Source organism: Pseudomonas sp. Marseille-QA0332 (assembly GCF_054950175.1).
Genome location: NZ_CM143106.1, coordinates 898434 through 954581, shown reverse-complemented (window position 1 = coordinate 954581; position 56148 = coordinate 898434). Strand labels below are relative to the sequence as shown.

Sequence of the window (56148 nt, the reverse complement as noted above, 5' to 3'; positions counted from 1 at the left end):
GTCACTGGCCTGGATATGCGGCACGCCGAAACTGGTGCGGCGGATCTGCGCGGACGCCTCGCTGGGCGCTTCGCGCGCCTGTGCGGCCAGCGCGACGGTCATGGCCAGCGCGACGGTCATGGCCAGCGGAGCCAGAGGACGGATAGGGTTGATCACGGCTACTCCTGCGAGTCTGGGGGGCGCCCCGTCCAGCCGAAACGCACGCAGGGTCATTTCGAGGGGATCGGGCGTTCAGGTGCGTCCTAGAGATCAAAGCAGTTTTTTCTGGTCTTGCACTGCAGTTTTCATGTTCCCGTTCGTCTGGGTAGTCAAGGGAACCAGGAATTCGCACCATCACGAAAAGGAGTGTTCGCATGTACAACCCGCAATCGGCCGCACCGGCAGGATCACCGCCCGGCCACAGCCCCGACAAGCATCACAGCGAAGCGTCCGAACGCATCGGCAACGAGCAGATTCGGGAGCTGCTGCGGGTCTACGGCCTGCGCACCAGCCTGATCAGGCTGAAGATCATCGATGCGCTGCACGACGCCCACCTCGAAGGACGCGCCATCGGTGTACGAGGCATGCATGCCCAACTCACGCGGCTGGACAGTCCATTGTCGTTCCTGAGCGTGCGGGAAGTGCTCAAGCGCTTGTGCGCCGAAGGCGTGATCGTCCTCGGCAGTGACAAGTGCTATACCCTCGCCCCCCAGGCCCGGCGCATTCTCGGGCAGAGCTGTCCGCGCTCGATCGGATAGGCCAGCCCGCCGGCTGGAGTGATGCCAGCCAGGCAGCGCCGCCGCAGCCTGGCTGGCGGTCTCGGTCAGCGCTTGACCTTGCGCCGCAGGACCCCGTTGATCACCACCACGACCACCGCCACGGCGATGGCGATGTACTGGAAGGTCTGTTCGCTGATCGTGCCCTGCTTCTGCAGATGGGACAGACCGAACATGATGGCGAACATCACCAGGATGATCAGGATCGAATACTTCAGGCGCTGCATGTGTGTCATGGGGGTTTCCTGTCGCTTGGTTCGGCCGCGAAGCATACCGCATCGGCAAGCCTCAGGCTGCCGGTCGCACGCTTCGAGCTTGAGTATTGGGGGGTGGTGACCTGGGAGCCCCCTGCGGCAGGCCAGCCAGGAAACCCGCCCCCTGGACACCATTTGCGAAGGCGTTTCCTACGACAAGGCCTCTCGCTGCCTGCAACGGCTGACCACCATAGGCTACAAGGCTGGGTTCGATTGGCGCCTAGCGAGCGCAATTGCGCTACCCGAGAATCAGGTCAGACCGCCCCGGACGCCGGGGCGTCATGACCGGATGCTTGTCGTGGACTTTCAAGCGCCGACGCCAACCGTGCCTAAGGAGATCTACCCATGGACCTGCAGGACCTCAAGCTCATCGATGTCGCCCAACTGCCACTCTCCCTGCAAGCACTGATCGAGTGCATAGGGATCGAGAACGCCTACCGGCTGACCTGTGCCTACGGCGGACGACCGAAGTACATCCCCAAGCACCGCGACCGCACCAGGCTGGTCGAGGTGCTGCCTCCAGATGCCCTGGACGCGCTGATAAAACGCTTCGCCGGCATGGCTCTGGAGGTGCCCAAGTCCGACCATTTTCTGCGCCAGCTGCGCAACCTGAGGATCCAGCAGGAAAGTGCCTGCGGTCAGTCGCGCGCGTTGCTGGCTGACCGGTACGGCCTGAGCCTGCGCCAGATCGGCAACATCCGCAGGCAGGAAGCCCCACCACGCCCAGCGCTTTGATCCTCAAGCCACAAGCTACAGGCAGTGCAGCGTCACGGCAGTGAATGCATTCCACGCACTTACCTTCGATACGGACCGCTCTTGCTTGTAGCTTGCCGCGCTAGAAGTCCCGCTTGTAGAAGATGTCCAGCGAGCTGGCGATACCGCTGGCCGCCTCCACATAGACCTTCTTGCTCAGCTTGTAGCGCAGGGCGATGGTATTGGCTGGCTCGAACACGCCGACACCGTAGCGCAAGCTCAGGCGCTCGGTCAGGTTGCCGCTGGCCACTACGCTGGTGCTGTCGCCGCTGCCCTCGGTATCGAGCTGGAAATCCTCGATGCCCAACCCGGTGGCGAGCTTGCTGGTGATGCCCGCGCTGCCGGCGAGCCCAAGGCCAAGCGCCGCCTGCGCCAGCATGTTGTTGTCTTCCCCCGAGGCACCGAGCGGACGACCGAGCACCAGGTAAGACAACGCCTGCTCCTGGCTCATGGCAGGTTCGGAAAAGACTTCCGAGACAGGTTGCTCGGCGCTGCCGCTCAGACGAATGCCGGCCGTCACTTCATCGACCTGGCGAATGGCTTCGATGTCCAGGTAGGGTTGGTCGAGCGGGCCGGCGAACAGCAGGCGGGCGCGGCGGATGGTCAGGCGTTGTCCGTAGGCGCGGTAGCGTCCGTCGGCCAGGCTCAGCTCGCCGCGGGTATCGAGGTTGTCGCCGACATGGACATGGCCGAGCAGGTTGGCGGTCAGGCCGAAGCCGCTGAAGGACAATCGCTCGCGACCCACTTCCACGTCGATGTCCATGGCCACGGCCATCGGCGGCGTGCCCTCCTCGGTCTGGTGGCCGACGATGACGGTATCTTCCGACACCTTGACCGTGGACGGTGGCAGCTCCCGCACGCTGATGGCGCCCTTGGGCACCTGGATCTTGCCGGTGACCGCAAGCTTGTCGCCAAGCAGGCGGATGTTCAGGTCCGGAGCGGCCTCCAGGGTCGCATAAGGCTCGACCGTCACCGGTAGGCGCTGACCCTGCAGGCGCAGGTCCATCGACAATGCCTGGCCCCAGGTCAGGCTGCCATCGAGCTGCCCCTGGCCGCCCTGGCCGCTGCGCCAATCGCCCTTGAGCCGGACCTGTTCGCCAGCGATCGCGGCCTGCAGCGTCAGCCCCTCCAGGCTCACCGGCAGCTCGGCACCGCTGACCTGCCCGCCAGTCAAGGCCAGGCTGCCGTTGACCTGTGGCGCGAGCAAGGTCCCCGACAGGCGGCCGCTGCCATTCAACTGGCCGGCAAGCACTTCGACCATCGGCAGGAACGGCCGGGCAACCGCCAGGTCGAGCCCGGCCAGGCTGAAGCTGCCCGACAACGGCTTGTCCTTGCCCAGCGGGTCGAGGCGCGCCTCCAGGTTCAACTCGCCCAGACGGGCGCCGACGAAGTCCAGCCGGGTATCGATCTGCCGCGGCGCCAAGGTGCTGGCCAGGCGCAGGGTCTGGTAGGGAAAGTCGAGCCACTGTTCACGCGCTTTGTCACGCACACGCAGCGTGCCGCCACTGGCATCGACCCGGACGGTCCCCTTCGGTCCGCTGGCCGGAATATCCACATCCAGATCGGCATCGAGGCGTCCCTGCCAGGCAAAGTCACGCGGCAGCCATTGGGCCAGGCTTTGGAGCGGAAACTGTTTCAGGTGCATGCGCAGCCGCGGTTGCGGCGCCAGGCGCTGGTCGTCCCCGCACAGGCTGGCCTGGCCGGAACGCCAGCAATGCGCGCCGAGATCGAGCTGGCCGCTGGCCAGACGTTGCACGCGTGCCGGTGCTTGCAGCGTCCAGTTCTGGCCGCCAGTCTCGATCCTGCCGCTGGCCAGTCGACCACGCCAGTTGCCTTGCTCGAGCTTGCCGTCGACGCCCAGGGCGAGCTTGAGCTGTGGCCCATCGAGGCCGATCTGCACCGCTTGCTGGGCAAGATCGCCCTGGCCATTGACCGCCAGGTTGCCCAGCGCGGTGTCGCCGGCGCGTATGCCGTTGGCGTTCAGGCTGAGCGTGGCGCGCTGGGCTGCGTCGAGCCTGGCGCGCAGATCAAGGCGCTGTACGCGATTTTCCGCCTGGGCCAGTTGCTGCCCGTGCAGGGTCAGATTGCCCTGCGGAGCGTCCAGGGTCCCGGCCAGATCCAGGCGGCCATTGGCCTGGCCTTGCAGCCGCGGCCAGAGCTGGCCAAGCCGCGGCAGCTTGATATCGAAACGCCCTGCCAGGCGCTGGTCAAGACTGCCGCTACCGTTGATGCGGTTGTCCCCCAGCTGCACCACGAGCTTGCCGACGCTCCAACGCTGGCCGGCCCCCATGGCCTGGACGCCGAGCTGCGCCGGCTGCCCGCGCAGGCGCCCCTTGAGATCGAGCTGCGCCTCGAGGCTGAGCTGATCGCCGTTCTTCTCGCCCTTGCTGCGCAGCGGCCCGGCCAGGTTGCCAGGCAGCTCGGCCAGCCAGTAGGCGGGATCGAGCGCCGACAATTGCAGGTCGACATCCCAGGCCAGGGTGTCGGCGAAACGCACGGCGACGCTTCCCGCCGCCCTGCCCTGCCCGGCCACCAACGCCAGCTCCGGCAAGCGAACCTGCGTCAGGTCGCCAGCGAAGGGGCCAGCCAGGCTGAAAGCACCGGCAGGGCCATCGAACTCGCCCTTGAACTGCCCTTGGTACCGGCCGTCGCGGTAGTCCACCTGGCCGACGAAGCGGTGCAGGCTGACCTGTGGCGCTTGTTCCAATGGATAAAGACGCAACCAGGGAAAATCCAGCCAGTCGATACTGGCGTTGGCGACCATCCCCTGCTGCCAGTTCGCGGTAGCCTGCAGCTTGAGCCGCTGGTTCTCACCGGCGACCAGATCCAGTGCCGAGAGCGTGGCGCCCTTGGTATCGACCTTGCCGAGCAGCGCCAGCGCAATCGCTCCCTGTTCGGCCGGCAGCGAAGCGGAGCCGCTGAGCTGAAAGCCTTCGCGCAGGTCACCGTCGGCATTGAGTTCCAGCTGGTTCAGCGCCAGCGTGTCGGGCAGTGCGCCACTCGGCTTGAAGGCATCGGCACGGAGTTTCAGCGATGCCGGCATGTGCTCGGCCAGCGCCTGGACCTGGCCGCTGAGTCGGCCGTCCAGATAACCACTGCTGTCAGCCTGCACCGTCAGGCTCTTTTGCAACTCGCCGTCGACTTGCACTTGCAGTTGCCAGTCCCGTCCGTCCACCGCAGGCAGCCGCACCTGACCGCTGGCTTGCAGCGGCCAGTCGTCATGGGGTTGCACCAGCCCCTGCAGGTGCAGGCGCAGGTCGTCGCGCTGCAAGGCCAGGCGATCGATGCGCAGGCCCTCGGGCGTCCAATGGGCGGCCAGCTGCAGGTCGCCCAGCAGATCGCTTCCATCGAGCCGAAGCTGGCCGACCTGCAGCTCGCCCAGCTCGATGTCCAGGGGCAGGTTCAGTTGGGGCAGTTGCAAAGGCCCGCTGTCAGGATCGGCTTCGCCTGGCGCGAACGCCATGTCGATGCGCTCGGCCTCCAGCCGCTCGATGCACAAGGTCGCGCGCAGCAGGCATGACGGCGACCAGGCCAGCACCGGCGCCTGCAATTGCACCTCGCTCTGCCCCTGCGCCCAACGCAGATGACTCGCCTGCCAGCGCCCAGCCAGACGTCCCTGGAAGTCGCTGACCTCGACACCCGGCACCAGGCCCAGCGCCCATCGACTACCGGCCTGGGTACCCAGCACCAGGCCCAGGGCTAGGACGATGAGCAGCAACACTGCCAGCAGGACCAGCAGAACGGTCTTGTACACACGCCTCACAGTTCAGGCCCCATGGAAAAATGCAAACGGAACCCGCCATCGTCGTCCAGCGCCCGCGCAAGATCCAGGCGCAGCGGCCCGACTGGCGATACCCAGCGCACCCCGACGCCGACTCCGGTCTTGAGGCTGGGCAGCTCCAGATCGTTGAAGGCGTTGCCTTGGTCAACGAAGGTGGCTATGCGCCACTTATCGGTGAGTGAATACTGGTATTCAGCGCTGGCGGCGACCATGTAACGCCCGCCAATACGGTCGCCGTCGCTGTTCTCTGGCGACAGCGTCTGGTAGTCGTAGCCACGCACGCTCTGGTCGCCACCGGCGAAGAAACGCAAGGATGGCGGGATGTTGTGCTTGTAGCCGTTGGTGGCGCTGCCGCCGAACTGCACCCGACCAAGCAGGCGATGGCGTTCGGCAACCGTCGTCAGGCCCTTGGCCAGTACGTCGGCATGCAGCAGGTTGGTATCGGACAACAGGCCCTCCTTGGCCGCACGCACCTGGAACTGCAGGCGGTAGCCGTGATGCGGGTCGATGCGGTTGTCGCTGCGCAGATAGGAATAGCTCACGCCCGGCATGAGCAGGTTGCTCAAGCCCGAATCGTCGCCAAGACGGTACTCTTCGCGCTGGTACTTAAGCGAGATCACCCGTTGCCAGCCGCTGGGCAGCTTGCTGTGCCACTCCGGGCCGACAGTCAGCAGCTTGCTGAGCGTATCGGTTCCGGCGATCTCTTCGTTCTGGTAGCCGCCGGCGAACCGCAGCTTGTCGGTCAAGGGCGGGTCGAGCGGGATGTCGTACCACAGGCCGACGTTCTGCCGCGGTGCCGAGAGCTCGGTTTCCCAGCCATAGCTGTGGCCCTGCGGATTGACCCAGTGGCGCGTCCAGTTGGCCTTGCCGCGCGGGCCGACGTCGGTCGAGTAGCCAAGACCCAGGCCGAGGGTACGCGGCTTGCGGGTCTCGAGCGCGACCGTCACCGGCACCTGTTCGCCGACCGCGGCGGTGGGTGCGGCATCGACCCGCACGCCTTCGAAGTATCCGCTGGACTGCAAATCGTTGTTCAGCTCGGCGATCAGTTCCGAGTCGTACGGTGTCCCGGGCTTGAACGAGACCATGCGCTGCAGCAGGTCCTGGTCGAGCGGCGTATCGCCAGCGAAGGACACGGCACCGAGCCGATAGCGCGCCCCGCTCTGGTAGACCAGCTCGATGTCAGCGACCCCGGCCTGGGGGTCGACGGCCAGGCGCTGGCGACTGAAGCGGCCGGAAAAGAACCCGTAGCGCGAAGCCTGGTTCTGGATCACCCGCTTGGCATCTTCGTAGTTGCCGTGGTTGAGTACCGCGCCAGGACGCAGCGCGGGGCCATCAGGCACCCGGAAACGCGCCAGCTCGCTGGCCGGCCCTTCGATCCTGATATCCACGTTGCGCAGGTGCACCGGCTCGCCAGGCTCGATGCGGATGACCAGGCGTGGCGGTTGTCCGGCCGCCGCCGGCACGACCTCGCTGTCGATCCGGGCCTGGTAATAGCCCAGCGCCTGGGCGGCCTTGCGCGCCTGCTCCTCGGCGCCACGACTAAAGCGCAGCAGGGCCTGCTCGTCACGCTCGCCAAGACTGCCGATATAGCCTTCGACATTGGTTCTGAGCGCCTTGTTGGCCGGCTTGACCGTGACCTGCAACTGGTCCTGGGCACTCGCTGCGATACTGGTGGCCAGCAGCGCCAGGCCCCAGAGAAACTTTCCTGTATACGTCATGCCGCGCATGCTACCAGAGCTGGATGTCAGGGGAAGCCTGTTGCGCCAGGCGTCATGGCAGCAGGGCCGGGCGCCGCATGGAAGAACACCCGCTCGCGGATCGGCCCCATGACGATCTCGCCAATTTCCTCATAGCCTTGGTGTTCGCAGAACGCCAGATAATTCGGATTGGCGGTGCCCAGTACCACGCCACTGGAGCCCTCGTCCTCGGCGCACCAGTCATGCACCGCCTGCAACAACCGTTCGCCATGGTGCTGGCCCTGGTAAAGCGGATCGACGCCAAGCAGCGGCAGGCGATGCACCTGCGGTGTCGCCAGGCAACCCGCCAAGGCCAGCTCGTAATCGAGATAGCGTCGGGTGCAGCGGGTACCCACGCCCAGAACCATGCGCAGGCGCCAGACCCAGCTGTCGGTGACCTCCAGCCGCCGCTGCGGCGGCACGATCAGCGCCGCGCCCACCAAGCGATCCTCGACCAGCAGGCCGATGGCCGGCAACTGCAGGTAGAAGTGCTGACGCACGCGCTCGCGCACCAGAACCCGCAGGCGGCGCTCGAAGCCAGGCCGCTGACGCTCGAGCAGATGGGCCATGGTCGGCTCCTGGCGATAGGCTTGGTAGAGCAGCATGCGGGTCTCGCGCCGGTAGCCCTTGTCGAGCAGACAGATACGCACAGGTGCGGCGGTGGCTTCGGGCATGGCAACGGGTCTCCTGGCAGTGGCGGTGGCATCGCTTGGAGGCTCGCCGGCGAACAATCGTTCAGCGCCTGGCACGCAATGATGGTACCAAGCTGGTGGCGACCGGCGATGTCAGCTAGCATCGCGGCTTTTTCAGCAGGATTGCCGCACCATGAAGATCGTCTCGTTCAACATCAACGGCCTGCGCGCCCGACCGCACCAGTTGGCCGCGCTGATCGAGAAGCACCAGCCAGACGTCATCGGCCTGCAGGAAACCAAGGTGAGCGACGAGCAGTTTCCACTGGCCGATGTGCAAGCGCTGGGCTATCACGTGCATTTCCATGGACAGAAAGGCCACTACGGTGTCGCCCTGCTCTCGCGCCAGGCGCCGCTGGCCCTGCACAAGGGGTTCGCCAGCGACGAGGAAGATGCCCAGCGCCGCTTCATCTGGGGGACGTTCGCCGACGCCGACGGCCAGCCGGTAACCATCATGAACGGTTACTTCCCGCAGGGCGAAAGCCGTGACCACCCGACCAAGTTCCCGGCCAAGCAACGCTTCTACCATGATCTGCAGGTCTTGCTGGAAGATCGGTTCGAGGCCAGCGAGCCGCTGGTCGTCATGGGCGACCTGAACATCTCGCCCGAAGACTGCGATATCGGTATCGGCCCGGACAACGCTCGACGCTGGCTCAAGACCGGCAAGTGCAGCTTCCTTCCCGAGGAGCGCCAGTGGCTGGCACGCCTCAAGGGCTGGGGGCTGACCGACAGCTTCCGCTACCTGCATCCCGAGGTGAATGATCGCTTCAGCTGGTTCGACTACCGAAGCCGTGGCTTCGAGGACGAGCCCAAGCGCGGCCTGCGCATCGACCTGATCCTGGCATCCAACGGCCTGCTGCCGCGAATCAAGGCAGCGGACGTGGACTACGAGTTGCGCGCCATGGAAAAGCCTTCCGACCATGCGCCGATCTGGTTGGAACTGCACTGAGTTCGCGCTCTGTCCGTAACACGGCCCGCAAGGGCCGCAGCAGCCCCCGCTCGGCCACGGTGGCCGTACCGCTGGATCCTGGCACTGGCGCTCGCGACAGCGGCGCGCCTGTCGCCTACAGCCCCAGGCGCAACGCCTCGCCCACGCTCGCGCCGCGCGCGTCGTGCGCGGCGCTGACCAAGGCGAAGTTGTAAGCCCCGTGCGACCAATAGCGTGCCTGCAACTGCCCGTCCACCCGCTGTCCTCGTGGCATGCGCGCATAGTGCTCGCCCGGTGAACGCAGGAACAGGCTGATACGCTGGCCAGCGCGATCCTGGAACACCAGCAGTGCCGCTGGGCCCTGCTCGTTGCTCAGCAGGCGCGCCCCGACTGGCTGGAAACCGTAGCCGGCCAGGTCCGGCAGCTGTCCGACACGGTCGAAATGCCGGCCCAGCCAGTCACGCAATTGCGCCGGATCACTGGCCTGTATGTCCAGGGCCTGGCTGTCGGCAAACAATCGATGCGCCTGGACCGCATCGGCCATGGGCAGGTCGCCGCCCGCCAGGGTCACCTGCCGCGCCTGCCAGCCCCCGACCCCGCCCAGGCCCAACGCCAGCAGCAGACCCGCCACCCAGGACAGGCGCTGCTGCCTGCGCTGGCGCATGCGTCGCCGCACCTGTCGCAGGTCCAGGTGCACGGCCCCTGGCTGATCACCGAACCCGGCCAGTGCCGCGCGCAGGCGTCGGGCATCGTCGCGCCAGGCCTCGACCTTGGCCGCTTGCTCGGGGTTGGCGGCCAGCCAGGCTTGCACCTCGGCGCGCCGAGCGGGCGCCAGGCGCTCATCGATGTAGGCATGCAGCTCGTGTTCGCTCGGGATCAGGCGTGTCATTTGAGTCTCCGCAAGGCCGCAGGCCTGGGGTTGCCTTCGGTCAGTTCACGCAAGGCAGCGCGCGCCCGGGACAAGCGCGACATCACCGTACCAATGGGTATCCGCAGGGCCTCGGCCGTCTGCTTGTAGCTCAGGCCTTCGACGCTGACCAGCAACAGCAGGGCTCGCTGTTCGGTCGGCAAGCGGGCGAAGGCTTGCAGGTCAGCCTGGGCGAACACGATGTCCTCGGTATTGTCGCCAACCGCCGAAGCACCCGCCTCGCCCCGGCCAAACCAGGATAGCCAGCGCCCATGCAGGCGCTCGCGGCGCTTACCATCGAGAAACAGCCGATAGAGGATGGTGAACAACCAGGCCCGCAACGTCTCGGGGTCCTGCTGCTGAGTGCTGCGGCTCAAGGCGCGTTCGACGGTGGCCTGCACCAGGTCGTCGGCGCCGCCGGTTTCACGGGTCAACCACAAGGCAAAGCGGCGCAGGCGTTGCAGTAGCTCACGCCATTGTTGTTCGTCCAGGTCATGCATGGTCAGGTACCGGGCAAGGGTTTCCAGTTTATGGCTTGACGCCTGGCGAGGAAATCTATTCCCCCCAGGGAATAAGTCTTGTCCTGCTTCGTCGTACCGGCACCTCTACAGAAGCGGACGTTGACATGAATTCACCCGTGCAAGGCAGCGCCAAGGCGCTGCGCCTGGCTGGCATAGGCGCGGTGATGCTGGCGCTGGGCGCCGGCTTCGCCTATGCGGCAGGCTGGCTCGGCAAGCCACGCCTGACGCCCCAGCGCATCATCGATACCTTCGAAGCCCAGGCCGGCCATCACCCTGGCTATCGCAAGAACCACGCCAAGGGCCTGTGTGTCAGTGGCTACTTCCAGTCCAGCGGCCAGGCCGCCACGCTGTCGAGCGCCCGGGTATTCAGCCAGGCGCGGGTCCCGGTGATCGGCCGCTTCGCCATCGGCGGAGCCAACCCGTCCGCGCCGGACACCAGTGTGCCCGTACGCAGTCTGGCCATCGAGCTGCGCAGCGACGACGGCCAGGTCTGGCGCACTGGCATGAACAACCCGCCGGTACTGGCCGTCAGCACGCCGCAGGGCTTCTACGATCAGGTGCTGGCGGCGGCGCCGGACCCCAGCACTGGCAAGCCAGACCCGTCGAAACTTCAGGCGTTCTATGCCGCGCATCCGGAAAGCGCGGCGTTTCGCCAGTGGGCGGCAAGCCATCAGCCCAGCGACAGCTTCGCCAGCACCCAGTACCACAGCATCAACGCTTTTCGCCTGATCGATGCCAACGGTACCGCCCATCCGGTGCGCTGGCAGCTTGAACCCCGGGCCGCCTTCGCCGCCTTGCCGAGCCAGGTCGATGACAAGCAGTTCCTCCAGCACGACCTGGCATGGCGCCTGGCCCAGGCGCCGCTGCGCTGGACACTGCGCCTGGTGCTGGCCGAGCCCGGCGACGCGGTGGACGACCCAGCCCGCCCGTGGCCTGCGCAACGACGTCGCGTCGATGCTGGCACGCTGGTGATCGAACGGGTCGATGCCGCCGAGCAAGGCGCCTGTCGCGACCTGAACTTCGACCCCTCGATCCTGCCCAGTGGTATCGAACCGAGCGCCGATCCGATCCTTGCCGCGCGTTCAGCCGCCTACTCCGAATCCTTCAACCGTCGCAGCCGCGAGTCGCTCGACATGGGAGTGCAACCATGAAACCAGCCATCTTCCATCCCATGGCGCGGCTCCTGCACTGGCTGATGGCGATCCTGATCATCGCCATGCTGTTCATCGGCGTGAGCATGGTGGGCGACCTTTCGCCCCGCCACCGGGTGCTCATCGAATTGCACAAGGCGACGGGCCTGGCGTTGCTGGTGCTGGCGCTGGTGCGCATCGGCCTGCGCCTGAGCTTGCCACACCCAACGCTGCCGCCCGACCTGCCAAGGCTCCAGCGCATGGCCGCGGGGGCCTCGCACCTGCTGCTCTATGGGCTGATGCTGGGCATGCCACTGCTGGGCTGGGCCATGCTCTCGGCCGGCGGCTATCCGCGCCCGCTGCAACTGCCAGCGATCGTTGCGCACGACCTGCGCGCCTATGCCGTGCTGCGCCAGGCGCATGGCTGGGCCGGCTACCTGCTGCTGGCCAGCGTGCTGGTGCACCTGGGGGCGGCGCTGCTGCATGCCCTGGTACGCCGTGACGGCGTCTGGCGCAGCATGTGGCCAGCGCGGTCGCGGCGCCCGCGCGCCTGACAAGCACAGCGCTGCCAGGCAGAGTGTGCTTTAATGCGTCGCCCATCATTTCGACACCTCATCAAAGGCGGCTATGGACACGGGGACACGACTCAAGCTGGTGCGTGAACGCAACAACCTTTCCCAACGAGAACTGGCCCGCCGCAGTGGGTTGACCAATTCGACGATCTCGCAGATCGAGCAGAACCGCGTCAGCCCGTCGGTCAGCTCGCTCAAGAAACTGCTCGAAGGCATTCCGATGTCCCTGGCGGAGTTCTTCAGCTTCGACGAGCCCGCGCGCGAGGAACGCTACGTGTTCCGCGCTGGCGAACAGCCCGACCTGGGGCGCAACGGCTTGCGCATGCTGCTGGTGGGCGCCAGCGTCGAGGGCCGGCAGATGCGCATGCTGCGCGAGCTGTATGCGCCAGGCGCCGATTCGGGCGAGCCTATCGTGCATGCCGAAGGTGAGGAATGCGGCCTGGTCACCCGCGGCACGGTGGAGTTGTGGATCGACGGCCAGGTGAGCGTGCTCAGTTCCGGCGATGGCTACTACATTCCGACCACCTTGCCGCACACGTTCAAGAACATCGGCCCCGACGAAGCGGAAATCATCAGCGCCAACACGCCAGCGAACTTCTGAGCGAAACCGCCCGATGGTCGTCTAGCCAGCAAGACCAGGCCATGCCGGCGCACGAGAACCTTTGCCACATGCCCGACGAGCGCTCCTCGACCCTGAGCCAACGCGAAGCCTGCCAGTGCCTGCGCAACGCCGCCCTGGGCACGGCGCGGCTCGAGGTGCGCGGGCACGCTCCCCATGGCCGGGTACTGGTCGATATCGATGACTGGCAACTGACGCTGGAAGTCGACGCCCAGGGCCTGGCGCGCTGCGTCAGTTGTCGTTGCCCGGAGGGCCGCCTGGGCACGCAGGGCGACTGGGGACGCTACGGTACGGACCCGGTCGACCTTCTCAGCATCTGGGAGCGCGGGCGCCTCGAGCAGCTGCTGCGCGAAGCCACAACCGGCTAGCCACAGCCGTGAGCGCAAGCCGCCGCGCTTGATGCGCGACCCGCCCGATCCTCTCCTCTGCCGCTTGCCTTTCGCTCGCCGGGCAGTCCACTTCATGCTGGACACGCATCAGCGCCTGGTGCCCTGCCCTCCAGGCAGCTCGACGGTCCGAAGCGGTGAAGTGTTTCAAATATGCAACATACCTTCGCTGGCTTCTACGGTGAGCCGTCTGCTACCCAAGTCATTTTGACCTCCTGAAAATGCTCAAACGCCATAAATATGACGCTAATACGAAGTCATATGTTGGCGCACAATCCTCTCCCTCCACAAAGCTCTCTATCAAACGAATCCTATATTTTCAGTAACTTACGACCGTTCATCGGGTTCTCGACAACGAAACGTCAAGGAAGTTTCGTCGCTAACCCCCGGATTAGAAAGGGTTTGCCGGCTTTGAACCGAAGGAGGTGGGCCTGTAAGCGCAGCGAAACATGCCATTGCTTTGACGCATTTTCCAAAAGCTGCGCTATACAGAATCCACAACATTTGTTTCATCCCTTTAACCTTTCAACGCGAGGCACGCCGGCATGGACGTGAGCGTATTTGGCACCGGCTACGTAGGCCTGGTACAAGCAGCAGCACTGGCAGACGTCGGGCACAGGGTTCTGTGCGTGGATGTCGACACCCACAAGATCAATCAGCTGACCCTCGGAGTTCCGCCAATCAGCGAGCCTGGCCTGCCGGCCATGCTGGAAGAAAACATCAAGCAGGGGCGGCTGCTGTTCAGCACCCAGGCCAGCGATGCCGTCAGCCATGCCGAGCTGATCTTCATCGCAGTCGGCACCCCGCCGGACGAAGACGGCTCGGCCGACCTGACCCATGTGCTCGAGGTCACCCGGCAGATCGCCCAGCTGATGGAGGCCGACCGCATCCTGATCTGCAAGTCGACCGTGCCGGTCGGCACCGCGGACAAAGTGGCGGCCCTGGCACGTGACGAGCTGACCCGACTGGGCAAGGGCCATCTGCAGGTTCGGGTGGTCTCCAATCCGGAGTTCCTCAAGGAAGGCAGCGCCCTGGCCGACTGCATGCGTCCGGACCGGATCATCGTCGGCACTCCCGACGAGCATGCCCGCGAGCAGCTCGCCGAGCTGTACGCGCCGTTCTGCCGCAACCATGAAAAGCTGATGTTCATGGACAACCGCAGCGCCGAGCTGACCAAGTACGCGGCCAATGCCATGCTGGCCACGCGCATCAGCTTCATGAACGAGCTGGCCAACCTGAGCGAGCGGCTCGGCGCCGATATCGAGGCGGTGCGCAAGGGCATCGGCTCGGACCCGCGCATCGGCTATCACTTCATCTACCCCGGCTGCGGCTTCGGCGGCTCGTGCTTCCCCAAGGACATCAAGGCCCTGCTGCACACCGCCGAACACAGCGGCATGCCACTGCGCCTGCTGCAGAGCGTGAGCGACGTCAATGACCGTCAGCGGCAGATCCTGTTCGCCAAGCTCAGCCAGCAGCTCGATGGGCAGCTGGCCGGCAAGTCGATCGCCCTGTGGGGCCTGGCCTTCAAGCCCAACACCGACGACATGCGCGAAGCGCCCAGCCGCTATCTGATGGAAGCCTTGTGGGCCGAAGGGGCCAGCGTGCGCGCCTACGATCCCGAGGCGATGGACGAATGCCGGCGAATCTACGGCTACCGTGACGACCTGCACCTGTGCGCCACGCGCGACGACACCTTGCAGGACGCCGACGCCCTGGTCATCTGCACCGAATGGAAGAACTTCCGGGTGGTCGACTTCGATGCCCTGGCCAGCAAGCTGCGCGCCCGGGTGATCGTCGACGGTCGCAACCTCTACAACCCCGAGCACGTCGCCGCGCACGGTCTGCGCTACATCGGCATCGGCCTGCGCCAGGTCGCCCCACAGGTGGACGCACAATGAAAGTGATGGTCACGGGCGCCGCCGGGTTCATCGGCGCGCACACCAGCCTGCGACTGTTGCGCGACGGCCACCAGGTGGTGGGGCTGGACAATTTCAACGACTACTACGATCCGGCGCTCAAGCATGCCCGGGTACGCTGGATCGAGCAGCAGGTCGGGCCATTCGCCCTGCACCACATGGACCTGGCCGACCGCGACGGCATGGCCAGCCTGTTCGCCAGCGAGCGCCCCGACGTGGTGGTGCACCTGGCGGCCCAGGCCGGCGTGCGCTACTCGCTGCAGAACCCGCACGCCTACGTGGACAGCAACCTAAGCGGCTTTCTCAACATTCTCGAAGGTTGCCGCCGCAACCCGGTCCAGCACCTGCTGTACGCCTCGTCCAGCTCGGTCTATGGCGCCAACCAGAACACGCCCTACCGGGTCCAGGATGGGGTCGACCACCCGTTGTCGCTGTATGCCGCCAGCAAGAAAGCCAACGAAGCCATGGCGCACAGCTACAGCCATCTGTTCGGCATTGCCTGCAGCGGCCTGCGCTTCTTCACCGTCTACGGTCCCTGGGGTCGTCCGGACATGTCGCCGATCCTGTTCGCCCGTGCGATCAGCGAAGGCAGGCCGATCCAGCTGTTCAACCAGGGCCGTCACCAGCGCGACTTCACCTACATCGACGACATCGTCGAAAGCCTGGTCCGACTCATTCCGCTGCCACCGTCGCCGCGCTCGGACTGGAACCCCCAGCATCCGGACCCGGCCAGCAGCCACGCGCCATGGCGCCTGTTCAACATCGGCGGCCAGCGTCCGGTGGAACTGATCGACTACGTGGCCCTGCTCGAGGAGCACCTGCAACGCCGAGCGAAGATCGAGCTGCTGCCGCTGCAACCCGGTGACGTGCTGGCCACCTGCGCCGACGCCAGTGCGCTGGAACAGATCACCGGCTTCGCGCCGAAGGTTTCCCTGGATGAAGGGCTCAAGCGTTTCGTCGCTTGGTTTCAACAGTACTACTCGCAGACCACGACGACAGGCGCGGCAGCAGGCGAGCAGGCGAATCATCGGAGAACGATATGACAGGTCAAGCAAAAAGCGTTCAGCTAGAGGCGCTGCATCAGGACAAGCGCATGGATCCGGCCCAGCGACAACGCATCGACGCGGCCATCCACATGCAAGGCCGCGGCTGGCTCACCGGCCGGCCAGGCGGGCGCTCCTGGACCTTGTCGCGGACCAACCGGCTGGTGTCCTGCCTCGGCGCACTGGTCATTCTCGTCGCGATCTCGCCGCTGTTGCTCGGCATTGCCCTGCTGGTCAAGCGCAGCAGCCCGGGGCCGGTGTTCTTCATCCAGAAGCGCACCGGCTATCGCGGCCGTGCCTTTGGCATGTTCAAGTTCCGCACCATGGTCGCCAACGCCGAGGCGCTCAAGGACTCGGTGCGCCACCTCAACAAGCACGGTGCCGACTCGATCGACTTCAAGATCGACAAGGACCCGCGCGTGACCCGCATCGGCAGCGTGCTGCGCCGCACCAGCCTCGACGAGCTGCCCAACCTGCTCAACGTGATCACCGGCGACATGCGCCTGGTCGGACCGCGCCCGACCTCTTTCAATGCCTATCGCTACAAGGACAACCACCTGGCGAGGCTGAGCATCTACCCAGGCATGACGGGCCTGTGGCAGATCTCCGGGCGCAGCGACATCGACTTCGACCAGCGCGTGCAGCTGGACCTGAGCTACATCCACGAACAGAGCTTGATGCTGGACCTGAAGATCCTCTTCAAGACCCCTTTCAAAGTCTTCAGCGGCCACGGAGCAAGTTGAGATGGACGGTTCTACTTCGAGAAGCCTGAGTATCGCGACCCCCAGCGAGACCAACCTGACCGCCACGGTCCTCGACCTGGAGCAGCGCACCTTGCTGCTGACCTCGGCCAACAGTGGCAGCGGCACCAGCACCAGCGCCCTGGCCTTCGCCAGCCAGCTGGCGCTGATGAGCGCCGGCAACGTGCTGCTGATCGACACCAGCTCCAGCGTCGGCAGCCTCAGCCAGCAGCTGGGCCTTGGCAAGCTGCGCGGTTTCACCGACCTGCTGTTCGACCATGACACGCCGCCCCTGGCCCAGGACTGCGTGGTACGCCTGCCCGACCAGCCTTTCGACGTGCTGCCTGGCGGCACCTGGAAGCGCGGTCGCGACCGTCTCGACCCGGAGCTGCTGCGGATCCTGCTGCGCCAGCTGAGCAGCCATTACCGCTTCGTGGTGATCGACGGGGAGGCCATCTACGTCAACGCCGACAGTCTGGTGATCGGCACCCTGGTCGACGGCGTGATCCTGGTGGTGTGCGCCGAGCAGACGCGCCTGGAAGTGGCCCAGGCCGCCTGCCTGCGCCTGACCCAGGCCGGTGCCCGACTGATCGGCAGCGTGTTCAACAGGCGCAAGTACTACATGCCCAAGTGGCTGTACAACAACCTCTGAGGCCGCACAGGACTATCATCATGAAATACCCGACCATCGCCCTGTGCGTGCTCGCGCTCAGCGGCTGCGCCAGCCAGCAGACCCGGGAGATCCCGGTACAGATCCTCACCGCCCCGCCCGCCGAGGCCCAGGCCACCGAAGTGGCGCGCAGCGAACAGGTGCTGCGGCCCCAGGACGTGCTGGAAGTGATCTTCCACTTCCCCAATACCAGTACTGGCGCCTATGCCATCCAGCCAGGCGACACCATCGACCTGAACTTCCTGTCCGCCAGCGGCCTCAATGGCAGCCAGCTGGTGCAGCCTGACGGCAGCGTCACCTTGCCCAGCACCAATTCCAGCGTGCGTGTCGCCGGCTTGACCACCAGCCAGGCCGAAGCCGCGATCCAGCAGGAGTTTCGCAACAAGCGGGTGTTCCAGAACAACCGTGACCAGGTGACCGTGCGCGTGCTCACGCCGATGAGCAGCGAAGCCAACCTCAAGAGCGCCCTGACCCACCCCAACAGCGGCATGAGCCGCGACATCATCGTCGGCACCGATGGCCGCGCCACGTTCCCCGAGATCGGCTCGGTGCCGCTGCAGGGGATGACCTTGAACCAGCTGCGCGAATACCTCAACCAGCGCTACGCCAGCCTGCCCGGCCGGATGACCGTCGACGTGCTGCTCAAGGCCACCGCGGCCAACGAGATCTACGTACTGGGCGAAGTGGCCCAGCCCGGCTCGTTCCCCATCCGGCGCCCGGTCTCGGTGCTCGAGGCGCTGACCCTGGCGCGCGGGCCGACCCTCAAGGCCAAGCTCGGCTCGGTGGTGATCATGCGGCGCACCGGCAACCACGTGCAGGCCGTGCGCTACGACGTCGACGAAGCGCTCGCCGGTGGCAGCCAGCCGATTGCCTACCTGCAGCCCGAGGACATGCTCTACGTACCCAAGACCAAGCTGGCCAGCGCCGGCGAACTCACCAGGCAACTGGCCGACGTGGTGCTCTTCCAGGGCGTCAACTTCGGCTTCAGCTATCGCGCCGACAACAAGAACAGTGTCGGCAATTGAGCAGGGATACCTTCATGATCGCCCAACCCAAAGAGAACTACGTGCATGAGTTCTTCCGGATCTTCTTCGCCAACCGCCAGTTGGTGAAGCGGATATTCCTGGTGTTCGCCGTGTTCGCCATCGTCCTGCCGCTGGTACTCAAGCAGAGCTACGACATCCCAGCGCAGGTCATCGTTCAATCGAAGAAGCTCTCGCAGAGCGACACCAGCTCGGCCCTTGGCCAGCAGGCCGACACCTTCATCCCGCCAAGCCTGGCGGACATGGAGACCGAGAGCAACATCCTGCGTTCGCCGGCGCTGATCCGCGAGACCATCGCGCAACTGCGCGAGGAAGGCCACTACCAGGGCGAGCCGAGCTGGCTGGCCGACCACGTTACCACGCCGCTGCGCGAACACGTGATCGAGCCGCTCGGCCGGCTGTTCGCCGACGAGGACAGCGTGGTCCGCGATACCGAACTCGATGCGCTGACCGAAGAGGCCATCAGCGAGCTGACCGTTGCCACCCTGCCCGGCTCCAACGTGATCTCGCTGAACTATGCCGCCGAGGATGCCCACCTGGGCACGCTGTTCCTCACCCGCCTGCTGGACAACTTCCTGAAGAACCGGCAGAACCTGCAATCCAACGAACTGCCGGAAACCTTCTACCAGCAGAAGAAGCTGCACTACCAGACCCGCCTGGGCGAACTCGAAGGCCAGCGGCTGGCATTGCTCGAAGCGATCAGCTCCTCCGATCCCAAGGAAGAGATGACCTTCCGCCTCAACGCCATCAACACCGAGGAACAGGCGCTCAACGCCGCGCGTGACCGGCTGCTGCAGAACCAGCAGTGGCTGGACTACCTCAAGAGCAGCCGGGCAGCGGCCAGCTCGGCCAAGCTGGCCGACTACAGCTTCCCGTACACCTTCGTCACCACCGCCGACAACCTGGTGCTCGAGGACCGCGAGATCAAGCAGCTCGGCGAAATGCTGACCGCCCAGATGGCGCGCTACAACAGCGATCTGGCAGTGTTCCAGGCCAGCTCCGAGCCGATGCTGCTGCTGCGTGAACAGATCACCAGCACGCGCAACCAGCTGCTCAAGGTGGTCGACAACCGTATCCGCGAACGGCTCCAGGAGCTGTCCGTGACCCGCCAGGTGATCGAGCAGAAGAGCCAGCGCATCGCCGACTACAAGGAGCGTATCCACCAGTTGCGCGAAACCCAGAGCCAGACCCGCCAGCTCGACACCGAGATCGAAGCCTTGCACCGGGCCTTCTCGACCTACGCCCAGCGCTACGAAGAAAGCCGTGGCCAGGGCCTGCTCGACGGCAGCCAGTCCAACGCCCGCGTGCTCAGCGCGCCCTACGAGCCGACCAGCGCCGCGTTTCCCAAGCCTGGCCTGATCATCCCGCTGGGCCTGCTCACCGGCTTGCTGCTGGCGATCGCGGTGGTCTACGTCAGGGAATTCTTCGACCGGCGCTTCAAGCATCCGGCGCAGATCGGCCAGCAGCTGGGGCTTCCGGTACTGCTGGTGCTCAACGAACATGCTCCGGCCTTGGCCAACCCGCATCCGCGCTGGTCGCTGCCACGTCTGATGCACTGGGTGCGCAATTGAACGCCGCCGTCCAAGCCGGCCCGGGGATGATCTTGCACCTGCTCAGCAGCGGCGGGTTCTACGGTGCCGAGCGCATGCTCCTGGACCACTGCCAGGCAACGCCAGGCCAGCATCGAGTGCTGTTCATCGATGCCCCGCCGGAGTTGCTGGCCCGCTTTCGCGCGGCCGGGGTCGAGTGCCAGGCGTGCCCGAGCCTTGGCGTGCTGTTGCGGTTGCTCAGAGGCGAACGCGACAAGCGCCCGCTGATCAACACTCACAACTTCAAGGGCCTGGTGTTCGGCTGGGTCGGCGCCACCCTGTGTCGGCTGCCGCTGGTGATCACCCAGCATGGCTTCACCCCACGCAGTCGCAAGCAACGCTTCTATACCTGGCTCAGCCTGCAATTGTGCCGTACGCGGACCGTCGACCGCGTGGTATGCGTGGCCGACAGCATCGCCCGGCTGCATCGCCAGGCCGGGGTCGCCCAGGACAAGCTGCAGGTCATTCCCAATGGCCTGCCACAATCCACCACCCCGGTGGAGCGCAGCCAGGGTCATGGCTACTGGCTGGTCGGCTACGTCGGCCGGCTCAGCAGCGAGAAAGGCCCGGACCTGTTCCTCGATGCGCTGATCCCGCTGTGCCAGCGCCAGCCCAAGGTCCGCGCGGTGATGCTCGGCGAGGGGCCGGAGCGGGCGACGCTACAGGCGCGGATCGATGCAGCGGGGCTGACCGAGCGCATCAGCCTGCCGGGTTTCCAGAACGACATGCGTCGCTGGATGACCCGCCTGGATGCGCTGGTGATCAGTTCGCGTACCGAAGGTACGCCGATGATCCTGCTCGAGGCCATGCAGGACGGAGTGCCTGTGGTGGCCTTCGGGGTCGGTGGCATTCCCGATGTCATCGAGCATGGTCGCAGCGGGCTGCTGGCAACGCCCCTGGCCGTGGCGGAACTGGCCGACCACCTGCAGGCGCTGCTGGACGACCCGGCCCAGGCTGCCGAACTGGTGGCCCAGGCCCGTCGGACCCAGCGCGAACGCCATCACCTGCCGACCCTGGCGCAGCACTGGGCCCAGGTCTACCGGCGCGCAGCACAGGAGACTGTCGCATGATCATCCCACTGTCGCTGATCAGCCTGGTGGCGCTGCTGAGCCTGGGGTTGCTGGCCAGTCCCTACCCGGCCCTGGCGCCGGGCGCGGTGCTGGGCCTGGCCGGTGCACTGGTCCTGTATCGCAAGCCGGCCTGGGGCCTGCTGGCGATCGTCGCCCTGGTTCCGCTGGAAGGCATCCTCAAGGACAAGCTGCTGTCCGGCGCCAAGCTGGTCGGCGTGGGCATGATCCTGATCCTGACCTTGCAGCTGGCGGTCCGCCAGTTGCCGGCCAGTCGGCTGGCCAGCAACCAGTGGCGATTGCTGCTGCCGTTCATGGCCTTGTACCTGTTGAGCCTGTGGACCAGCGACATGCTGAGCATGTCGCTGGTCCACCTGCGCGAACTGACGGTCGGCCTGATCGTGTTCGGCATCACCTTGCTGGTGGCGCGCGAGCTGAGCCTGCCGATGCTGGCCCGGCTGGTCACGGTCAGCGTCTGCATCAGCTGCCTGTTCGCCATGTTCATGACCAAGTACCAGCAAGGCGGGCGGGCCTCGGCCTCGCTGGACCCGAACAACTTCGCCCTGCTGATCACCATCGCCATGCCCTTGGCGCTGTGGCTGGCGCTCAAGAGCCGCATGCTGCTGGTGCGGTTGTTCTGGATCGGCTGCTGCCTGCTGCTGCTGGTCGGCATCACCAAGACCGAATCGCGTTCGGGCCTGGTGGTGATGCTGGCAAGCCTGGGTATCGTGCTGTTCAACTATCGCCAGCAACTGACCAGGATCAGGCCCCGGCACCTCGGCTTCGCCATGCTCGGGATCGCCCTGCTGGTACCGGCTGGCGCCGCCTTGATGCCGGACAGCTATGTCAAGCGCATCCAGTCCTTGGTGCTGCTCAAGGGCGGGGTCAACGCGCACAAGGACGAATCGCTGGGGCGACGCGCTTCGTATCTGCTGGTGGGCCAGGCGATGATCAGCCACAGTCCGGTACTCGGCACCGGCCCCGGCACCTTCCCGATGCACTACGCCCAGACCGGCTACGCCGTGGCGTTCGCCCCGACCAACAAGCCCGGCGAGCTGTACCGTGCGGCGCACAATACCTACCTGCAGGTCTTCAGCGAGACGGGGATCCCGGCCGGGCTGCTGTTCGTCGGCATGGTCGGCCTTGCCTTGCGCAACTTCTGGCATGCCCGCCGCTGCTGGCTGGACTGCGGCAACCATGAGCAGGCCGACCTGATGACCCACCTGACCATGAGCATGCTCGCCCTCGCGACGTTCCTGATGTTCCTAACCGCCTACAACCATAAATACCTGTGGCTGATGCTGGCGCTTTCCAGCGTGCTGGTCAGCCAGGCCGCCGAGGCACGCAGGTTGGAGATGACACGATGAGCCTGGTAAGTATCGTGATTCCGATGTTCAACGAGGCCCGCCATATCGGCCGCACGCTCAAGGCGGCCCGGCGAGCCGCGGAAGAGGCCGGTGTGGCCTGCGAACTGGTGGTGGTCGACAACGGTTCCAGCGACAACGGTCCACAGATCGCCCGTGAGCACGGCGCACGCGTGCTCAACCTGCCCGGCCAGCCGATCGGGGCATTGCGCAACCAGGGCGCGCGTCACAGCCTGGGCGACTGGCTGGCGTTCCTCGACGCCGATATCGAGGTCCCGCGCAACTGGCTGCTACTGCTGCTCGACCTGCAACGCCGCGGCGAAGGCGACGTGTTCGCTCTGGATTGCGACACCCCGCGCCAAGCGCCCTGGTTCGCCTATGCCTGGCAACGGCGGACCTTGCGCGCCGGACAGACCGTGCAGGACTGCAGCTGGCTGCCCACCCCCAACCTGCTGATGCGCCGCGAATGGTTCGACCAGGTCGGTGGCTTCGATGAGCGGTTGCGGACCGGCGAGGACAAGGACTTCACCTTGCGCCTGCACGCGGCCGGTGCGCGCCTGCGCGTGCTGCGCCATCCCGTGGTGTTGCACTGGGGCTTCGAAGGCAGCTGGGCGGAATGGATCGGCAAGGAGCTGTGGCGCCAGGGCAGCCACCTGCAACTGTTGCGCAGTCACGGTCCCAGCTTGCGCCTGCTGCGGTTTCCGTTGCTGTCGCTGCTGATCTGGCTGTTCGACGCCCTGGCGCTGTCGCTATTGCCCACCGGGGACGGCCAGGCCGTCCTGCTGATGCTCGCCGTCGGTGCCGTCCCGGCGCTGGTCCTGAGCCTGCGCCAGAGTTTGAAGCACCGCGCCCCGTTGTTCGTCCTGCAGCTGTGGGGCCTGCACTGGATTCGTCTGCACCTGGCCGGAGCGGCCTGCGTGCTCAGCCTGTTCAATCGCACCGCAAGGAGGCCCGCCCGTGGCTGAGTTCGTTTTCTGGTTGTGCCTGTTGTTGCCCGTCTATGCCTGGATCGGCTATCCGCTGCTGCTGACGCTGGCCGCGCCCTTTTTCCCCAGGCCGCGCCAGCCCCGGCAATCGCCGCAGCGGGTCAGCGTGGTGATCGCCGCGCACAACGAAGAGCGGCATATCGTGCACAAGCTGCGCAGCGTGCTGCGCCAGGACTATGTCGCCGCCGACCTGCAGGTGATCGTAGTCAGCGACGGTTCCAGCGACGGGACCGTGCAACTGGCCCGTAGCCTGGGCGACCCGCGCGTCGAGGTGCTCGACCTGCCACGCATGGGTAAGGCCGGCGTGCTCAATACCGGCGTCGGCGCCTGCCGTGGCGATATCCTGGTATTCACCGATGCCGACAACCAGTGGGCCGACAATACCCTTGGCCTGCTGCTGGCACCGTTTGGCGACAGCGAAGTCGGCGCCTCGGCCGGACACATGATCATTCCGGTATCCGGCAAGGGCCTGAGCCTGGGCGACAGCCTCTACCGCCACTACGAAGCCTGGCTGCGCAAGGTCGAGAACCGCACCGGCTGCATGGTTTCGGCCGACGGGGCCTTGCTCGCCGTGCGCCGCGAGCTGTACCAGGAAATTCCCAAGCAGGTCAATGACGACTTCTTCATCAGCACCTGCGCGCCGGCGGCCGGCAAGCGCATCGTCTACGTGCCCGAAGCCGTGGTGCTGGACCAGGGTGTCGACGAGGCCGGCAAGCAGTTCCGCCGTCGCCAGCGGGTGACCGTCGGCGGCCTGTTGAGCCTCGCCGCCCGCCGCGAGCTGCTCAACCCGCTGCGTCACGGGCTGTATGCCATCGCCCTGATCAGCCACAAACTGATCCGCCGCCTGGCACCGGTCCTGCTCGTGCCGCTATTGCTGGCCAACCTGTGGCTGGCCAGCGAACCGGGCCTGTTCCGCGTCACCCTGGCGGCCCAGTTGCTGGGCTATGCCGTGGCCGTCGCCGGCCTGCTCGACGTCCGCCGTCGCCTGCCCAAGCCGTTCCGCCTCGCGGCGTTCATGCTGGTCACCCTGGCCGGCATGAGCATGGGCCTGTGGCAGTTCCTGCGGGGACACAGCTACAGCCAATGGAACCCGGACCAGAACCGCTGAGGCCAGGAAATGCCGATCAAGACCTTCATCAAGCAGGCCAGCGGGTGGTTGTACTTCAACTCGCCGTATGGCCGCGACAAGCTCCATGGCAACGGCGTGATCCTCATGTTGCACCGTGTCCTGCCCGACGATGCCAGTGCCGCCCTGCCTCACCGCAACGAGCTGTGCATAGGTCAGGAGACCTTCGACGGCCTGCTGCAATGGCTGTCCCGGCACTTCGACTGCATGAGCCTCATGGAGCTGCTCGAAAGCCGCGGGAAACCTGCCTGCAAAGGTCGCCCGCGGGTGGCGCTGACCTTCGACGACGGCTGGCGCGACAACGCCCTCAATGCCTTCCCGCTGCTGGTCAAGCACCAGGTGCCAGCCAGCATCTTCCTGTCGACCGACTACATAGGCAGCCGCCAGCGCTTCTGGTGGGAAAGCGTCGGCGAAACCTTGTGGGGCAGCCACGGCGAGGCGCCGCGCTACCGGCTGATCGAACAGTTGCGCAAGCTCGGCCGGCCGATGCCGGTGAGCTACTTCCTCAATGCCCACCCGGTGGCGCGCAGCCTGACCCTGGCGCGCTTCCTGCAAAGCCTCAAGTCCCTCAGCCCGCAGGCGCTGCACCTGCTGACCGATGCCTGCCCGACCGAGTCGCTGCCCCAGGCGATGGACTGGCAGCAGGTACGCGAACTGGAAGCTTCCGGCCTGGTGCGCTTCGGCCCTCACGGCGCCAGCCATGCGCTGCTGCCGTTCCTCGACGACGAGAGCTTGCACCAGGAGCTGCAGCGTAGCCATGACGCCCTGCTCAGCGGCTGCCGCAACCCGCTGCCGGTGTACTGCTACCCCAACGGCGACCATGATGCGCGCGTGCGCGACAGCGTGGCCCGACATGCCTATCCCTGGGCACTGAGTACCCGGCCTGGCGTCTGCCAGGTCGATGACGATCCACTGGCCCTGCCACGCATCGGCGTCAGCCAGCACAATGCCAGCCGCCCAGCACTGCTGGCCTGGCGCATCAGCCGAGGAGGCCGCGCATGAGTCGCAACACGTACATTCGTCATCTGGTGCTGAGCATGGGCACCAAGCTGGCGATGATCGCCTTGCGCCTGCTGCGCAACGTGCTGCTGGCACGCATCCTCGGCCCAAGCGAACGGGGCCTGTTCGCCCTGCTCAGCTCGCTGCCGGAAATGATCAGCGCGGTCACCAGCGGCGGGCTCAACAGCGCCATCAGCTACCAGGCGGCCCAGCAGCGCTCGATGGGCCTGTTGCTCACCCAGGTGCTGGTCTATGGCTGCCTGCTGGCGTTGCTGCTGACCGTCTTCTGCGTGGCGATGGTGCGTCATTTCGCGCCTGACCTGGAGGTCACCGTGCAACTGGGCCTGCTGGCCTGGCTGTTGCTGATCGCCGTTCCGATGACCGTGCTCAAGAGCGGCCTGCTCAACCTGCATAACGCCAGCGGTAACGTCGATGGATTCAATGCTTTGCGCCTGACCGAGTCGCTGGCGCCGCTGCTGCTGTTTCTGGGGATGTTCTGGATGTGGCAGAGCCAGGCCCTGGAAGCGGCGCTGATCAGTTGGCTGATGGGGCTGGCGGTGGTGCTGCTGCTGGGCCTGTGGTGGCTGTCGCGTGACCACTCGATCCGTCTGCGCTGGGATCGCCTGGGCCAGCGCGAGCTGCTCACCTACAGTGCTCGCAGCCATCCCGACGTACTCTTCCAGCAGGTGATCCTGCGCTCGGACTATCTGTTCATCGGCGCGCTGCTGGGCAGCACCGCGGTGGGTCACTACGCCATGGCCAGCGCTGCCGCCGAACTGTTGCTGATCGTCCCTGAAGCGGTCACCACGCCGTTGATGAAACGCCTACTGCAACAGGACGAGGCCATGCAGAAACTCACGCCCATCGCGCTACGCCTGACCGGCACGGTAATGCTGGGTGCCTGCCTGTGCATGGCGGTGATCGGCAAATGGCTGATCGTCACCTTGTTCGGCGCGGAATTCGCCCCTGCCTACCCGGCTCTGCTGGCCCTGCTGCCGGGGATGTTCGCCATGTGCTACACCAGCATCCTGCGCCTGGACCTGCTGGGCAAGAACCGTCCCGGCGCGGTGTCGAAGATCATGGGCACGGCAGCGGCGCTGAACCTGCTGCTCAACGTCATCCTCATTCCGACCTATGGCATCCTTGGCGCGGCCATCGCGACCTCGGCCTGCTACCTGCTGGTCACCGCCTGGATGCTCGCGGTGTATTGCCGGCTGAGCCAGGTCTCGGTATGGCAGACCTTGTTCGTGCTGCCGAGCGACTACGCACCATTGCGGCAAATGCTGCAAGGCAGGCCGGCATGAAGCCGCTGTTGCTGATCGGCGCGCTGGTCCTGCCGGTGTCGGCCGCCGAGGTGCATTGGGACGGTATCCGCGATGCCAGCCTGTACCTGTCGCCAAGCACCGGGGATGAACTGCGCATTCGCTGGCAGCCGGCCTGGCAAGCGGCGGCCAACCCGGAGCGCATCTACCTGCTCGATGGCCAAGGTCGCCTGCAGGCCGAGCGCAGCATCGCCGCCGATCAGCTCGAGGGCGAGCTGAGCTGGCCACTGGCTCCAGGCGGGGGTCCGTATCGCCTGGAGATTCCCGGCTACAGCTTCCGGCGCTTCCAGGTCGAGCACAGCGACGCCACCCAGGCGCTGCTCGCGCCGGCCAAGGTCCACTTCGCCGCCGAGCCGCAGTCCGACCTGACCCTGTACTTCCGGGTCAAGGCCAATCAGCGGGCGATACTGGGCGGCAAGTACCACGACGGTGTGCGGCGCCTGCAGGTGGAGCGCCTGAGCGACCGGCGGACGCTGCGCCTGCCGCTGGCCGATCATTCGGCCTACTGGCGCTTCGACCGGCTGCCGCTTCCGCTCAGCGGCCAGGACGAGACCTGGCGCCTGACCCTGCAGGGCAACGGCAAGGCTGCCTTCTGGCTCGATGGCACGGACAACCTGTTCGCGCAAAGCGCCAGCCAGCTCGCCGAGCTGCCGTTGGCCGATGGCCAGGCCACCCTGGTGGTGGGCGACAAGGTGCTCGGCCGCACCCCCGACCTGGGGGTCGCATTGCCCTACCATACCCTTCCGGCCAGCGCCCAGGCGCCCCTCTCGGCGCTCTCGCCCCAGGCAGGCGGTTTCTACAGCCTGGTCGACATCATGGCCGAGCGCCCGCTGTACGAGAATCTCTGGCGCCGCCTGTACCAGGACCTCTACGGCATCGATCACGACATCACGCTGCTCGCCGCCCGTGGCCGGGTCGCCGAACTGGAGGCCGACCGCACGACCCTGGGCGGCCTGGATGCCTGGCTGGCGGCGACCCGGATGCTCGGCGGGCAAGGCGTGCATTACCTGGCCTTCGCCGATGAACCTAACCTCAACTACCGGGACTATGCGAGTTTCAGCCGCTATTTCCAGATCATGGCCGAGCGGGTGCGCACTACGCCGGGCGCCTACCAGGCCGGCGTGCGCATCGCCATGCCAGCCTCCTCGCGCTTGCTCGGCGGGCCGTTCGCCGAGAACGCCGATAGCCGCCGCGGCATCGACTGGGCGCGACGCCTGCTGCAGGAGCATGGCCAGTACATCGACGCGCTGGCCTGGCACGAATGGATGGTCCGCGACCTGCTGGCGACCCGCAGCTACCGTGACAGCGTTCGCCAGGCTGCCGCCCTGGTCGGCCTTGACGACCACGGCAGGCCGCGCAAGGCGTTGCTGCTGGACCAGACCAACATGTCCAGCGGCGCCAGCCTCAGCCCGTATGACCAGAACACCCACTATGGCGCGCTGTGGTGGACCTCGGTGGTGATCAACGCCTCGGCCGACGGCCTGCTCGACATGCTCAACTGGTTCCATGTGGCCGATGAGCCCGGCTGGCCGAAGGGCATGCTCAGCGTCACCGGCGTAGATCGCTTCGAACTCAAGCCGGCCGGTCGTGCCCAGCAGTTCATCGCCCGCCATTGGCTGGAACAGGTGCTGGCGCTGGACAACGACGCCTTCGAGCTCGATGCGTTGGCCATGGCCGAGGGCGCTCAGCGCGTGCTGCTGGGCGTGAACAAGGCCGATCGACTGCAGCATGTCAGCCTGCGGGGCGTGGACTGCGGCGCGGCCCGCCTGGAGCTGTTCGGTCCGCACGACCAGCCTCGGCAAGCCGGCTTCGACTGTAGTGCCGGCCAGATGCGCTTCCAGTTGCCTGGACAGACCGTGTTCGCCTTTGCCTGGAGCGTGCCATGAGCCTGTCCATCGGCCTGCGTCCCACAGGAGGCATCATGACCATCACGCTTGGTTCGCCCAGCCACAGGCCTGGCCGCTTCGTCGCCCTGGCGTGCAGGCTGTGGCGCCACGTCTTCGAACATCAGCGGCTGATCTGGCTGCAACGTGAACTGCGCGACGCGCCGGGCCAGGCGCAGGCGCCGGACCCGAGCGTGCATGTGGAAGCCATCGCCGCGCACAACCTGGGGCCGCTGCAGCGACATTTCCCCCAGCGCATGACGCAGATCCGACACCTGGCTGCCGAGGGGTACACCGGCGTCATGTGCGTGGACGCCAGCGGCGACGCCGTGGCCATGAGCTGGGGCAGCACCCGGCACTATCACGATCGCCATGGCAGTGGCTGCTGGTTCGCGGCCGACCCAGGCGCGTATTTCGAATTCGCCAGCGAGGTGATCGCGCCCTACCGCGACACCCGCCTGGCCATGACGCTGCACCTGGCACTGGCCAAGGCGATGGCCGCCCAGGGTTGCCACAGCGCCACCACCGTTTGCCAACCACGAGACACCCTGGCGCAGCAGGCCTGCCTGCGCATGGGCTACAAGGAGCAAGGACGAATCATGAATGTGTACCGCCTGTTCGGTCGTTGGACAGTCTCGCTTGAAACCCGCTATCGAGGGACCCGGCTGCGCCTGTCGCAATCCGCTGCGGTCCGGGCCGATGCCCCTGGGGAGGTGTGACCATGGAGTTGCAACTGAGCTGGTGCGATTCACTGCACGACGACACCTTCCCCGCCACCGAATACGAGCAGTTGCGCCAGCGCCTGCCCGGCAGCACGCCATTCAATCACCTGGGCTGGTTGCGCGCCGCCGAAGACGCCCTGCAGCCTGGGCAGCGCCTGCAGATCCTGCTCGGGCGCCAGCAGGGCCGGCTGAACCTGTGCCTGCCACTGGTGCGCGAGCATGAACGCTTCGGTCCCTTGCGCGTGCCGGTGGTGCAGCATCTGGGCCACCCATTGAGCGATCGCATCGCCATGCTGGTCGACCTGCCGCCGGCACTGGCCGGGACGGTGCTGCAGGCGATTCGCCGGCGCCTGCCACATGCCATGCTGCGCTTGAGCGAACTGCCGGACGGCACGCCGCACGCCAGCTGGCTGGCCAGCTGGGCCACGCGCAGCTCGACCTTCGAGCGGCGCCTGAGCTGCCGGGTGCCGGTACACCGGATCAGCGAGGCCGATCGCCAGGAAGTGAGCGGCGACCCACGCTACAAGCTGCGTCGCGCGCGCAAGCGCATCGCCGCCTGCGGGGCGACGGTACGCCGGGTGCTGGCGAGCCCGCACGACATCCAGGCCCTGCTCGACGCGGTCAGTGCGGTCGAGGCGGCGAGCTGGAAGGGTGACGACGAGGTGGGCATCTTTTCCGGCCAGACGCGCCGCCAATGGATGTACCAGGCGTTCACCGCCCTGGCGGCCGAAGGGTTGGTCTGCCTGGTGCTGCTGGAGCTCGATGGCCGCTGCATCAGCTATCGCCTGGGGCTGATCGAGCGCGGCCGGGTCTACGACTACAACCTGGCGTTCCTGCCAGAACACCGCGACCTGGGCAGTGGCCGGGTGCTGCTCGAGGAATGGATCCACTGGGGCCTGGAGGCTGGCTGGGATTGGGTCGACGCCTCGCGTGTCAGCCTCGAGAACTCCAGCCACCAGCTGCACGAACGCATGACCGGCGATATCGAGCAATGGCGCCTGAGCTGCTACAGCTGGCGTCCCGACGGCCTGGCGCTTGGCGCCGCGCTGCGCTGCTGGCGCTGGCTCAAGCCACGCCTGAAACGAAACCAGGACCACACGCCCGCCACCACCCCAGCCGCCACCACCAAGGAGAGCCCGAATGCCGTCCCAAGTCATAGTCAACGCTGACGATTTCGGGCTGGATGCGCCCACCAATGCCGTGATCCTGCGTGCTTTCCAGACCGGCCTGATCGGCTCGGCGACGGCCATGGCCAACATGCCGGCCTTCCCCGCCGCCTGCGTGCTGGCCCAGCAACCGGCGCTACGCGGGCGCATTGGCCTGCACTTCAACCTGACCTACGGCCGCCCGCTCAGCCAGGCGATACTCGCCGAGCCGCGCTTGTGCACGCCCCAGGGCGAGTTCGAGCTGCGCATCCGGCGCAGCGCCTTGCGCCTGTCGCGCAGCGAGCAGGCGGCGATCGAGCAGGAACTGGAAGCGCAGTGGCAGCATTGTCTGCGCCATGGGCTCAAGCCCAGCCATCTCGACTCGCACCAGCATGTGCACAACATCTGGCCGGTCGGCATGATCGTCGCGCGCTTCGCCCGCAAGAAAGGCGTGCCGGTGCGCCTGGCTCGCAACCTGGGAGGCAACATCGGCCCGGCCAAGCGGCTGTTCAAGGTGCTGTTCAACTGGCGCCTGCGCCAGCTCTGTGGCGCTACCGCCGACTACGTCTGCACCCCGGCGGATCTCAAGGCGGGCCTGGCCCCCCGCGGCGGCGTGCTGGAGGTCGTGGCACACCCCAGCGCACTGGGCTCGAAGGACTTCGGCGACGCCTACCTGGCACCGGGTGAATCGCTCAAGCACCTGGTCGAACACTTCCTCCACGGGATACCTTCGATCAGCTATGCCATGCTCGCAGCCAAGCGTGGCCGGCCGCAAGGCCGCGCCCGCGCGCCCATCAATGCCCCCAGCGCCGAACGCTGAACGCCCAGGCCCGGCCCTGGCGGCGGCGCCGGGGCTGGGCATGTTCGCGCCGCACCCAGGCGGCGCATAGTTGTGACCCGTGCATCGCCAAGCTGCGGCTTGCTGTGCTTCCCGACCAAGGAGCCAGCATCATGTCGCAACTGCCTGAACTCAATCCCCATCATGACCTGATCGAGCAACGCCTGCCCGCCTGGAGCCGGCACGCCACACCTGAACACTGGTACGCCCTGCTTGAGCAGCATGCGCCTGCCCAGGGCCTGCCCGGACAGGAGGCCGACTGGTTCGCCAATGCCGCGCCCGATCTGCGCGCAGCCGTGTTGCAGGCGCAAGCCGTGCTGCAACGCTCCCAGCAGCGCCTGGCCCGTTCGCTACGCGGCTTGAAGCAGATCAGGGCATTCGCCGAACCTTTGCTCGCGCAACACCTGCTGGAGCGACACGGCTTGCAAGCCCCGCTGCAGGACTGCGAGCTGCTGTGGGTCCGCCAGAGCTGGCACTGGCAGACTGGACGTTGGCTCAAGCAGCATGAGCGGCAAAGCCTGCTGCAGGCCGCGCTGCAGAATTTCGCCGATGACGTCAGCTTTGCCGACGACAGCGCAGTGGCCAGACGCGCCGATATCGACGTGATACCCATCGTGGTGCGTGGCTCGATCCTTGTCAGCCCCGATCTGCCTGCGGCCGACATCGACCTGCCTTCGGAAGCCTACCGGGTCACTGCCCTGCCCCTGACGCCCGCCGCGTTCGCGCAGGGCTGCCGCGAGCTGGACCTGGGCCGACAGTACCAGGCCCACCTGCGCGAGGTGTTCGAAGCACCTGACACTGGGCCAGACGTTCGTCGCCAGGCGCTGGCCGTCCACCGCGCCCGACTGCGTGTGGCCGCCGAACTGGCCTATCTGCGTCATCGAATCGGCGGCAGGGCCAGGGATGCGCTGCTGGAGCTGATCGAGGGTGGATCGCAGCGCTGCTGGCAGTTGAGCCTGTTCGACATCCGGCTGCATGAGGCTACGCTCATCCAGGTCGATGCCGTGCTGTTGCTGTACTTGCCTGGCAGCGAGGTCGAACTGCGTCAGTTCGACAGCTGGCAGGCCGTGCTACAGGCGCTGCGAGACGATGTGCGTCAAGCCACGCGGCGCCAGGCGATGCTCGCCCACGTCGCTCTCGAACAGCGCGCCGACTTCAATCGAATCCTGTTGCAGAACCTCGATGGCGACCTCCATGTGCAAAGGCTGCCGCTCGGGCCAACGTTGTTCGAGCACTGGCAGGATGACCATCTGGCGCGACTCCAGCACGAGGCGCGGCTGCTCGCCGTGCCTACCGCCGACGCCGACGAACAGGCACGTCGACGACGCCTGGCTGGCTGGCGGGACCTTGGTCTGGATGTGCTGACGCTAGCTGGGTTCTTCGTTCCCAGCGTAGGCTCGCTGATGCTTGCAGTCACGGCGTTCCAGCTGCTCGATGAAGTCTGCGAAGGCCATGCCGCGTGGAGCGTGGGTGACCGTGACATGGCCTTGCGGCACTTCGCGGCCGTGGGCCTGAACCTGGCCCTGCTGGGCGGGTTGCACCTGGCTGGCAAGGTCGTGCCACGGCTGTTCAACAGCCAGCTGATGGAATCGCTCGAAGAGGTGCGACTGAGCGACGACAGTCAGCGCCTGTGGCGACCGGAGCTCGCCAGTTACCGCAGCGACATGCGCTTGCCAGCCGATCTGCAAGCCACTCCTCAAGGCCAGTATCGCTATCAGGACAAGACCTACATCCGCATGGACGGCCATTTGTACGAGCAGCGCCTGGACCCGCGCAGCGGGCAATGGTGCATCGTCCATCCCAGCGAGCCTCGAGCCTACCAACCAGCGCTGGAACATAACGGCCAAGGTGCCTGGCGGGCCGAGCACGAGCAGCCGCTGGACTGGAACCTGACGCAACTGGTCAGCCGCCTGGGCGGGACGTTCGCCCAGACGCCGGCGACCGACGTACAACTGGCCGAGAAGATCAGCGGGATTGGCAGGGCGTCTTTGCGTCGCGTTCACCTGCGTGGCGAACCGCCCGCGCCGCTGCTGCTCGACACCCTGGAACGGCTGGCAGCCGCACGCCAGGCACAGGCACGCGTGGCGCAGGCAGCTGGGGAAGATTTCACTGGCGCGTTCAGCCAGGCCTACCAGGACGGCATGCCGACAGATGAGGCAGTCCGCCGTCTGTGCCAGGACTATCCGCGCCTGAGCGCACCGCTGGCTCGCCGCCTGTTGCTGCCGCTCACGCCAACCCAGCGCATGGCCTGGCAAGCGCACGGCGTGCTGCCGACGTTCCTCGTCCAGCAGGTGGCGCGGGTGCATGAAGCCTTGCCGCTGGTACGCGCACTCGAAGGCTTGCACCAGCCGCTTCTGGCCAACCCTTGCAGCGAGCGCCTGGTGTTCGCTGGCCTCGAACGGCTCACCGTCTGGCCCGACGACTTGCGCCTGGAACTGCGCGCCGACAGTCCACAAGGAGCGACGCTGGCCAGCGCTGGCCCACGCCATGCCTCCCAGCTACGCATCGTGTTGCGCACGCCGCGCGGCTACGAGCCGGACCTGGGCGAGCGCCCAGCCGCCGCTGCCACCGACAAGGATCTCTGCCAGGCCGTCCTGCGCGCGCTGCCCGCGGCACAACGCGAAGCGTGGCGAGCAGGCGGTGCCGACGAGCTACGCGCGCAATTGCAGGCGCAGGCCGAGCGTGCCCGAGAGGCCTGGGCATGGCGGCTTGGCAGGCCCTCGATGCCACGCCCGCGCGGCCTGCTGCGCGGTGGCGGGCCGACCGACTATCCGCTCATCGCGTCGCCACGCGGGTCATTGCGGGCCCGTTACCAGCGACTTTTCCCGGCCGCCTCCGATCTGGAATTCCAGCAGGACCTGGCGCGTTGGCAGCGTGAATTGCGCACCGCCGAAGTCGAGTTGCGCCATTTGGAGCAACGCCTGCGCCAACTGCGCGAAACGCTGGCCCAGTGGGCCGCAGAAAGCGACCGTCGGCAGCGCATGACGCAGGCGATCATCAATGCCTGGCGCCGCGACGACACGATCAACATGTTCGATGGCCAGCCCGTGCCAGCCCTTACGCTGGAGGGCCTCGACGTGCAGGACCAGGACCTGGCCTCGCTGCCGCTGCCGCCAGAGTTCACTCACGTACGCGCGCTGAACCTGAGGCTGAACGGTCAGCTGACCCAGCTCCCAGCGGCGTTCCTGGGGCGCTTCCCGGCACTCGAATACCTGCACCTCGATCGCTGTCGCTTCGCCCAGCTACCGGTCATCGACAACCCAGCCGGGCTGTTCTGGCTGGACCTGCAAGGCAATCGCATCACCTGGGACGCCGCCGCCCAGGCGAGTCTGGAACGCTTCACCCACCTGCGGGTGCTGGACCTGTCCGACAACCCGCTGCTGGTCGCACCGGATCTGGGCGCATTGTCGCAACTGCACAGCGTGCATCTGTCCGGCTGCAGCCTGAGCCAACTGCCACGAGGCCTGGCGACGCTGCGCGAACCGCTGGTGCTAGATCTGGGCGAAAACCAGTTCCAGCAACTGCCAGCGGACCTGCACCTGCCAGAGCAGACCGGCCAGGCGCTGCGACTGGAGAGCCCCTGGTTGTCGCCGCAGGTCCACGAGCAGATCCATGACTATCATGCCCAACATGGCGTGGACTTGCTGGTGGCGCACATGGACTACGAGGAATTGCTCGAATACGCCACTGCCTCGGACTGGCCTGCCTGGACCAGCCTGCCGTTGCAGTATCGACGGGATCTTCGGGCCTTGCTGGACACCGAGAGGTTCCTCGATCATCCCGAGCAGGCTCACCGCGAACTCTGGCTGCGCCTGCGGCGCATGCATGCCGACCCGGCCTTTCGAGCCTTGGCGTTGGCGCGACCTGCGCTGCTGCTACCCGAGCTCGATCCGTGAACGCTAGCGCAAGCCGTGCCAACCGCACTCAGCCTGGCCATCCAGCCATTGCTCGAAGGCCGCCGCAGGCATTGGCCGGGCGACCAGGTAGCCTTGGCCCTGGTCGCAACCGGCATTGCGCAGGAAATCGTACTGCCTCTGGGTCTCGATACCTTCGGCGGTGATGCGGAAACCCAGGGCATGCCCCAGGTCGATGATCGCCCGGGCCACCGCCACGGCATCGTCGTCACCTGGCAAATCCTTGATGAAGGCGCGATCGATCTTCAGATGATCGATCGGCAGCGTGCGCAGGTAGGCCAGCGATGAATAACCGGTACCGAAATCATCCACGGCCGTGGCCACACCGAGCTCTTGCAGCCGAGCCAGCACCTGGCAGGCCTGTTGCTGGCTTTCCATCAGCAGGCTTTCGGTGATCTCCACTTCCAGCAGGTCGGCTGGCAAGTCGTACCGCCGCAGCGCCCCGACCAGACTGGCGACATAGTCGCTGCGCTCGATCTGCAGCGCCGCGACGTTGATCGCCAGCGGGCCTGGCAAGCGTCCGTCGCCACGCCACGTCGCCAGTTGCGCGCAGGCCAGGTCAAGGACCCGCTCACCCAACGGAATGATCAGCCCGGTACGCTCGGCCAGCGGGATGAACTGACCCGGCGGGATCAGGCCGTGGCTTGGATCGCGCCAGCGCAGCAGCGCCTCGACACCTTCCAGGCGACCGCTGAACAGGTTCACCTTGGGCTGGTACCAGAGTTCGAACTCGTCGGCGTCCAGCGCCCGACGCAAGTCGCGCTCCAATGCCAGGCGCTGGCACAGGCGCGCAGTCATGTCCGGATGATAGACGCGCCAGCCGTTGCGCCCCGCCTCCTTGGCGGCATACATGGCGGTATCGGCATGACGCAGCAGGTTGTCGCTGTCCACGCCATGTCGCGGGCTCCAGGCGATACCGAGGCTGCCGGTGACCAGCACGGCATTGCCCGCGAGCTCGAACGGCCGCTGCAAGCACTCGAGCAGCTCATGCAACTGCCTTTGCACCTGCGGCGGGTCGCCGAGCAGGACGAACACGAACTCGTCGCCGCCGAGTCGACAGGCACAGTCGCCGGCCGTCAGCGCCGAGAGGAAACGCGCCGCGGCCTGCTGCAGCAACAGATCGCCCACGGCGTGTCCGAGACTGTCGTTGACCTGCTTGAAACCATCCAGATCCAGTAGCAGTACGGCCAATGCGCTGCCTTGCTCCAGCGCCTGGGTCAGCCGGCGTTGCAACAATACCCGGTTGGGCAGGCCGGTCACCACGTCGTAGTGCGCCAGCCGCTCCAGTTCGGCCTGGGACTGGCGCAGCTCGCGGTTGCGCTGCTCGACCAGGCGGCTGCTGCGATTGAGCTGGGCAACGAACAGGCTGAACAGCGCCGTGCTGCCCAGGGCTAGGAAGAACAGCGGGGAGCGCAGCAGGCTGAAGGCCGCCCAACCTTGCCGAGGCGTGGCCACCAGCTGCCATGAGCCGCCTGGAACATCCACCATGACGCTCACCTTGGGGTCCTCGAACAAGCGGCCATCGCCCCAGATCAGCGCGCCCTGCTCGCCCTTGCCATCGCCACCGCGCAGCGCCAGGCTCGACTCGCTGCCCGGCATCAGCCCCGCGCCGCGCAGCAACAGTTCGATATCGGCGACGATGGACAGGTTGCCCCAGTAGAACTTCACGCCCCGCTTGCCATCGACGAATACCGGTCGGCGATAGATCAGCGCCCGCCCGCCCTGGCGCAGCTCTACCGGGCCGGCCAGCACCGCCTGGCGCCGTTCGCGCGCCCAGCGCAGCATCGGGTACTGGTCGGGCAGGCGCCGGTAATCCATGCCGATGATGTCCCGGTTGCCATCGAGCGGGTAGACATCGCTGACCACGTCATCCGGCGCCATCGACACATGGCGCAGGTAAGGCGCCGAACCCAGCGCCTCGCGAACCATGCCGCGAAAATGACCACTGCTGATCTGGCCATCGGCCACGATGAGCTGGGCGATCCCCTCCGTCTCGCCAAAGGCCGCGCGCAGCTGCGCTTCGAGGCCGGCGCGAATGCCCGACAGGTGGGCGGTGATTCGCGCGACCTGCTCGCTTTCCTGGCGCTGCACATCCAGCCAGCCAAGCGCGATCGACAGGCCGATGCCCGTGAGCGCCAGGCCAATGGGCAGTATCCGGTCGACAGTGCGGCGCAGCGTGCCGCAAGCCGCCGATGAGTCATCCTTGAAGGCAGTCGTGGTCGTCATGGTTTGGAATCAGGTGCGATTGCCGCTGTATCGGCGGCATGACGGGTAAGTTGAGCGGCGCGCTGCAAGCTGCAGGTAAAGGCAGCACAGCGTCGCGACGGCAAACTCATCGCAGACGCTTATCCCGGCTCGGACCACTCTTGCTTGCCGCTCGCGGCTTGCAGCTTGCGGCTGCGGCTTGCGGGCTGCCCCTCGAACCTATTTACTGAGAGGAACGCCGGACGACTGGGATGGACGATGGCATGCGGATCATAGAAAAGAACGCCGACCTGGTACGAAGCCTCACCCTGGCCGAAGAGGAGCTTCTTGCCGGCTTCGCCCGGGGTACGCTTTCCGGGCCTCGGGTCATGCAGGCCAACCAGTTGCTGATGAAGGTCCGCAGCGAAGGCCATTGGCTCGCCTGCGACTGTCGCCCGGATGAGCCGCCCGTGCTCAATGTCACGCTCAATGGCAGTACCGGGACGCTGTTCCTGAAGAACAACCCCGGCACCGCCGAGCATGCCAGCGGCTGCCCGTTCACCAAGGACGAGCGCGAAGCCGCCGAGCGCGAACAGCAACCAGGCGCTCCGGCAGCCTGGCTGCCACCGGATACTCCCCTGCGCCTGCTTGGCGACTTCCGCCGCACGGCCGATGCCAACGCAGCCGCGGCGCCCGCTGACGGTGGCGATCGGCGCGAGCAGCAACGGCTGCTCTCGCTGCTGCTGACCTGGATCGAGGCCAGTGGACTGAATCTCTACGCCACCCATCTGAAAAAGGATCTGACCAGCCAGTTCGCGCAACTGCGCGGCGTGGCCGCTCGCTATCCGTTGTTCGAACGCGTGCCGGCCAGCAACTACCTGGAAACCCGCCTGGACATGAAGCACCTGATGATGCTCAAGGCGCGCCTGCGCGAAGCCACCGTGTTCGGCAAGCACAGGCGCCACGGACTGCTGCTCGACTGCGTCGAGCGCATCCAGGCGCGCAAGATGGTCACCACGCGCGGCGAAGAGGGTTTCGACTTCCAGGGGCACCACCTGGTCTGGGGTGGCGCCCTGACCAAGGGGCCGCTGCTGGCGCTGGCGTTGTATTCACCTGCCACCGCGGGCAGCCAGTTCTATCAGCTGATCAATGTCGCCAGCGTGCCAGTACTGTCGCGTCGGCATCTGTTCCCGGTCTACCGCGACGAAGAGCGCGAACCGCTCAAGGCCCTTGTCTCGCTGATCGACTGGATGGCCTCGAAGGGGGTCAAGGTACACATGCGTCGGCCGGTGATCGGCGGCGCGGTGATGGATGAGCTGGTCCTGACCTCCGATCTCGACCGAGTGCTTTCGGTGTCGTTGCTCGAAGAGCCGATCGGCCCAGAGCCGGACATCGAGCATTTCAAGCGCTATGCCGACTTCAAGAGCCTGGAGACTTTCCGCCGGTACGTCGCGGGGTTCTTCATGCGCGAGCGGTGAGCGGGCTCGCGCTGGTGCATTTGACGACGGCATGGCGATCCGGCAGCGTCCAGGCCCGCTGCCAATACGAGCGTCTACGCCGGAAAGACTCGCGCGGATCTGGCGATTTCCTACACCGTGCAGTGAACCTGCATCGATAAAAACGGTCTCTGGCTGACGGTCAAACCACCGACCGGTTCGCCGGCCTGGTCATCGGGCCTACATCCGTCCTGTAACATGCGAAGACCAACATGCCTGAATCCCGCTCCCTCACTGTCCTCGCCGCCCTGCGTGGCGGCCTGATCGGCGCCGTGCTGGCGATCGCCACGCCCGCCCATGCCGAAGACGCTGCCAGCGACGCACGCTGGGTCAGCGACAGCTTGAGCACCTACGTGCGCAGCGGCCCCACCGATGGCCACCGTATCGTCGGTACGCTCAAATCTGGGCAGAAGGTGACGCTGATCGGTACCCAGGGCAACTACAGCCAGGTTCGCGGCCAGAGCGGCGATGTCGTATGGATTCCCACCAGCGACCTGCAGTCGGTACCTGGCCAGTACGAGCGACTGCCGCAGCTCGACGCCCAGGTGACCCAGCTGAGCGACCAGCTCAAGACCATCGATGACAACTGGAAGAACCGTGTGCAAGGCATGCAGGAAACGCTCGATTCGCGCAAGTCGCTGATCACCGAACTCGAAGCGCGCAACAAGGACCTCAGCCAGCAGCTCGAGCAGGCCCAGTCCAACCTGCGCGATACCCAGGCCCGCCTGGGCGACGAGAACAAGCAGGTGATGATGCGCTACATGGTCTATGGCGGCAGCATCGCCGGTGCCGGCCTGCTGGCCGGGCTGATCCTGCCGGCGCTGACCCGCGGCCGCAAGCGCAACGATCGCTGGTTCTGAGAGAAGCGGCCCGGGAATCTCGCGCACCACACCAACACCCATCTCTGGCATCATGCCGCCTGGCCGGGTTTGGCAAGCCTGGCGAAGTCTTGCCTGCTGGCTGGCGAGACCCTTGTTACCCGTGCCAGACGCCCTGACCCTCCAGCGCAATGGGCAGCAAGCGAAACGACCACTCCGGTCAGCTTGTGCCTTGCGGCTCCCCTTCGCCGCTGCGCGCTGCGCTAGAATATGGCGTCCCGCTCACTCGCGGGATGTCGCAAATCCGCCGGAGCCCAACCATGTTCATCTTGAGCCGTCTCGACGGCATGCCGCCTGAATCCTTCCAGAACCAGATCCGCCAGCTGGTGATCGACCATGTGGGCGAGCTGAGCAGCGTGGCGATCCGCCCCGACAATCTGCTCTACCCTCTCTACCAGTACGGGGTCGGCCTGGAGGTGCACCACTACTTGCAGGCACTGGACGCAACGCGCGGCCTGAAGGTGCAGGTGACGCTGGCGCTGAATGGAGATGCGCCCGACCAGCTGCTCGGTTTCGCCCTGGCACTGCCCGGCGAGGATGATGACCGGTCGTGCGCGCTGACGATCCTGATCGTGTCACCCGGCCACCGTCGCCAGGGTATTGCCCAGGCGCTGCTGGACGACCTGCGCGGGCGATTCGCCTGCGTCGAACTGAATGCCTTCGCCGGCCAGGTTCCCTGGTTCGAGGCCATGGGCATGCAGGTGGTGGCAGCCTATGGACCGCAAGTGTTGATGAGCAGCACCGGTCTGGCGAGCAATGCCTTGATCGGCCGCCTCGACATCGCCTCGATCTACCAGACCCTCGAAATCCGGCAGATCCATACCTATTTGCTCAACCAGCATGGGGAAGAAGCGATGATCGAGGCGGAAGTGCTGCGCGACCAGCACCTGGACGAACTGGAGTGGCAAGCGCAGGAGTGCGTCAGGCTGCGTCAGGTCGTGCACTGACCGTGGTCCTGCAGGGCCGGGCGGCCCCGGCAGGCAGGTCGTCGATCAAGCGTGGACCCAGCGGCGGTGCAGCGCACGTGCCAGCGCATCGAGCATGAAGCCCAGCACGCCGATCAGCAGCACCATCGCCATCAGCTCCGAATAGGCCAGCCGATCACGGGTATCGAGGATGAAATAGCCCAGCCCGGCACTGACCCCGAGCATTTCGCAGGGCACCAGGACGATCCACAGGATGCCGATGGCCAGGCGCACACCGGTCAGCACGTGACCGATCACGCCAGGGATGATCACCTTGCGCAGGGTTTCCCAGCGGGTGGCGCTCAGGCTGCGTGACAGTTGCAGCCAGCGCGGATCGAGCTGGCGCACCCCGGCAGCCGTATTGAGCAGAATCGGCCACAAGGCGGCGAAGGCCAGCAGGAAGTAGATCGGCTGGTCGCCCACCCCCATCAGCATGACCACAACCGGCATCCAGGACAGTGGCGAGATCATGCGCAGGAACTGGAACGCCGGGGTGGTCGCCGCCTCCAGGTAACGGTAGCTGCCCACCAGCAGTCCCAGCGGCACGCCGATCAGCAGCGCCAAGGCCAATCCCACCAGGATGCGCTTGAGGCTGACCCCGATATGCCCATAGACCTCGGCATCGCCGAGCAGCTCCAGCAGGCTGGCCAGGGTCGCCTGGGGCGAGAAGCGCGCCGACAGGCCGTCGGCCTCGCCAAACGTCTGCACCCCGGCCCACCAGAGCAGCAGCAGGCCCGCCAGGCCGGCCGATCCCAGGACAGCGTGTACGACATGTCGACGCATCAGACCGCGAACTCCTCGCTACGCTCGAAACTGTCGGCGATGCCGAACACCGAGGGACCACCGACGGCGGCGATGGCATTGCGCACGAAACGATCATCCACCAGGTCGCGGGCGGTTTGCGCCGGATCCAGCGCCGCCAGGAAATCGCTCGGCCCTTCGATCAGGGTATTTTTCAGGCGCTTGACCAGCTCTTCGGTATAGCTGGGGAACGGATAGGGCTGGAAGTCGATACGTTTTTCATCCCATTGCTGGTGCTGGATCGCGCCGCTGGCGACGTAGCCGGCACGGTCTCCGGCCGCTGGCGCCAGGACCTTGTTCAACACAGCCGGCTCATGCGGGGTGTACCTGTTCGGACCGGCCTTGGACAGCAGCGCCGCAGCCTCGGCGCGATGCTCGCGAGTCCATTGCTGAGCCTTGACGATGGCGTTGACCACTTTCTGCGACCAGTCGGGACGGTCATTGAGGTCACGCTCGTGCATGAACACCACGCAGCAGGCATGGTTGCGCCAGACGTCGCCGGTAAAGCGCTGCACGCGGCCGACCTTGAGGTTCTCGGCCAGGGCATTGAACGGCTCGGCGACGATATAGCCAGCGATGCGCTTGCTGGCCAGGGCGGGCGGCATGTCCGAGGGCGGTAGCACCAGCAGGTTGACCTCGTTGACTGCCAGCGCGGCGCCAGCAGGCCTGGACACAGGGGCAAGCCCGCTGTCGGCCAGCATCTGTTGCAGCACCACGTTGTGGATCGAGTACCAGAACGGAATGGCCACGGTCTTGCCGCCAAGCTGCCGGAGGTCGTCGATGTCCGGGGCAACGGTGAGCCCAGAGCCGCCGACGTGATTCCAGGCCACCACCTTGGCTGGCACCTTGCTGCCGTAGCGCGCCCAGACGGTCATCGGCGACAACAAGTGTATGACATTGACCTGGCCAGAAATGAACGCCTCGATCACTTGCGCCCAGCTGCGCAGCAGTACCGGGCGCTCGGCCTTGATGCCCTCGGCCTCGAACAGGCCATTGTTGTGGGCCACCAGCAACGGGGTCGCATCGGTGATCGGCAGGTAGCCGATACGCACTGGCGCGTCCGGCTCGGCGGCCGCGCGTGCCTGCAGGCTGGCCAGCAGCGGCAAGGCGCCGGCGGCGGTGAAAAGGGCACTGGCCTTGAGGAAATCGCGGCGGGAAGAAGAACAGCAGTCATCCATGCACATGGACAGTCTCCGACGGTAACGGCACAGGGGAATGGTGGGGTTCGGCAGCGCGGCTGGCCTGGCGCAAGGTCTTGAGGATCTCGATGCGCAAGGCGCCGAGCTCCTCGACCCGCTGCGCGCGCGGCTGCGGCAGGTCGATCGACCACTGGCCAAGGATGCTGGCCGGCCGGTTGCCCAGCAGCAGGACCCGATCGGACAACAGCAAGGCTTCGTCGATGTCATGGGTGATCAGGACGGCTGCCGTATCGTGGGTCTCGATCAGCCTGAGCAGCAGCTGTTGCATGTCGGCGCGAGTCACCTCGTCAAGCGCTCCGAACGGCTCGTCGAGCAACAGCACTTGCGGGCGACGTGCCAGGCAACGGGCCAGGGCCGTGCGCTGGGCCATGCCGCCGGATAGTTGAGCCGGGTACTGCTGCCTGGCATGAGCCAGACCGACAGCCTCGATGGCATGCTCGATCCGGCTGCGACGCTCGGCGCTCGACAGCTTCGGCTGGCGGGCGAAATCCAGTCCGAAGGCGACGTTGCCCTCCAGGCTCAGCCAGGGCAACAGGCTTGGATCCTGGAAGGCGACGGCCAGGCGCGGATGCGGCCCCTGCAAGGGTTCGCCATGCAGCGACACGCTGCCGCTGGCGGCTGGCTGCAGGCCCGCCAGCACCCGCAGCAGGCTCGACTTGCCTACCCCGCTGGGGCCGAGGATGCTGACCACCTCGCCCGGCGCCAGCTGCAGGTCGAAGGCCTCCAGCACCGGCTGCCAATCCTGGCCACGAGGGTAGCCCAGGCTGACCTGGCGCGCTTCGAGCATCGCCTGCCTCATGCCGTGCCCGCCTGGCGGTGCAACTCGGCGCGCAACTGCACCAGGCTTGGCGTGACGATCGGCACGAAGGCCGACTCGCGCCAGCGGCGAGCGAAGCCTTCGCCATAGGCGCTCAGGTAGGCTTTGCCACCACTGGCCTGCAGCTCGAACTGCACGGCATCGGCGGCGCATTCGGCCAGGATGATGCGCAGCTTGAACAACGCAGCCGGGCGCTCCAGAAAGCGCCCATCGGCCAGGCCCCGCTTGAGCTCGCCGACGGTATTCTCCAAGCGGTCGGCCAGCACGCGCTGGGCTTGCTCGATGAACGAGGCGCGCCCCTGCAAATGCCATTGGGTTTCATCGAGGGCCCGCCGGGCCAGGCCGATGGCCATGCCGCACTGCAAGGCCAGGAACGCCGGTCGTACCTGGGGCAGGAACTGGCGAGCATTGTCATGCAGCAGCCACTGGCGGCCCAGCTTCACGTCATGGAACGCCAAGGCAGCCGTATTGCTCGACTGCAATCCCATCAGCAGGAGATCATCGGAGCGCTCCAGACCCTGGGCGTCGGAGGGAATGGCCAGCACGAAAGGCGCGCCGTCCTCGGCGGCCTCGATGGCAGCCGCCACCACGAAGTTGCCCTTGCGCAGGTTGGTGACCCAGTGCAGGCGTCCTTGCAGCGACCAGCCATCCGGCTCGGCGCTGGCACGCAGCTGCAACGATTCGATGCCCGACAAGTATTTCATGGCGTTGGACAAGCCAGTGGCGCCGGCTAGCGCGCCGCTCAGCAGGTCTGGGAGCAGCCGCTCGCGCAGTGCCTGGTTCGGACTGTGCAGGAGGTATTCGATGAAAGCCCGCTGCCCCCAGCAGACGAAAGCGCTGGCCAGGGAGCGGCTGGCGATGGCGGCGATGGCCTCCACCGCCTCGCCGGTATCCCCGCCGGCCCCGCCCAACGAAGGTGCCACGCCGATACGCAGCAGTTGCGAATCGGCGATATGGGCCAGGACATGTTGCGGGTCGTAATCACCCTGGTCGATCGCCTCGGCATTGGCATCCAGCCATTGACGAAATGCGGAATCAAGCATGTTGCTGCTCCTTTCGATTGCGCCGGCCAGGCCGGCACCGCGTCCGGTCAAGCCGAAGGCTCCCAGCGATAGCGGGCCAGCTCGTCGTTGAGCGGGGTCTGGGCGAACACATTAGCAAAATTGCACAGGGTCGCCAGGCTTACCCCGAGAATCACCTCCAGGGCATTGCCTTCGCTATAGCCGGCCTGGCGAAACGCCTGATAGGTGGCTTCGCTGACGTTGCCGCGCGTGGCGATCACCTGGCGGGCGAATTCGGCCAGGGCTTCGTAACGCGCATCTGGCAGTTCGCCACGGGCGCGCAGGGCATCGACCACTTCCTGGGGTAACCTGGCCTTGTTCAGGGCCACGGCGGTATGGCCGGCGACGCAGAAATCGCAGCCGTGGCCGGTGGCGGCGATCAGTTGCACCACTTCACGCTCGGCCAGGCTCAGCTCGGACTTGCCGTTGAGGGCCGAGACAGTGACATAGGTCTCCAGAGCTGCCGGGGCATTGGCCAGAATGCCCAGCAGGTTGGGAATGAAGCCGGAGTTCTTCTGGGCGTTCTCGAGAAACGGACGGGCCGCTTCCGGGGCGCTTTGCAGGGTATGTAGAGTGATCCGGGACATGTAGTGCTCTCCTTGACGTGGATCTCTATAGTTTCCCGGTTATAAGAAGTACCCTCCATATTCTTCAGTCGCTTTTCCTTGCTCATGAGTCTTTGCATTAGATGATTTCTTCCTGCCAGCTGATCGATTGGTTATTAGAGAATCTCGAGCTGGATGCGAGCCTGTTCCACGTGGGCCGCTACTGCGGAGGCTGGCATGCGACCACCCACGGCATGGGCAGGGCCAGTTTCCATCTGGTGGTGCAAGGGCGCTGCTGGCTGCACCTCGATGATCATCGCCAAGCCATTGCCCTGGAGAGCGGTGACGCGGTCTTCCTGTTGCGCGACGTGGCGTATCGGCTGTCTGGCGATCCGCAGCGGGCGCAAGCCTGCGCCCAGCCTCGCCCGGCCATGCAGCCACTGGACCCTGCCGCGGGCGACGGGGTCGGCCTGGTCTGCGGCTTCTTCGACTTCCAGCCGGGCTTGTCTTCGCTGGTCATCGAGGGACTCGGCGACTGGATCATCCTGCGCGCAGGGAATCCTGATGTCAGGGCAGCCCGAGCGCTGTTCGAACTGATCCTCGACGAGTGCCGAAGCGGGCAGCCATCACGGACATTGCTTGAGCGCCTTACCCAGTTGCTCTTCCTTTATGTACTGCGTCAGCAAGTGCATGACGAAGCGATGCTCGGCGGACTGCTGGCCCTGGCCCGACACGAAGCGTTCGCGGGGCTGCTGGAGCGGTTGATCGAACGTCCAGGCGCGCCCTGGCCCATGGAGTCGATGGCAGCCTGTACCGGACTGTCTCGCTCGGCCTTCATCAAGCGATTCACCGAGTTGGCGGGACAATCCCCTGGGCAGGTACTGCTGGCCTTGCGCATCCGCCACGCCTGCCAGGCGTTGCGCGGCGGCAGGACGGTGGAGCAGGCAGCCGCCGAAGTGGGCTATCAGTCGGTCGCCGCCTTCACGCGGGCGTTTGCCAAGGCCGTGGGCGTGCAGCCTGGCGCGTATCGACGCCAGCGCGCCGGCTAGCGGGCACAGGGGCTCGGTGCTGGAGGCCATGCTGGAGGAGGTCAGGCAAGGTCCGAGGTTGGCCCAGACGAAACGGATCGACGCAGCGGAGCCGTTTCGCAAGGCCAGCCAGCCTGCGTGATGCCGATCACTCGCTTACGCTGGCCACGCAAGCGGCTTTCTGGCTCTGCCCGCGTGTTGCCAGGCAATAGTACAGCGGGCAGGTCACCAGCAGCCCGAACAGCCACGACAGGTCAGCCCCTTCGACCAGGTTCGAGTACGGCCCGACGTACAGCGCGGTGTTGGCGAACGGCAACTGCACGAGGATGCCGCAGGCATAGGCAATGATCGCGTGGTGGTTGAAGCGACCGTAGATCCCGCCGTCGGCACGGAAGATCGAGGCGATGTCGTACTGGCCCTTCTTGATCAGGTAGAAGTCGATCAGGTTGATCGAGGCCCATGGCACCAGGACCAGCAACAGCGCCAGGATCAGGCCGATGAACTGGCCGATGAAGTCGGCCGAGGCGTTGAGCGCGACCAGGCCGCAGCCGAGCAGGATCACCGAGGCGAGCATCACCCGCACCTTGACGCTTGGGGTCCACTGGGCAAAGAAGGTCTGGATCGCGGTGACGATCGACAGCACCGCGCCGTACAGGTTGAGGGCGTTGTGGCTGATGATATTGAGCAGGAACAGCACCATCAGGATCGGCCCCAGCCAACCAGTGGCCTGCTTGACGGCATCCATCGCGTCGGTACCTTGCGGCACGCACAGCACGGCCACCGCACCGAAGCTGAAGCACAGGATCGTACCTAGGGTAGCACCGAAGTAGGTGGCCCAGAACGGCCTGGCGATGCCCACTTCACGCGGCAGATAACGCGAGTAGTCGGAGGTATAGGGCGAGAAGCTGATCTGCCAGATGGTGCCCAGCGATACAGTGGCGATGAAGCCGGAGAGGTTGAACGCGCCACGGCTGAAGAAATCGGCGGGCAGCTCCTGGGCGAACATCATCACGAAACCGGCCAGCAGCGCCGAGCCCATGACCCAGGTACCGATACGATTGAGGGTGTGAATGAAACGGTAGCCGATCACGCCGATGGCGGTCGCGCTCAGCGCGCCGAGGACGATGGCGCCGGGCATCGGCACGCTCGGGGCGATGCCATGGATGCTCTTGCCCGCCAGGACGATGTTGGAGATGAAGAAACCGACATAGATCAGCGCCGTGAAGAAGACGATCAGCAAGGCGCCGTAGCGACCGAACTGCCCGCGGCTCTGGACCATCTGCGGAATGCCCAGCTGCGGTCCCTGCGCAGAGGCCAGAGCGATGACCACGCCCCCGATCAGATGACCCATGACGATGGCGACCAGCCCCCACAACAGGTTCAGGTGGAATACCTGGACCACCATCGCGCCGGTAACGATCGGCAGAGGCGCGATATTGGTGCTGAACCAGAGGGTGAACAGGTCGCGCGCCTTCCCATGGCGCTCGGCAGGTGGAACGTAATCGACCGTGTGGTTTTCGACAAACTGGTGTTGCGACGACGGTTGGGACATAGGTTTCAGCTCGAAAGGTCGTTTTTATCTTTGTAAGGAAACCGCTCAGGGCGGCCTCTCAGCTGAGGACCATATTATGGTATTCCAAACTTTTGACAACACTGATCCGTAGGAAAGATCGCCAGCTGATCCGTTTCCGCCAAGCTACCAGTAATCACTTCATCCCACACAAGCCTTGTATTACGCGGCCTCCAGCCGCTCATCGTGTTTTCTGATAGCCTGAAAATTCTGCTTGCAAATCGAGTATTACGGTATACCATCAGACACATCAACTATAAAAACGCGACCCATACGAGGATCCCGCCATGATCGACGCAACCGTCTACAAGAACGTCCTGGGCTCGTTCCCGTCCGGCGTCACGGTCATCACCACCCTGGACGACGATGGTTCGATCGTCGGCCTTACCGCCAGCGCCTTCTCTTCGCTTTCGATGGATCCGCCTCTGGTCCTGTTCTGCCCCAACTACAGTTCCGACTCCTACCCCGTGCTGATCCGCAACAAGCGCTTCGCCATCCACTTGCTGTCCGGCGAGCAACAGGCCGAAGCCTATGCCTTCGCACGAAAGGGCAAGGACAAGGCGCAAGGCATCGAGTGGAGCTTGAGCGAACGTGGCAACCCGCTGTTGGCCAACGCCACGGCGATCATCGAATGCGAGCTATGGCGTGAATACGAAGGCGGCGACCACGCGATCATGGTCGGCAAGGTGCAGAACCTGATCGTTCCAGTCGAAGCGCCAAGCCCCATGGTCTATTGCCGCGGCAAGATGGCCAGCCTGCCGGCCCTGGCCTGAACGCTCCCTGGCACGGGTGCCAGGCGCACCCGTCGCGACGCCCCTGCCCTGCCGGGCGACAATTACAAGTACCGAGGAATGCCCCATGAAATTTTCGTTGTTCGTGCACATGGAACGTTGGGATGAACAGGTCAGCCACCGCCAGCTGTTCGAAGACCTGACCGAACTGACCCTGATGGCCGAAAGCGGCGGTTTCAGCACCGTGTGGATCGGCGAACACCACGCCATGGAATACACCATCTCGCCAAGCCCCATGCCACTGCTGGCCTACCTGGCCGCGCGCACCGAGAAGATCCGCCTGGGCGCCGGCACCATCATCGCGCCCTTCTGGAACCCGATTCGCGTCGCGGGTGAATGCGCCCTGCTCGACGTGATCAGCAATGGTCGCATGGAAGTAGGCCTGGCCCGTGGCGCCTACCAGTTCGAATTCGACCGCATGGCTGGCGGCATGCCGGCCACCGACGGCGGCAAGGCGCTGCGCGAGATGGTCCCGGCGGTGCGCGAACTGTGGAAAGGCGACTACGCCTTCGAGGGCGAGGTGTACAAGTTCCCGACGTCCACCAGCGTGCCGAAGCCGATGCAGAAGGACCTGCCGCCGATGTGGATCGCCGCGCGCGACCCTGACTCGCACAATTTCGCGGTGAAGAACGGCTGCAATGTCATGGTCACCCCGCTGATGAAAGGCGACGAGGAAGTCCTGGACCTGAGGAACAAGTTCCAGGCCGCGCTGGACAACAACCCTGACGTGTCACGCCCGCAGCTGATGGTGTTGCGTCATACCCACGTACACAGCCCGTCCGAGCCGGAAGGCTGGAAGGTCGGCGCACAGGCGATCTCGCGCTTCTATCGCACCTTCGATGCCTGGTTCGGCAACAAGACCACGCCGGTCAATGGTTTCCTCGAACCCAGCCCTGAGTCCAAGTTCGCCGAAGTCCCAGCGTTCGAGCTGGAGAACATTCGCAAGAACACCATGATCGGCACGCCGGAGGAAATCATCGCGCGGATCAGGTACTACCAGGAGCTGGGCGTCGACGAGTTCAGTTTCTGGTGCGACAACAGCCTGCCGCATGCCCAGAAGAAGAAGTCGCTGGAGCTGTTCATCAAGGAAGTGGTGCCGGCGTTCAGCTGAGTGCGCGAGGACCGGCCAGAGGCCGGTCCCTTCGGCAGGCCGAGCTACGCGTCACCAGACCGGGCGCTGGCGCGACTCGGACGGTAGAGACGACCGTCCCTTGAGCCTGTTCACGCCCTTGTCGCCGGCTGGATCCCGAGGTTGCTGCGCGGCCGAGCCGGGCCCCGGCGATTGCCGCTCCCACAGCTGGCGGCCGCCAGGGCGCCAAACCGGCCGCGCTGGCCGGCGAATGCGCTCGTGATGCGCTTACCCTCCCCGCCAAGGATTTTTCACGTACCCCTCTTGCACTGCCAATATTATGGTATACCATCAGACAACAAGATCCGAACAACCTCATTGGAGCCGCTCATGAGTTTCGAAATCCGCAAGATCGTCACCTACTCCGAAGAAACCCGCATCGAAGGTGGCAAGGCCACCGACAAGCCGGTGACCATGGTCGGCCTGGCCGTCGTGATCAAGAACCCTTGGGCGGGCCGCGGTTTTGTCGAGGACCTCAAGCCGGAAATCCGTGCCAACTGCTCCGAGCTGGGCGCGCTGATGGTCGAGCGCCTGACTGCCGCGATCGGCGGCGCCGACAAGATCGAGGCTTATGGCAAGGCGGCCGTGGTCGGTGCCGACGGCGAGATCGAGCATGCCTCGGCCGTGATCCATACTCTGCGCTTCGGCAACCACTATCGTGAAGCGGTCCAGGCCAAGAGCTACCTGAGCTTCACCAACAAGCGCGGCGGCCCTGGCACCTCGATTCAGATCCCGATGATGCAGAAGGACGACGAAGGCCTGCGCTCGCACTACATCACCCTGGAAATGCAGATCGAAGATGCTCCGCGCGCCGACGAGATCGTCGTTGTCCTGGGCGCCTCCGACGGCGGCCGCCTGCATCCGCGCATCGGCAACCGCTACATCGACCTGGAAGAACTGGCGGCTGAAAAAGCCAACGCTCAATAACGACAACCAGACGGGCCGGGCGCGCCATACGCGCCGCCCGCTCATCAAGGAGCGCCGTCCATGATTCAGCCTGCTGCTGAACGTACACCGGCCGGGACCAGTTACCTGAGCCTCGGCCAGGGCCAACCCGTGGTGCTGATCCACGGCGTGGGCCTGAACAAGGAAATGTGGGGCGGGCAGTTCGTCGGCCTGGCCAACGACTACCGCGTCATCGCCTACGACATGCTCGGTCATGGCCAGAGCCCGCGCCCGGACGTCGGTACCGACCTGGCAGGCTATGCCGCCCAGCTGGTGGAGCTGCTCGATCACCTGCAGGTCAGGCAGGCCACGGTGATCGGCTTCTCCATGGGCGGCCTGGTCGCGCGCGCCTTCGCCCTGCACTACCCACAGCGCCTGGCCGCGCTGGTGGTGCTCAACAGCGTGTTCAATCGCACGCCCGAGCAGAGCGCCGGCGTCATCGCCCGCGCCGCCCAGGCTGCCGAGCTGGGCCCCGACGCCAACGTCGACGCTGCCCTGGAGCGCTGGTTCAGCCGTGAATACAAGGCCGCCAACCCGGCGCAGGTCGCTGCCATTCGCCAGGTGCTGGCCGGCAACGACCCGCAGGGCTACCACACGACCTACTCGCTGTTCGCCACCCAGGACATGTATCGTGCCGACGAGCTGGGCAGCATCCAGGTGCCGACCCTGATCGCCACCGGGGAGCTCGACCAGGGCTCGACGCCGACCATGGCCCGCCAGCTCGCCGCGCGCATTCCTGGTGCGCGCAGCGTGGTACTGGCCGAGCAACGACACATGATGCCGGTGGAAGCGCCGCGCGAAGTCAACAGGATGCTCCTGGACTTCCTTGGCCACGCCCGCACCCTCACCGAATCCGCCAAGGGGATTGTGGCATGACCCTCGTTCGTTTCCAGATGTGCATCGACGGCCAATGGCAGGATGCACAGAGCGGCAAGACCTTCGACAGCCTCGACCCGGCCACCGCACAAGCCTGGGCGCAATTGCCCGATGCCGACGAAGCCGATGTCGAGCTGGCCGTGCAGTCGGCCCAGCGTGCCTTCGAGAGCAAGGCCTGGCGCGGGCTGACCGCCACCGTACGCGGCAAGCTGCTGCGTCGCCTGGGCGACCTGATCGCCGAGAACAAGGAACACCTGGCCCAGCTCGAGAGCCGCGACAACGGCAAGCTGATCCGCGAGACGCGCGGCCAGGTCGGCTACCTGCCAGAATTCTTCCACTACACCGCAGGGCTTGCCGACAAGCTCGAAGGCGGCACCTTGCCGCTGGACAAGCCGGACCTGTTCGCCTACACCGTGCACGAGCCGATCGGCGTGGTGGCCGGGATCATCCCCTGGAACAGCCCGCTGTACCTGACCGCGATCAAGCTGGCTCCGGCCCTGGCCGCTGGCAACACCATCGTGCTCAAGCCCTCCGAGCATGCCTCGGCGACCATTCTCGAACTGGCTCGCCTGGCCCTGGAAGCCGGCTTCCCGCCAGGCGTGGTCAATGTCGTCACCGGCTTCGGCCCCAGCACCGGCGCGGCCCTCACCCGTCACCCGCTGGTACGCAAAATCGCCTTCACGGGCGGTGCCGCCACCGCTCGCCACGTGGTGCGCAGCAGCGCCGAGAATTTCGCCAAGCTGTCATTGGAACTGGGTGGCAAGTCGCCGAACATCATCTTCGCCGACGCCGACCTGGACAGCGCCATCAACGGCGCGGTAGCCGGCATCTATGCCGCCTCCGGACAAAGCTGCGTGGCCGGCTCGCGCCTGCTGGTACAGGAGGAGATCTTCGATGAATTCGTCGAGCGCCTGATCGAACGCGCCAGGCGCATCCGCATCGGCAACCCACAGGACGACCAGAGCGAGATGGGGCCGATGGCCACTGCCCAGCAGTTGGCCGTGGTCGAAGGCCTGGTGGCCGCGGCCAACGCCGAAGGCGCCAAGCTGCGCATGGGCGGCAAGCGTGCCGAGGTCGAAGGTGACGGCTGGTTCTACGAGCCGACCCTGTTCGAGTGCGACAGCAACTCGATGAAGATCATGCAGGAAGAAGTGTTCGGCCCGGTCGCGGCGGTGATCCGCTTCAAGACCGAGGAAGAGGCCCTGGCGATCGCCAACGATTCGCAGTTCGGCCTGGCCGCCGGTATCTGGACCCGTGATCTCGGTCGCGCCCATCGCCTGGCGCGCGATGTGCGCTCGGGCATCATCTGGGTCAACACCTACCGTGCCGTTTCGGCCATGGCGCCGATCGGTGGCTTCAAGAACAGCGGCTATGGCCGCGAGAGCGGCATCGACTCGGTGCTCGCCTACACCGAGCTGAAGACCGTGTGGATCAACCTGTCCACCGCGCCGATGCCCGACCCCTTCGTGATGCGTTGAGAGGTGCAGCGAAATGATCGAACCCGGCATCTACAAAGACGTGATGGGCTCGTTCCCGTCCGGCGTGACGGTGGTCACCACCCTGGACCCCGAGGGTGGCATCGTCGGCATCACCGCCAGCGCCTTCAGCGCGCTGTCGATCGATCCGGCGCTGGTGCTGTTCTGCCCGAACTACGCCTCCGATACCTACCCGATCCTGCGTGACAGCAAGCGCTTCGCCATCCACCTGCTGGCGGCCGGCCAGACTGCCGAGGCCTATGCCTTCGCCGGCAAGGGCAAGGACAAGGCCAAGGGCATCGAGTGGCATCTCAGCGCACTGGGGAACCCGGTGTTGCCCGGTGCCACCGCGGTGATCGAGTGCGAGCTGTGGCGCGAGTACGATGGCGGCGACCATGCAATCATCGTCGGCGCGGTCAGGAACCTGATCTTGCCCGCCGATCCGGTCACACCCATGGTCTACCACAAAGGCAAGCTCGGCGCCCTGCCACCGCTTGGCTGATTCGCTTTCGAGGGTTGCGCCGGCCATCACCCTCGGTTGCGACCCTCTTTTTCACTGACTGCAGGAGCACGGCAGATGAGCAACGAGAAGTACGAGAAAGGCCTGGCCATCCGCACCCAGGTGCTGGGCGAGGACTATGTCGAGCGCTCGATCCAGAACGCCGATGATTTCAATCGACCGCTGCAGGAGCTGGTCACCGAATACTGCTGGGGCCACGTCTGGGGTCGTGACGGTTTGTCGCTCCAGGAGCGCAGCATGATAAACTTGGCCATGATTTCCGCGCTCAACCGGCCTCACGAACTCAAGCTGCACATTCGCGGCGCCTTGCGTAATGGCCTGAGCCGTGAACAGATTCGCGAAATCCTGCTCCAGGTCGGCATCTATTGCGGCGTACCCGCGGCGGTGGACAGCTTCCGCCTGGCCCGCGAGGCGTTCGCCGAAGCCGACGCGGAGCAAACCCGTTAACAACGGGCTGTTCGAACCACTGCAAGGAGCGCCCGGGTTCGCGGCGTTCCCATGGCCAGGGTAGGCAGCCTCATTCAGAGCGCACTCGATGAAACGCCAGCCTCTCGACGACAGTTTCAAGGTCAACCGCAACCCCGTTACCCTGCGCGAAATCGTGCTCGACAAGTTGCGCGGGGCGATCATGAATTTCCACCTGCTGCCGGGCGACCGCCTGGTCGAGCGTGACCTCTGCGACCGCCTGGGTGTCAGCCGCACTTCGGTTCGCGAAGCGTTGCGACACCTGGAGTCCGAAGGGCTGGTGGAGTTCGCCGACGCCAAGGGGCCGCGCGTGGCGATCATCACCCTGGAGGACGCCCGCGATATCTACGAGCTGCGCTGCGTGCTCGAAGGGCTGATCGTGCAGCTGTTCACTCTCAATGCCAAGGCCAAGGACATCCGGGCCCTGGAACGCGCGCTCGAGGAAAACCGCGAGGCCTTGGAAGAAGGCGAACTGCAGCAGGTGCTCGATTCGGTGCAGGGCTTCTACAACGTGCTGCTCGAAGGTTCCGGCAACCATGTGGCGGCGACCCAGCTGCGTCAGTTGCAGGCCCGCATCAGCTACCTGCGCGCCACTTCGGTGTCCCAGGCCAATCGCCGCGGGGCCAGCAACCTCGAAATGGAAAAGCTCGTCGAGGCGATCAAGAGCGGCGACCCGCTGGCCGCGCACCAGGCCTCGGTCGACCACGTACGCGCCGCCGCCAAGGTTGCCCTGGACTACTTGCGCCAGAAACAGAACGACAACGCCAAGGTGCGTGACATCGTCGAACCCCTGGCCCTCAAGGACCCTCGCATAGGTCGCTGAACATGCCCACCGCCCCGCGCTACTGCCCGCACTGCACCACGGCGCTCGTCCGGGGCGTGCCTGCCGGCGACACCCACGAACGCCTGCATTGCGCGGGGTGTGGCTACATCCATTACGTCAACCCGAAGATCATCGCCGGGTGCATCATCGAGCGCGACGGCAAGTACCTGCTGTGCCAGCGCGCCATCCCGCCACGTCCGGGCACCTGGACCCTGCCGGCGGGCTTCATGGAGGCAGGCGAGACCACCGAGCAAGCGGCCCTGCGCGAGGTCTGGGAAGAAACCGGCGTGCGCGCCGACATCTTCGCGCCCTACTCGATCTTCAGCGTGCCCAGGATCAGCGAGGTATACATCGTCTTTCGCGCCACGGTGATCGAGGAAACCGGCACGTTCGGGCCGGAAACGCTGGAATACCGGTTCTTCGAGCCGGAGCAGATCCCCTGGGAGCAGATCTACTACCCTGCCATCCGGCAGATCCTCGAGCGTTATATCCTCGAGCGACAGGCGGGGGTCTATGGCATCTACATGGGCAATGACGATTCAGGTAAGGTGCATTTCATTCGTTGAGCGACCGCTCCCAGACAGCGCTGTCGGGTCGGCCGCCGGGGCGCCTAATGGCCGCGATGGCCTGCAACGCGGGTCCACAACCGGCCAGACGCCCACCGCTCTGCCTCGTTGGCACGGCTCGCACAGGAGCGATTCTGTGCAAACCTGCCAGATCCAACGGCCTCCTCGCGCCCTATCGCGGCACTGCGGCCGCTCCATAGTCCGGTGCCGGCCGCGTCTAGAGAGTCGGCCTGCGTTGCGACCGATCAGCCCTTGCCGCCAGGCTCGAGCCCCTCGACGATGATCACCTGGGCCTTGGCCGCGTTGAACCGGTGCTCCGACGCTGCCTGGTACTGCGCGGACCGATAGCAGGCCACCGCCTGCTCGTAGCTGACGAATTCGATGATCACCGTACGCGTGGGTGTCGGGCGTCCTTCCATCGCCTCGCTGCGCCCGCCCCGGGCCAGGAACTTCCCGCCGAAGGCCGCAAACACCTCGGGTGCGCGCTGGGTATATTCCTGGTACTGCTCGGCATCGGTGATGTCGATGGTGGCAATCCAATAGCCCTTCATATACTGCTCTCCTGCTCGGTTTATTGTGTATTATGGTATACCACAAAAATATCATTACCCTAGAG

General features: G+C 65.8%; 52 protein-coding genes (1 of these 52 cut by a window edge). 37 read left to right on the top strand and 15 right to left on the bottom strand.

Translation table 11 applies throughout. The annotated features are described in order from the left end of the window. Positions 1 to 120 carry the 5' end (the start) of a bifunctional acylase PvdQ gene (pvdQ, locus tag ACY8GK_RS04725; protein ID WP_462402981.1) on the bottom strand. Its footprint begins 2169 nt before the window's first position, so only the first 120 of its 2289 coding nucleotides appear in the window; its start codon is at positions 118 to 120; its stop codon lies off the left edge, out of view. Positions 121 to 353: 233 nt separating this feature from the next. On the opposite strand from pvdQ, the gene ACY8GK_RS04720 reads away from it, so the two are divergent. Next, positions 354 to 737, top strand: coding sequence for a Dor-1 like family protein (locus ACY8GK_RS04720; RefSeq protein WP_196174844.1), 384 nt, complete (start codon positions 354 to 356; stop codon positions 735 to 737). A gap of 65 nt (positions 738 to 802) precedes the next feature. Here ACY8GK_RS04720 and ACY8GK_RS04715 read toward each other — a convergent pair whose 3' ends face one another. Then, positions 803 to 991, bottom strand: a complete 189-nt coding sequence (locus ACY8GK_RS04715) for a hypothetical protein (RefSeq protein ID WP_196174845.1) — start codon at positions 989 to 991, stop codon at positions 803 to 805. A 363-nt stretch (positions 992 to 1354) separates the two neighbouring features. Between ACY8GK_RS04715 and ACY8GK_RS04710 the strand changes: the two genes are divergently transcribed. Then, positions 1355 to 1744: a transcriptional regulator gene (locus ACY8GK_RS04710; RefSeq protein WP_196174846.1), complete on the top strand. Its 390-nt coding sequence runs from the start codon at positions 1355 to 1357 to the stop codon at positions 1742 to 1744. A gap of 100 nt (positions 1745 to 1844) precedes the next feature. On the opposite strand, the gene ACY8GK_RS04705 is transcribed toward ACY8GK_RS04710, so the two are convergent. The 3 genes from ACY8GK_RS04705 to ACY8GK_RS04695 are packed head-to-tail and all read right to left on the bottom strand — an operon-like array spanning position 1845 to position 7953. Beyond that, positions 1845 to 5525: a translocation/assembly module TamB domain-containing protein gene (locus ACY8GK_RS04705; protein WP_462402446.1), complete on the bottom strand. Its 3681-nt coding sequence runs from the start codon at positions 5523 to 5525 to the stop codon at positions 1845 to 1847. Further along, complete coding sequence (locus ACY8GK_RS04700; protein ID WP_196174848.1) at positions 5522 to 7261, bottom strand: autotransporter assembly complex protein TamA; 1740 nt, start codon at positions 7259 to 7261, stop codon at positions 5522 to 5524. The genes ACY8GK_RS04705 and ACY8GK_RS04700 overlap by 4 nt, the downstream gene beginning before the upstream one ends. 26 nt (positions 7262 to 7287) lie before the next feature. Further along, complete coding sequence (locus ACY8GK_RS04695) at positions 7288 to 7953, bottom strand: GNAT family N-acetyltransferase (RefSeq protein ID WP_196174849.1); 666 nt, start codon at positions 7951 to 7953, stop codon at positions 7288 to 7290. Between the two features lie 151 nt (positions 7954 to 8104). Here ACY8GK_RS04695 and xthA point away from each other — a divergent pair, with 151 nt between their 5' ends. Beyond that, the gene (gene xthA / locus ACY8GK_RS04690; RefSeq protein WP_196174850.1) at positions 8105 to 8917 is read left to right on the top strand and encodes an exodeoxyribonuclease III; all 813 of its coding nucleotides are present in this window, start codon (positions 8105 to 8107) and stop codon (positions 8915 to 8917) included. 115 nt (positions 8918 to 9032) lie between these two features. Here the strand turns inward: xthA and ACY8GK_RS04685 are convergent, their stop codons facing one another. Together ACY8GK_RS04685 and ACY8GK_RS04680 are read right to left on the bottom strand one after the other, a co-directional pair. After that, positions 9033 to 9785 (bottom strand): anti-sigma factor family protein, encoded by a 753-nt coding sequence (locus ACY8GK_RS04685; protein ID WP_196174851.1) that lies wholly within the window; start codon positions 9783 to 9785, stop codon positions 9033 to 9035. Continuing rightward, a complete protein-coding gene (locus ACY8GK_RS04680; RefSeq protein ID WP_196174852.1) occupies positions 9782 to 10303 on the bottom strand; it encodes a sigma-70 family RNA polymerase sigma factor in 522 nt (173 codons plus the stop codon). The genes ACY8GK_RS04685 and ACY8GK_RS04680 overlap by 4 nt, the downstream gene beginning before the upstream one ends. 125 nt (positions 10304 to 10428) lie before the next feature. Here ACY8GK_RS04680 and ACY8GK_RS04675 point away from each other — a divergent pair, with 125 nt between their 5' ends. The 21 genes from ACY8GK_RS04675 (at position 10429) to ACY8GK_RS04575 (ending at position 35380) form a co-directional block, all read left to right on the top strand. Beyond that, positions 10429 to 11475 carry a catalase family peroxidase gene (locus ACY8GK_RS04675; RefSeq protein ID WP_196174853.1) on the top strand — a complete coding sequence of 349 codons (1047 nt, stop codon included), beginning with the start codon at positions 10429 to 10431 and terminating at the stop codon, positions 11473 to 11475. Next, positions 11472 to 12008, top strand: coding sequence for a cytochrome b (locus ACY8GK_RS04670; protein ID WP_196174854.1), 537 nt, complete (start codon positions 11472 to 11474; stop codon positions 12006 to 12008). The genes ACY8GK_RS04675 and ACY8GK_RS04670 overlap by 4 nt, the downstream gene beginning before the upstream one ends. A 73-nt stretch (positions 12009 to 12081) precedes the next feature. Further along, positions 12082 to 12627, top strand: a complete 546-nt coding sequence (locus tag ACY8GK_RS04665; protein ID WP_196174855.1) for a cupin domain-containing protein — start codon at positions 12082 to 12084, stop codon at positions 12625 to 12627. A 41-nt stretch (positions 12628 to 12668) separates the two neighbouring features. After that, the gene (locus ACY8GK_RS04660; protein WP_230375325.1) at positions 12669 to 13013 is read left to right on the top strand and encodes a DUF7693 family protein; all 345 of its coding nucleotides are present in this window, start codon (positions 12669 to 12671) and stop codon (positions 13011 to 13013) included. A gap of 563 nt (positions 13014 to 13576) precedes the next feature. After that, positions 13577 to 14929 (top strand): UDP-glucose dehydrogenase family protein, encoded by a 1353-nt coding sequence (locus tag ACY8GK_RS04655; RefSeq protein WP_196174856.1) that lies wholly within the window; start codon positions 13577 to 13579, stop codon positions 14927 to 14929. Further along, entirely contained in the window at positions 14926 to 15990 is a 1065-nt protein-coding gene (locus ACY8GK_RS04650) for an NAD-dependent epimerase (RefSeq protein WP_196174857.1), read from the top strand. Before ACY8GK_RS04655 ends, ACY8GK_RS04650 begins: the two co-directional genes overlap by 4 nt. Then, complete coding sequence (locus ACY8GK_RS04645; RefSeq protein ID WP_196174858.1) at positions 15987 to 16733, top strand: sugar transferase; 747 nt, start codon at positions 15987 to 15989, stop codon at positions 16731 to 16733. The genes ACY8GK_RS04650 and ACY8GK_RS04645 overlap by 4 nt, the downstream gene beginning before the upstream one ends. Position 16734: 1 nt before the next feature. Continuing rightward, a complete protein-coding gene (locus tag ACY8GK_RS04640; protein WP_196174859.1) occupies positions 16735 to 17382 on the top strand; it encodes a CpsD/CapB family tyrosine-protein kinase in 648 nt (215 codons plus the stop codon). A 20-nt stretch (positions 17383 to 17402) separates the two neighbouring features. Further along, positions 17403 to 18425, top strand: a complete 1023-nt coding sequence (locus ACY8GK_RS04635; protein WP_196174860.1) for a polysaccharide biosynthesis/export family protein — start codon at positions 17403 to 17405, stop codon at positions 18423 to 18425. Positions 18426 to 18439: 14 nt separating this feature from the next. Then, a complete protein-coding gene (locus ACY8GK_RS04630; RefSeq protein ID WP_462402445.1) occupies positions 18440 to 20014 on the top strand; it encodes a GumC family protein in 1575 nt (524 codons plus the stop codon). A 26-nt stretch (positions 20015 to 20040) separates the two neighbouring features. Further along, positions 20041 to 21102: a glycosyltransferase family 4 protein gene (locus ACY8GK_RS04625; protein ID WP_196174952.1), complete on the top strand. Its 1062-nt coding sequence runs from the start codon at positions 20041 to 20043 to the stop codon at positions 21100 to 21102. Then, positions 21099 to 22466 carry an O-antigen ligase family protein gene (locus ACY8GK_RS04620; RefSeq protein ID WP_196174862.1) on the top strand — a complete coding sequence of 456 codons (1368 nt, stop codon included), beginning with the start codon at positions 21099 to 21101 and terminating at the stop codon, positions 22464 to 22466. Before ACY8GK_RS04625 ends, ACY8GK_RS04620 begins: the two co-directional genes overlap by 4 nt. Continuing rightward, a complete protein-coding gene (locus ACY8GK_RS04615; protein WP_196174863.1) occupies positions 22463 to 23428 on the top strand; it encodes a glycosyltransferase family 2 protein in 966 nt (321 codons plus the stop codon). The genes ACY8GK_RS04620 and ACY8GK_RS04615 overlap by 4 nt, the downstream gene beginning before the upstream one ends. Further along, entirely contained in the window at positions 23421 to 24557 is a 1137-nt protein-coding gene (locus tag ACY8GK_RS04610) for a glycosyltransferase (protein WP_196174864.1), read from the top strand. Before ACY8GK_RS04615 ends, ACY8GK_RS04610 begins: the two co-directional genes overlap by 8 nt. Positions 24558 to 24566: 9 nt before the next feature. Continuing rightward, entirely contained in the window at positions 24567 to 25577 is a 1011-nt protein-coding gene (locus tag ACY8GK_RS04605; protein WP_462402444.1) for a polysaccharide deacetylase family protein, read from the top strand. Beyond that, positions 25574 to 26878, top strand: a complete 1305-nt coding sequence (locus ACY8GK_RS04600) for a lipopolysaccharide biosynthesis protein (RefSeq protein ID WP_196174866.1) — start codon at positions 25574 to 25576, stop codon at positions 26876 to 26878. The genes ACY8GK_RS04605 and ACY8GK_RS04600 overlap by 4 nt, the downstream gene beginning before the upstream one ends. Next, positions 26875 to 28782 (top strand): hypothetical protein, encoded by a 1908-nt coding sequence (locus ACY8GK_RS04595; RefSeq protein ID WP_462402443.1) that lies wholly within the window; start codon positions 26875 to 26877, stop codon positions 28780 to 28782. Before ACY8GK_RS04600 ends, ACY8GK_RS04595 begins: the two co-directional genes overlap by 4 nt. Beyond that, on the top strand, positions 28779 to 29498 hold the full coding sequence (locus ACY8GK_RS04590; protein ID WP_462402442.1) for an N-acetyltransferase: 720 nt from the start codon (positions 28779 to 28781) through the stop codon (positions 29496 to 29498). The genes ACY8GK_RS04595 and ACY8GK_RS04590 overlap by 4 nt, the downstream gene beginning before the upstream one ends. 2 nt (positions 29499 to 29500) lie before the next feature. Beyond that, positions 29501 to 30670, top strand: a complete 1170-nt coding sequence (locus tag ACY8GK_RS04585; RefSeq protein ID WP_196174869.1) for a GNAT family N-acetyltransferase — start codon at positions 29501 to 29503, stop codon at positions 30668 to 30670. Continuing rightward, positions 30642 to 31466: a ChbG/HpnK family deacetylase gene (locus tag ACY8GK_RS04580; protein ID WP_196174870.1), complete on the top strand. Its 825-nt coding sequence runs from the start codon at positions 30642 to 30644 to the stop codon at positions 31464 to 31466. Before ACY8GK_RS04585 ends, ACY8GK_RS04580 begins: the two co-directional genes overlap by 29 nt. Positions 31467 to 31597: 131 nt before the next feature. Next, positions 31598 to 35380, top strand: a complete 3783-nt coding sequence (locus tag ACY8GK_RS04575; RefSeq protein ID WP_462402441.1) for a dermonecrotic toxin domain-containing protein — start codon at positions 31598 to 31600, stop codon at positions 35378 to 35380. A 3-nt stretch (positions 35381 to 35383) separates the two neighbouring features. Here the strand turns inward: ACY8GK_RS04575 and ACY8GK_RS04570 are convergent, their stop codons facing one another. Beyond that, a complete protein-coding gene (locus ACY8GK_RS04570) occupies positions 35384 to 37624 on the bottom strand; it encodes a putative bifunctional diguanylate cyclase/phosphodiesterase (RefSeq protein WP_462402440.1) in 2241 nt (746 codons plus the stop codon). Between the two features lie 242 nt (positions 37625 to 37866). On the opposite strand from ACY8GK_RS04570, the gene ACY8GK_RS04565 reads away from it, so the two are divergent. The 3 genes from ACY8GK_RS04565 (at position 37867) to ACY8GK_RS04555 (ending at position 40903) form a co-directional block, all read left to right on the top strand. Next, the gene (locus ACY8GK_RS04565; protein ID WP_462402439.1) at positions 37867 to 39060 is read left to right on the top strand and encodes a hypothetical protein; all 1194 of its coding nucleotides are present in this window, start codon (positions 37867 to 37869) and stop codon (positions 39058 to 39060) included. 230 nt (positions 39061 to 39290) lie between these two features. Further along, a complete protein-coding gene (locus tag ACY8GK_RS04560; protein ID WP_196174873.1) occupies positions 39291 to 39938 on the top strand; it encodes a TIGR04211 family SH3 domain-containing protein in 648 nt (215 codons plus the stop codon). A gap of 278 nt (positions 39939 to 40216) precedes the next feature. After that, complete coding sequence (locus ACY8GK_RS04555; protein WP_196174874.1) at positions 40217 to 40903, top strand: GNAT family N-acetyltransferase; 687 nt, start codon at positions 40217 to 40219, stop codon at positions 40901 to 40903. 45 nt (positions 40904 to 40948) lie between these two features. Here the strand turns inward: ACY8GK_RS04555 and ACY8GK_RS04550 are convergent, their stop codons facing one another. Genes ACY8GK_RS04550 through ACY8GK_RS04530 form a run of 5 tightly spaced genes read right to left on the bottom strand, consistent with a single transcriptional unit; the run spans position 40949 to position 45386 of the window. Next, complete coding sequence (locus tag ACY8GK_RS04550) at positions 40949 to 41704, bottom strand: ABC transporter permease (protein WP_196174875.1); 756 nt, start codon at positions 41702 to 41704, stop codon at positions 40949 to 40951. Then, complete coding sequence (locus tag ACY8GK_RS04545; RefSeq protein ID WP_462402438.1) at positions 41704 to 42906, bottom strand: ABC transporter substrate-binding protein; 1203 nt, start codon at positions 42904 to 42906, stop codon at positions 41704 to 41706. The genes ACY8GK_RS04550 and ACY8GK_RS04545 overlap by 1 nt, the downstream gene beginning before the upstream one ends. Continuing rightward, positions 42893 to 43720 (bottom strand): ABC transporter ATP-binding protein, encoded by an 828-nt coding sequence (locus ACY8GK_RS04540; RefSeq protein ID WP_196174877.1) that lies wholly within the window; start codon positions 43718 to 43720, stop codon positions 42893 to 42895. Before ACY8GK_RS04540 ends, ACY8GK_RS04545 begins: the two co-directional genes overlap by 14 nt. After that, positions 43717 to 44781: an acyl-CoA dehydrogenase family protein gene (locus tag ACY8GK_RS04535; RefSeq protein ID WP_196174878.1), complete on the bottom strand. Its 1065-nt coding sequence runs from the start codon at positions 44779 to 44781 to the stop codon at positions 43717 to 43719. Before ACY8GK_RS04535 ends, ACY8GK_RS04540 begins: the two co-directional genes overlap by 4 nt. Positions 44782 to 44828: 47 nt before the next feature. Beyond that, the gene (locus ACY8GK_RS04530) at positions 44829 to 45386 is read right to left on the bottom strand and encodes a carboxymuconolactone decarboxylase family protein (RefSeq protein ID WP_196174879.1); all 558 of its coding nucleotides are present in this window, start codon (positions 45384 to 45386) and stop codon (positions 44829 to 44831) included. A 101-nt stretch (positions 45387 to 45487) separates the two neighbouring features. Here ACY8GK_RS04530 and ACY8GK_RS04525 point away from each other — a divergent pair, with 101 nt between their 5' ends. Then, entirely contained in the window at positions 45488 to 46393 is a 906-nt protein-coding gene (locus ACY8GK_RS04525; RefSeq protein ID WP_196174880.1) for an AraC family transcriptional regulator, read from the top strand. A gap of 127 nt (positions 46394 to 46520) precedes the next feature. Here the strand turns inward: ACY8GK_RS04525 and ACY8GK_RS04520 are convergent, their stop codons facing one another. Further along, positions 46521 to 47924, bottom strand: a complete 1404-nt coding sequence (locus tag ACY8GK_RS04520) for a purine-cytosine permease family protein (RefSeq protein ID WP_196174881.1) — start codon at positions 47922 to 47924, stop codon at positions 46521 to 46523. 305 nt (positions 47925 to 48229) lie between these two features. Between ACY8GK_RS04520 and ACY8GK_RS04515 the strand changes: the two genes are divergently transcribed. The 9 genes from ACY8GK_RS04515 to ACY8GK_RS04475 all read left to right on the top strand — a co-directional run bounded on the left by ACY8GK_RS04515 (position 48230) and on the right by ACY8GK_RS04475 (position 55532). Further along, entirely contained in the window at positions 48230 to 48715 is a 486-nt protein-coding gene (locus tag ACY8GK_RS04515; RefSeq protein ID WP_196174882.1) for a flavin reductase family protein, read from the top strand. Between the two features lie 85 nt (positions 48716 to 48800). Continuing rightward, entirely contained in the window at positions 48801 to 49844 is a 1044-nt protein-coding gene (locus tag ACY8GK_RS04510; protein ID WP_196174883.1) for an LLM class flavin-dependent oxidoreductase, read from the top strand. 348 nt (positions 49845 to 50192) lie between these two features. After that, positions 50193 to 50789: an amino acid synthesis family protein gene (locus ACY8GK_RS04505; RefSeq protein ID WP_133327025.1), complete on the top strand. Its 597-nt coding sequence runs from the start codon at positions 50193 to 50195 to the stop codon at positions 50787 to 50789. A gap of 60 nt (positions 50790 to 50849) precedes the next feature. Further along, on the top strand, positions 50850 to 51683 hold the full coding sequence (locus tag ACY8GK_RS04500; RefSeq protein ID WP_196174884.1) for an alpha/beta fold hydrolase: 834 nt from the start codon (positions 50850 to 50852) through the stop codon (positions 51681 to 51683). After that, positions 51680 to 53161, top strand: a complete 1482-nt coding sequence (locus tag ACY8GK_RS04495) for an aldehyde dehydrogenase (RefSeq protein WP_462402437.1) — start codon at positions 51680 to 51682, stop codon at positions 53159 to 53161. Before ACY8GK_RS04500 ends, ACY8GK_RS04495 begins: the two co-directional genes overlap by 4 nt. A 13-nt stretch (positions 53162 to 53174) precedes the next feature. After that, the gene (locus tag ACY8GK_RS04490; protein WP_196174886.1) at positions 53175 to 53660 is read left to right on the top strand and encodes a flavin reductase family protein; all 486 of its coding nucleotides are present in this window, start codon (positions 53175 to 53177) and stop codon (positions 53658 to 53660) included. A 75-nt stretch (positions 53661 to 53735) separates the two neighbouring features. Next, on the top strand, positions 53736 to 54125 hold the full coding sequence (locus ACY8GK_RS04485; protein ID WP_196174887.1) for a carboxymuconolactone decarboxylase family protein: 390 nt from the start codon (positions 53736 to 53738) through the stop codon (positions 54123 to 54125). An 88-nt stretch (positions 54126 to 54213) separates the two neighbouring features. Further along, complete coding sequence (locus tag ACY8GK_RS04480; RefSeq protein ID WP_196174888.1) at positions 54214 to 54966, top strand: GntR family transcriptional regulator; 753 nt, start codon at positions 54214 to 54216, stop codon at positions 54964 to 54966. 2 nt (positions 54967 to 54968) lie between these two features. Beyond that, complete coding sequence (locus tag ACY8GK_RS04475) at positions 54969 to 55532, top strand: NUDIX hydrolase (RefSeq protein ID WP_196174889.1); 564 nt, start codon at positions 54969 to 54971, stop codon at positions 55530 to 55532. A 245-nt stretch (positions 55533 to 55777) separates the two neighbouring features. On the opposite strand, the gene ACY8GK_RS04470 is transcribed toward ACY8GK_RS04475, so the two are convergent. Continuing rightward, complete coding sequence (locus tag ACY8GK_RS04470; protein ID WP_196174890.1) at positions 55778 to 56083, bottom strand: DUF1330 domain-containing protein; 306 nt, start codon at positions 56081 to 56083, stop codon at positions 55778 to 55780. Between the last annotated feature and the right edge of the window lie 65 nt (positions 56084 to 56148).

Bases quoted from the DNA above. Each gene is read 5' to 3' on its own strand.
- ACY8GK_RS04720 (WP_196174844.1), top strand. From the start codon at position 354: ATGTACAACCCGCAATCGGCCGCACCGGCAGGATCACCGCCCGGCCAC.
- ACY8GK_RS04715 (WP_196174845.1), bottom strand. From the start codon at position 991: ATGACACACATGCAGCGCCTGAAGTATTCGATCCTGATCATCCTGGTG.
- ACY8GK_RS04710 (WP_196174846.1), top strand. From the start codon at position 1,355: ATGGACCTGCAGGACCTCAAGCTCATCGATGTCGCCCAACTGCCACTC.
- ACY8GK_RS04700 (WP_196174848.1), bottom strand. From the start codon at position 7,261: ATGACGTATACAGGAAAGTTTCTCTGGGGCCTGGCGCTGCTGGCCACC.
- ACY8GK_RS04695 (WP_196174849.1), bottom strand. From the start codon at position 7,953: ATGCCCGAAGCCACCGCCGCACCTGTGCGTATCTGTCTGCTCGACAAG.
- xthA (WP_196174850.1), top strand. From the start codon at position 8,105: ATGAAGATCGTCTCGTTCAACATCAACGGCCTGCGCGCCCGACCGCAC.
- ACY8GK_RS04685 (WP_196174851.1), bottom strand. From the start codon at position 9,785: ATGACACGCCTGATCCCGAGCGAACACGAGCTGCATGCCTACATCGAT.
- ACY8GK_RS04680 (WP_196174852.1), bottom strand. From the start codon at position 10,303: ATGCATGACCTGGACGAACAACAATGGCGTGAGCTACTGCAACGCCTG.
- ACY8GK_RS04675 (WP_196174853.1), top strand. From the start codon at position 10,429: ATGAATTCACCCGTGCAAGGCAGCGCCAAGGCGCTGCGCCTGGCTGGC.
- ACY8GK_RS04670 (WP_196174854.1), top strand. From the start codon at position 11,472: ATGAAACCAGCCATCTTCCATCCCATGGCGCGGCTCCTGCACTGGCTG.
- ACY8GK_RS04665 (WP_196174855.1), top strand. From the start codon at position 12,082: ATGGACACGGGGACACGACTCAAGCTGGTGCGTGAACGCAACAACCTT.
- ACY8GK_RS04660 (WP_230375325.1), top strand. From the start codon at position 12,669: ATGCCGGCGCACGAGAACCTTTGCCACATGCCCGACGAGCGCTCCTCG.
- ACY8GK_RS04655 (WP_196174856.1), top strand. From the start codon at position 13,577: ATGGACGTGAGCGTATTTGGCACCGGCTACGTAGGCCTGGTACAAGCA.
- ACY8GK_RS04650 (WP_196174857.1), top strand. From the start codon at position 14,926: ATGAAAGTGATGGTCACGGGCGCCGCCGGGTTCATCGGCGCGCACACC.
- ACY8GK_RS04645 (WP_196174858.1), top strand. From the start codon at position 15,987: ATGACAGGTCAAGCAAAAAGCGTTCAGCTAGAGGCGCTGCATCAGGAC.
- ACY8GK_RS04640 (WP_196174859.1), top strand. From the start codon at position 16,735: ATGGACGGTTCTACTTCGAGAAGCCTGAGTATCGCGACCCCCAGCGAG.
- ACY8GK_RS04635 (WP_196174860.1), top strand. From the start codon at position 17,403: ATGAAATACCCGACCATCGCCCTGTGCGTGCTCGCGCTCAGCGGCTGC.
- ACY8GK_RS04630 (WP_462402445.1), top strand. From the start codon at position 18,440: ATGATCGCCCAACCCAAAGAGAACTACGTGCATGAGTTCTTCCGGATC.
- ACY8GK_RS04625 (WP_196174952.1), top strand. From the start codon at position 20,041: ATGATCTTGCACCTGCTCAGCAGCGGCGGGTTCTACGGTGCCGAGCGC.
- ACY8GK_RS04620 (WP_196174862.1), top strand. From the start codon at position 21,099: ATGATCATCCCACTGTCGCTGATCAGCCTGGTGGCGCTGCTGAGCCTG.
- ACY8GK_RS04615 (WP_196174863.1), top strand. From the start codon at position 22,463: ATGAGCCTGGTAAGTATCGTGATTCCGATGTTCAACGAGGCCCGCCAT.
- ACY8GK_RS04605 (WP_462402444.1), top strand. From the start codon at position 24,567: ATGCCGATCAAGACCTTCATCAAGCAGGCCAGCGGGTGGTTGTACTTC.
- ACY8GK_RS04600 (WP_196174866.1), top strand. From the start codon at position 25,574: ATGAGTCGCAACACGTACATTCGTCATCTGGTGCTGAGCATGGGCACC.
- ACY8GK_RS04595 (WP_462402443.1), top strand. From the start codon at position 26,875: ATGAAGCCGCTGTTGCTGATCGGCGCGCTGGTCCTGCCGGTGTCGGCC.
- ACY8GK_RS04590 (WP_462402442.1), top strand. From the start codon at position 28,779: ATGAGCCTGTCCATCGGCCTGCGTCCCACAGGAGGCATCATGACCATC.
- ACY8GK_RS04585 (WP_196174869.1), top strand. From the start codon at position 29,501: ATGGAGTTGCAACTGAGCTGGTGCGATTCACTGCACGACGACACCTTC.
- ACY8GK_RS04580 (WP_196174870.1), top strand. From the start codon at position 30,642: ATGCCGTCCCAAGTCATAGTCAACGCTGACGATTTCGGGCTGGATGCG.
- ACY8GK_RS04575 (WP_462402441.1), top strand. From the start codon at position 31,598: ATGTCGCAACTGCCTGAACTCAATCCCCATCATGACCTGATCGAGCAA.
- ACY8GK_RS04570 (WP_462402440.1), bottom strand. From the start codon at position 37,624: ATGACGACCACGACTGCCTTCAAGGATGACTCATCGGCGGCTTGCGGC.
- ACY8GK_RS04565 (WP_462402439.1), top strand. From the start codon at position 37,867: ATGCGGATCATAGAAAAGAACGCCGACCTGGTACGAAGCCTCACCCTG.
- ACY8GK_RS04560 (WP_196174873.1), top strand. From the start codon at position 39,291: ATGCCTGAATCCCGCTCCCTCACTGTCCTCGCCGCCCTGCGTGGCGGC.
- ACY8GK_RS04555 (WP_196174874.1), top strand. From the start codon at position 40,217: ATGTTCATCTTGAGCCGTCTCGACGGCATGCCGCCTGAATCCTTCCAG.
- ACY8GK_RS04550 (WP_196174875.1), bottom strand. From the start codon at position 41,704: ATGCGTCGACATGTCGTACACGCTGTCCTGGGATCGGCCGGCCTGGCG.
- ACY8GK_RS04545 (WP_462402438.1), bottom strand. From the start codon at position 42,906: ATGTGCATGGATGACTGCTGTTCTTCTTCCCGCCGCGATTTCCTCAAG.
- ACY8GK_RS04540 (WP_196174877.1), bottom strand. From the start codon at position 43,720: ATGAGGCAGGCGATGCTCGAAGCGCGCCAGGTCAGCCTGGGCTACCCT.
- ACY8GK_RS04535 (WP_196174878.1), bottom strand. From the start codon at position 44,781: ATGCTTGATTCCGCATTTCGTCAATGGCTGGATGCCAATGCCGAGGCG.
- ACY8GK_RS04530 (WP_196174879.1), bottom strand. From the start codon at position 45,386: ATGTCCCGGATCACTCTACATACCCTGCAAAGCGCCCCGGAAGCGGCC.
- ACY8GK_RS04525 (WP_196174880.1), top strand. From the start codon at position 45,488: ATGATTTCTTCCTGCCAGCTGATCGATTGGTTATTAGAGAATCTCGAG.
- ACY8GK_RS04520 (WP_196174881.1), bottom strand. From the start codon at position 47,924: ATGTCCCAACCGTCGTCGCAACACCAGTTTGTCGAAAACCACACGGTC.
- ACY8GK_RS04515 (WP_196174882.1), top strand. From the start codon at position 48,230: ATGATCGACGCAACCGTCTACAAGAACGTCCTGGGCTCGTTCCCGTCC.
- ACY8GK_RS04510 (WP_196174883.1), top strand. From the start codon at position 48,801: ATGAAATTTTCGTTGTTCGTGCACATGGAACGTTGGGATGAACAGGTC.
- ACY8GK_RS04505 (WP_133327025.1), top strand. From the start codon at position 50,193: ATGAGTTTCGAAATCCGCAAGATCGTCACCTACTCCGAAGAAACCCGC.
- ACY8GK_RS04500 (WP_196174884.1), top strand. From the start codon at position 50,850: ATGATTCAGCCTGCTGCTGAACGTACACCGGCCGGGACCAGTTACCTG.
- ACY8GK_RS04495 (WP_462402437.1), top strand. From the start codon at position 51,680: ATGACCCTCGTTCGTTTCCAGATGTGCATCGACGGCCAATGGCAGGAT.
- ACY8GK_RS04490 (WP_196174886.1), top strand. From the start codon at position 53,175: ATGATCGAACCCGGCATCTACAAAGACGTGATGGGCTCGTTCCCGTCC.
- ACY8GK_RS04485 (WP_196174887.1), top strand. From the start codon at position 53,736: ATGAGCAACGAGAAGTACGAGAAAGGCCTGGCCATCCGCACCCAGGTG.
- ACY8GK_RS04480 (WP_196174888.1), top strand. From the start codon at position 54,214: ATGAAACGCCAGCCTCTCGACGACAGTTTCAAGGTCAACCGCAACCCC.
- ACY8GK_RS04475 (WP_196174889.1), top strand. From the start codon at position 54,969: ATGCCCACCGCCCCGCGCTACTGCCCGCACTGCACCACGGCGCTCGTC.
- ACY8GK_RS04470 (WP_196174890.1), bottom strand. From the start codon at position 56,083: ATGAAGGGCTATTGGATTGCCACCATCGACATCACCGATGCCGAGCAG.